The organism is Klebsiella sp. JB_Kp031, assembly GCF_040064295.1.
Lineage (GTDB): Bacteria > Pseudomonadota > Gammaproteobacteria > Enterobacterales > Enterobacteriaceae > Klebsiella > Klebsiella quasipneumoniae.
On the sequence record NZ_JBEAJW010000022.1, the window covers coordinates 56,501 to 112,545 of the forward strand.

The 56,045-nt window shown below is 58.3% G+C and carries 55 protein-coding genes and 1 pseudogene; 19 read left to right on the plus strand and 37 right to left on the minus strand.

Annotated elements, in window-relative coordinates; genetic code table 11:
- Positions 1–191 precede the first annotated feature (191 nt).
- On the plus strand, positions 192–1,100 hold the full coding sequence (locus ABLV64_RS07520) for a DUF535 family protein (protein ID WP_069602947.1): 909 nt from the start codon (positions 192–194) through the stop codon (positions 1,098–1,100).
- 60 nt (positions 1,101–1,160) lie between these two features.
- Here ABLV64_RS07520 and ABLV64_RS07525 read toward each other — a convergent pair whose 3' ends face one another.
- Both ABLV64_RS07525 and ABLV64_RS07530 read right to left on the minus strand, forming a co-directional pair.
- Entirely contained in the window at positions 1,161–2,378 is a 1,218-nt protein-coding gene (locus ABLV64_RS07525) for an MFS transporter (protein WP_348843231.1), read from the minus strand.
- A gap of 236 nt (positions 2,379–2,614) precedes the next feature.
- Entirely contained in the window at positions 2,615–3,076 is a 462-nt protein-coding gene (locus tag ABLV64_RS07530) for a helix-turn-helix domain-containing protein (RefSeq protein ID WP_048324517.1), read from the minus strand.
- A 60-nt stretch (positions 3,077–3,136) separates the two neighbouring features.
- Between ABLV64_RS07530 and ABLV64_RS07535 the strand changes: the two genes are divergently transcribed.
- The 4 genes from ABLV64_RS07535 to chrA all read left to right on the plus strand — a co-directional run bounded on the left by ABLV64_RS07535 (position 3,137) and on the right by chrA (position 7,189).
- Positions 3,137–3,373, plus strand: coding sequence for a tautomerase family protein (locus ABLV64_RS07535; protein ID WP_049003323.1), 237 nt, complete (start codon positions 3,137–3,139; stop codon positions 3,371–3,373).
- Positions 3,374–3,570: 197 nt separating this feature from the next.
- Positions 3,571–4,764 (plus strand): MFS transporter, encoded by a 1,194-nt coding sequence (locus ABLV64_RS07540; protein ID WP_004202975.1) that lies wholly within the window; start codon positions 3,571–3,573, stop codon positions 4,762–4,764.
- A 129-nt stretch (positions 4,765–4,893) separates the two neighbouring features.
- On the plus strand, positions 4,894–5,853 hold the full coding sequence (locus ABLV64_RS07545) for a chromate resistance protein ChrB domain-containing protein (RefSeq protein WP_348843254.1): 960 nt from the start codon (positions 4,894–4,896) through the stop codon (positions 5,851–5,853).
- Positions 5,822–7,189: a chromate efflux transporter gene (gene chrA, locus ABLV64_RS07550; RefSeq protein ID WP_222689838.1), complete on the plus strand. Its 1,368-nt coding sequence runs from the start codon at positions 5,822–5,824 to the stop codon at positions 7,187–7,189. The genes ABLV64_RS07545 and chrA overlap by 32 nt, the downstream gene beginning before the upstream one ends.
- Before the next feature lie 136 nt (positions 7,190–7,325).
- Here the strand turns inward: chrA and ABLV64_RS07555 are convergent, their stop codons facing one another.
- The 10 genes from ABLV64_RS07555 to ABLV64_RS07600 form a co-directional block, all read right to left on the minus strand.
- Positions 7,326–7,808, minus strand: coding sequence for a hypothetical protein (locus tag ABLV64_RS07555; RefSeq protein WP_017899565.1), 483 nt, complete (start codon positions 7,806–7,808; stop codon positions 7,326–7,328).
- A gap of 108 nt (positions 7,809–7,916) precedes the next feature.
- Positions 7,917–9,281 carry a patatin-like phospholipase family protein gene (locus ABLV64_RS07560; protein ID WP_109938403.1) on the minus strand — a complete coding sequence of 455 codons (1,365 nt, stop codon included), beginning with the start codon at positions 9,279–9,281 and terminating at the stop codon, positions 7,917–7,919.
- 274 nt (positions 9,282–9,555) lie between these two features.
- Positions 9,556–10,977, minus strand: coding sequence for an FAD-binding oxidoreductase (locus tag ABLV64_RS07565; RefSeq protein ID WP_348843234.1), 1,422 nt, complete (start codon positions 10,975–10,977; stop codon positions 9,556–9,558).
- Positions 10,978–11,003: 26 nt separating this feature from the next.
- On the minus strand, positions 11,004–11,819 hold the full coding sequence (locus tag ABLV64_RS07570; protein ID WP_135721877.1) for an ABC transporter permease: 816 nt from the start codon (positions 11,817–11,819) through the stop codon (positions 11,004–11,006).
- Position 11,820: 1 nt separating this feature from the next.
- Positions 11,821–12,651, minus strand: a complete 831-nt coding sequence (locus tag ABLV64_RS07575) for an ABC transporter ATP-binding protein (RefSeq protein WP_032431880.1) — start codon at positions 12,649–12,651, stop codon at positions 11,821–11,823.
- Positions 12,648–13,631, minus strand: a complete 984-nt coding sequence (locus tag ABLV64_RS07580; protein ID WP_057215704.1) for an ABC transporter substrate-binding protein — start codon at positions 13,629–13,631, stop codon at positions 12,648–12,650. Before ABLV64_RS07580 ends, ABLV64_RS07575 begins: the two co-directional genes overlap by 4 nt.
- The gene (locus tag ABLV64_RS07585; protein ID WP_064177733.1) at positions 13,631–14,512 is read right to left on the minus strand and encodes a creatininase family protein; all 882 of its coding nucleotides are present in this window, start codon (positions 14,510–14,512) and stop codon (positions 13,631–13,633) included. Before ABLV64_RS07585 ends, ABLV64_RS07580 begins: the two co-directional genes overlap by 1 nt.
- Positions 14,509–14,988, minus strand: a complete 480-nt coding sequence (locus ABLV64_RS07590) for a RidA family protein (protein ID WP_048324511.1) — start codon at positions 14,986–14,988, stop codon at positions 14,509–14,511. Before ABLV64_RS07590 ends, ABLV64_RS07585 begins: the two co-directional genes overlap by 4 nt.
- Positions 14,978–16,261 carry an amidohydrolase family protein gene (locus ABLV64_RS07595; protein ID WP_069135756.1) on the minus strand — a complete coding sequence of 428 codons (1,284 nt, stop codon included), beginning with the start codon at positions 16,259–16,261 and terminating at the stop codon, positions 14,978–14,980. Before ABLV64_RS07595 ends, ABLV64_RS07590 begins: the two co-directional genes overlap by 11 nt.
- 11 nt (positions 16,262–16,272) lie before the next feature.
- Entirely contained in the window at positions 16,273–17,241 is a 969-nt protein-coding gene (locus ABLV64_RS07600) for a PDR/VanB family oxidoreductase (protein ID WP_004202954.1), read from the minus strand.
- A gap of 207 nt (positions 17,242–17,448) precedes the next feature.
- On the opposite strand from ABLV64_RS07600, the gene ABLV64_RS07605 reads away from it, so the two are divergent.
- The 4 genes from ABLV64_RS07605 to ABLV64_RS07620 all read left to right on the plus strand — a co-directional run bounded on the left by ABLV64_RS07605 (position 17,449) and on the right by ABLV64_RS07620 (position 22,072).
- Positions 17,449–18,348: a LysR family transcriptional regulator gene (locus ABLV64_RS07605; protein WP_004202952.1), complete on the plus strand. Its 900-nt coding sequence runs from the start codon at positions 17,449–17,451 to the stop codon at positions 18,346–18,348.
- A gap of 294 nt (positions 18,349–18,642) precedes the next feature.
- The gene (locus ABLV64_RS07610) at positions 18,643–19,632 is read left to right on the plus strand and encodes an ABC transporter substrate-binding protein (protein WP_043519923.1); all 990 of its coding nucleotides are present in this window, start codon (positions 18,643–18,645) and stop codon (positions 19,630–19,632) included.
- A gap of 11 nt (positions 19,633–19,643) precedes the next feature.
- Positions 19,644–21,062 carry an amidohydrolase family protein gene (locus tag ABLV64_RS07615; protein WP_348843238.1) on the plus strand — a complete coding sequence of 473 codons (1,419 nt, stop codon included), beginning with the start codon at positions 19,644–19,646 and terminating at the stop codon, positions 21,060–21,062.
- 20 nt (positions 21,063–21,082) lie between these two features.
- On the plus strand, positions 21,083–22,072 hold the full coding sequence (locus ABLV64_RS07620) for a 2OG-Fe(II) oxygenase family protein (RefSeq protein ID WP_074377614.1): 990 nt from the start codon (positions 21,083–21,085) through the stop codon (positions 22,070–22,072).
- Positions 22,073–22,088: 16 nt separating this feature from the next.
- Here the strand turns inward: ABLV64_RS07620 and ABLV64_RS07625 are convergent, their stop codons facing one another.
- The 3 genes from ABLV64_RS07625 to ABLV64_RS07635 all read right to left on the minus strand — a co-directional run bounded on the left by ABLV64_RS07625 (position 22,089) and on the right by ABLV64_RS07635 (position 25,346).
- Complete coding sequence (locus ABLV64_RS07625) at positions 22,089–22,871, minus strand: DeoR/GlpR family DNA-binding transcription regulator (RefSeq protein WP_004202947.1); 783 nt, start codon at positions 22,869–22,871, stop codon at positions 22,089–22,091.
- 92 nt (positions 22,872–22,963) lie between these two features.
- Entirely contained in the window at positions 22,964–24,301 is a 1,338-nt protein-coding gene (locus ABLV64_RS07630; protein ID WP_004202945.1) for an aspartate aminotransferase family protein, read from the minus strand.
- On the minus strand, positions 24,291–25,346 hold the full coding sequence (locus tag ABLV64_RS07635; RefSeq protein WP_224222640.1) for a phosphotransferase: 1,056 nt from the start codon (positions 25,344–25,346) through the stop codon (positions 24,291–24,293). Before ABLV64_RS07635 ends, ABLV64_RS07630 begins: the two co-directional genes overlap by 11 nt.
- Positions 25,347–25,773: 427 nt before the next feature.
- Between ABLV64_RS07635 and ABLV64_RS07640 the strand changes: the two genes are divergently transcribed.
- Positions 25,774–26,544: an SDR family oxidoreductase gene (locus tag ABLV64_RS07640; protein ID WP_004202943.1), complete on the plus strand. Its 771-nt coding sequence runs from the start codon at positions 25,774–25,776 to the stop codon at positions 26,542–26,544.
- Positions 26,545–26,558: 14 nt separating this feature from the next.
- A complete protein-coding gene (locus ABLV64_RS07645) occupies positions 26,559–28,085 on the plus strand; it encodes an APC family permease (protein WP_117263196.1) in 1,527 nt (508 codons plus the stop codon).
- Between the two features lie 61 nt (positions 28,086–28,146).
- Here the strand turns inward: ABLV64_RS07645 and ABLV64_RS07650 are convergent, their stop codons facing one another.
- Positions 28,147–29,064 (minus strand): LysR family transcriptional regulator, encoded by a 918-nt coding sequence (locus tag ABLV64_RS07650; protein WP_117263195.1) that lies wholly within the window; start codon positions 29,062–29,064, stop codon positions 28,147–28,149.
- A gap of 116 nt (positions 29,065–29,180) precedes the next feature.
- On the opposite strand from ABLV64_RS07650, the gene ABLV64_RS07655 reads away from it, so the two are divergent.
- The 4 genes and pseudogenes from ABLV64_RS07655 (at position 29,181) to ABLV64_RS07670 (ending at position 32,768) form a co-directional block, all read left to right on the plus strand.
- Complete coding sequence (locus ABLV64_RS07655; protein WP_117263194.1) at positions 29,181–30,713, plus strand: MFS transporter; 1,533 nt, start codon at positions 29,181–29,183, stop codon at positions 30,711–30,713.
- A gap of 159 nt (positions 30,714–30,872) precedes the next feature.
- Positions 30,873–30,986, plus strand: a pseudogene (locus tag ABLV64_RS07660) (LuxR family transcriptional regulator); the annotation flags it as partial.
- A gap of 822 nt (positions 30,987–31,808) precedes the next feature.
- A complete protein-coding gene (locus ABLV64_RS07665) occupies positions 31,809–31,946 on the plus strand; it encodes a hypothetical protein (protein WP_229583961.1) in 138 nt (45 codons plus the stop codon).
- Between the two features lie 132 nt (positions 31,947–32,078).
- Positions 32,079–32,768 (plus strand): hypothetical protein, encoded by a 690-nt coding sequence (locus ABLV64_RS07670; protein WP_129550391.1) that lies wholly within the window; start codon positions 32,079–32,081, stop codon positions 32,766–32,768.
- Between the two features lie 114 nt (positions 32,769–32,882).
- Here the strand turns inward: ABLV64_RS07670 and ABLV64_RS07675 are convergent, their stop codons facing one another.
- From ABLV64_RS07675 to ABLV64_RS07685, 3 genes are all read right to left on the minus strand, one after another.
- Positions 32,883–34,079, minus strand: coding sequence for an MFS transporter (locus tag ABLV64_RS07675; RefSeq protein ID WP_348843242.1), 1,197 nt, complete (start codon positions 34,077–34,079; stop codon positions 32,883–32,885).
- 99 nt (positions 34,080–34,178) lie between these two features.
- A complete protein-coding gene (locus tag ABLV64_RS07680; protein ID WP_049093728.1) occupies positions 34,179–35,327 on the minus strand; it encodes an iron-containing alcohol dehydrogenase in 1,149 nt (382 codons plus the stop codon).
- Between the two features lie 61 nt (positions 35,328–35,388).
- Positions 35,389–36,471 carry an alpha/beta hydrolase gene (locus ABLV64_RS07685; RefSeq protein WP_348843255.1) on the minus strand — a complete coding sequence of 361 codons (1,083 nt, stop codon included), beginning with the start codon at positions 36,469–36,471 and terminating at the stop codon, positions 35,389–35,391.
- Between the two features lie 227 nt (positions 36,472–36,698).
- Here ABLV64_RS07685 and ABLV64_RS07690 point away from each other — a divergent pair, with 227 nt between their 5' ends.
- Positions 36,699–37,619 (plus strand): LysR family transcriptional regulator, encoded by a 921-nt coding sequence (locus ABLV64_RS07690; protein ID WP_049093752.1) that lies wholly within the window; start codon positions 36,699–36,701, stop codon positions 37,617–37,619.
- A gap of 237 nt (positions 37,620–37,856) precedes the next feature.
- Positions 37,857–38,228 carry a cyclophilin-like fold protein gene (locus tag ABLV64_RS07695; protein ID WP_017899547.1) on the plus strand — a complete coding sequence of 124 codons (372 nt, stop codon included), beginning with the start codon at positions 37,857–37,859 and terminating at the stop codon, positions 38,226–38,228.
- A gap of 78 nt (positions 38,229–38,306) precedes the next feature.
- On the opposite strand, the gene ABLV64_RS07700 is transcribed toward ABLV64_RS07695, so the two are convergent.
- The 13 genes from ABLV64_RS07700 to ABLV64_RS07760 form a co-directional block, all read right to left on the minus strand.
- A complete protein-coding gene (locus tag ABLV64_RS07700; protein WP_348843244.1) occupies positions 38,307–38,795 on the minus strand; it encodes a DinB family protein in 489 nt (162 codons plus the stop codon).
- 118 nt (positions 38,796–38,913) lie between these two features.
- Positions 38,914–39,441, minus strand: coding sequence for an anti-virulence regulator CigR family protein (locus ABLV64_RS07705; RefSeq protein ID WP_348843246.1), 528 nt, complete (start codon positions 39,439–39,441; stop codon positions 38,914–38,916).
- 367 nt (positions 39,442–39,808) lie between these two features.
- On the minus strand, positions 39,809–40,780 hold the full coding sequence (locus ABLV64_RS07710) for an oligopeptide/dipeptide ABC transporter ATP-binding protein (RefSeq protein WP_049003296.1): 972 nt from the start codon (positions 40,778–40,780) through the stop codon (positions 39,809–39,811).
- Positions 40,777–41,757 (minus strand): ABC transporter ATP-binding protein, encoded by a 981-nt coding sequence (locus ABLV64_RS07715; RefSeq protein ID WP_023318454.1) that lies wholly within the window; start codon positions 41,755–41,757, stop codon positions 40,777–40,779. The genes ABLV64_RS07710 and ABLV64_RS07715 overlap by 4 nt, the downstream gene beginning before the upstream one ends.
- Positions 41,754–42,704, minus strand: a complete 951-nt coding sequence (opp4C, locus tag ABLV64_RS07720; RefSeq protein WP_348843247.1) for an oligopeptide ABC transporter permease — start codon at positions 42,702–42,704, stop codon at positions 41,754–41,756. Before opp4C ends, ABLV64_RS07715 begins: the two co-directional genes overlap by 4 nt.
- Positions 42,701–43,660 (minus strand): ABC transporter permease, encoded by a 960-nt coding sequence (locus tag ABLV64_RS07725; RefSeq protein WP_004202926.1) that lies wholly within the window; start codon positions 43,658–43,660, stop codon positions 42,701–42,703. The genes opp4C and ABLV64_RS07725 overlap by 4 nt, the downstream gene beginning before the upstream one ends.
- Positions 43,661–43,704: 44 nt before the next feature.
- Positions 43,705–45,408, minus strand: a complete 1,704-nt coding sequence (locus ABLV64_RS07730; RefSeq protein ID WP_004202925.1) for an ABC transporter substrate-binding protein — start codon at positions 45,406–45,408, stop codon at positions 43,705–43,707.
- A gap of 148 nt (positions 45,409–45,556) precedes the next feature.
- Positions 45,557–46,600 (minus strand): methionine ABC transporter ATP-binding protein, encoded by a 1,044-nt coding sequence (locus ABLV64_RS07735; RefSeq protein ID WP_048326362.1) that lies wholly within the window; start codon positions 46,598–46,600, stop codon positions 45,557–45,559.
- 52 nt (positions 46,601–46,652) lie between these two features.
- Positions 46,653–47,429 carry a MetQ/NlpA family ABC transporter substrate-binding protein gene (locus tag ABLV64_RS07740; RefSeq protein WP_130944660.1) on the minus strand — a complete coding sequence of 259 codons (777 nt, stop codon included), beginning with the start codon at positions 47,427–47,429 and terminating at the stop codon, positions 46,653–46,655.
- Positions 47,430–47,460: 31 nt separating this feature from the next.
- A complete protein-coding gene (locus ABLV64_RS07745) occupies positions 47,461–48,135 on the minus strand; it encodes a methionine ABC transporter permease (protein ID WP_004202921.1) in 675 nt (224 codons plus the stop codon).
- 1 nt (position 48,136) lies between these two features.
- On the minus strand, positions 48,137–49,363 hold the full coding sequence (locus tag ABLV64_RS07750; RefSeq protein WP_186997717.1) for an SfnB family sulfur acquisition oxidoreductase: 1,227 nt from the start codon (positions 49,361–49,363) through the stop codon (positions 48,137–48,139).
- 270 nt (positions 49,364–49,633) lie between these two features.
- Entirely contained in the window at positions 49,634–50,317 is a 684-nt protein-coding gene (locus ABLV64_RS07755) for a CatA-like O-acetyltransferase, family 1 (protein ID WP_348843248.1), read from the minus strand.
- Positions 50,318–50,348: 31 nt separating this feature from the next.
- Positions 50,349–50,732, minus strand: coding sequence for a VOC family protein (locus ABLV64_RS07760; RefSeq protein WP_004202917.1), 384 nt, complete (start codon positions 50,730–50,732; stop codon positions 50,349–50,351).
- A gap of 90 nt (positions 50,733–50,822) precedes the next feature.
- Between ABLV64_RS07760 and ABLV64_RS07765 the strand changes: the two genes are divergently transcribed.
- Complete coding sequence (locus tag ABLV64_RS07765; RefSeq protein WP_080846826.1) at positions 50,823–51,593, plus strand: DeoR/GlpR family DNA-binding transcription regulator; 771 nt, start codon at positions 50,823–50,825, stop codon at positions 51,591–51,593.
- 3 nt (positions 51,594–51,596) lie between these two features.
- On the opposite strand, the gene ABLV64_RS07770 is transcribed toward ABLV64_RS07765, so the two are convergent.
- Complete coding sequence (locus ABLV64_RS07770) at positions 51,597–52,226, minus strand: LysE family transporter (RefSeq protein ID WP_064149860.1); 630 nt, start codon at positions 52,224–52,226, stop codon at positions 51,597–51,599.
- A 249-nt stretch (positions 52,227–52,475) separates the two neighbouring features.
- Here ABLV64_RS07770 and ABLV64_RS07775 point away from each other — a divergent pair, with 249 nt between their 5' ends.
- Complete coding sequence (locus tag ABLV64_RS07775) at positions 52,476–53,111, plus strand: carbonic anhydrase (protein ID WP_004202911.1); 636 nt, start codon at positions 52,476–52,478, stop codon at positions 53,109–53,111.
- Between the two features lie 47 nt (positions 53,112–53,158).
- Here the strand turns inward: ABLV64_RS07775 and ABLV64_RS07780 are convergent, their stop codons facing one another.
- The 4 genes from ABLV64_RS07780 to ABLV64_RS07795 all read right to left on the minus strand — a co-directional run bounded on the left by ABLV64_RS07780 (position 53,159) and on the right by ABLV64_RS07795 (position 55,818).
- Positions 53,159–54,175 carry an NAD(P)-dependent alcohol dehydrogenase gene (locus ABLV64_RS07780; RefSeq protein ID WP_222615980.1) on the minus strand — a complete coding sequence of 339 codons (1,017 nt, stop codon included), beginning with the start codon at positions 54,173–54,175 and terminating at the stop codon, positions 53,159–53,161.
- A gap of 152 nt (positions 54,176–54,327) precedes the next feature.
- Positions 54,328–54,537 (minus strand): YdgH/BhsA/McbA-like domain containing protein, encoded by a 210-nt coding sequence (locus tag ABLV64_RS07785; RefSeq protein WP_004202908.1) that lies wholly within the window; start codon positions 54,535–54,537, stop codon positions 54,328–54,330.
- An 84-nt stretch (positions 54,538–54,621) separates the two neighbouring features.
- Positions 54,622–55,338 (minus strand): hypothetical protein, encoded by a 717-nt coding sequence (locus ABLV64_RS07790; RefSeq protein WP_064183321.1) that lies wholly within the window; start codon positions 55,336–55,338, stop codon positions 54,622–54,624.
- Between the two features lie 45 nt (positions 55,339–55,383).
- Positions 55,384–55,818 (minus strand): winged helix-turn-helix domain-containing protein, encoded by a 435-nt coding sequence (locus tag ABLV64_RS07795; RefSeq protein ID WP_017899535.1) that lies wholly within the window; start codon positions 55,816–55,818, stop codon positions 55,384–55,386.
- Between the last annotated feature and the right edge of the window lie 227 nt (positions 55,819–56,045).

Genomic DNA, 56,045 nt, shown 5'->3' on the forward strand with positions numbered 1-56,045 from the left:
GTCCGCCGGCAGCAGATAAAACCCACCATAAATAACCGTTGACAGGATGGCGTTAGCTTTAAATATCTCCACCAGAATAATTTCCTGCCTAAATATTAAATGTAAGGACAACGAAGGTGTAATTAAGCATTGACGAATGGCTTTTATGTTAATATGGCCGCGATTATGGATGAATCTATGGATCTTAATCAATGGAACATACTGTTACAGGCGCCATCAAAGAATGGCGTAAACATAATAAAGTGATCGGTCAGGTCAAAATAAGCTATAAAAAATTCTTACGAAAATGCAGAGAGCTCTCGCTCGCAGGAGGTAAATACAGAGAATATCAAGGACTTTGCGCCAAATATCAGTGCGCACGATTGACCGCCGTGACCCAGGGACTGGTGCCTTTCGAGGATAAACCCTTTAAGGCCTATCTTAATAAACGGATGTCAAAACGGCGCAAGCTGGATATTGCCCACGGTTCGCTGAATTTTATCGAGAAAACGTTTCAGCCGGATGTGCTGCCGCAGCTCTATAACGTGGCGGATTTTGGCCGGACGATGTTTGCTATTCCTTTGAAAAATGGCGAAAAGCTTGACGTTAAGCTGTTGGCATCGCCGTTTCAGGAGGAGGGTGAGCTGATGCTGCAGCTGTTTCTCGGCGACCGGCGCGTTTATAGCGTCTGTTTTTCCTGTACCGACGATGGCCGCGCTTATATCGGCGGAATACAGGGCGGGAAAGATATCACCAATGATGAGGTGAAGGTGCTGACCAAAGAGCTGCATGGCGCGCGGCCGAAAAATATCATCATGAGCGTGCTGTATGGTTTCCTGCGTTATTTCGGCATCACTACGGTCTACGCGATCGATTCCGATTACCACGTGAAAAGCGATCTGGTGAAAGCCAGTTATTCATCGCTGTGGCTGGAAATGGGCGGAGAGAAACAGGCTCGCGGCTGGTATAAACTGCCGGCGCAGGAGATCAAAAAAAGTCTTGAAGAGGTAAAAAGTAAACACCGCAGCCAGTTTATTAAGCGCGAAGGTGTCAAAGAGCTGATTCAGCTCGAAATGGCGAACGCTCTGCGGCAAATAACCTTGAATCCGCAGGTGAATTAACGCCTTTCCCACGTCAGGCAGGCAGCAGGGGGCTGTTGTCCGCCTGACGATATCCTTTTCCTACTGGCCGCTCTCGCCGATCGGCGGCGACACCGAGTTGGTGAGCAGCGGGGCGCTGCGCCACCATACTATCAGCGCGACCAGTGCGATAACGCTCAGCACGCCGAAGGCGGTAGCAAAAGAGTAGCGCCCGGCGATAGCGCCGGTTAACGCCGGACTCATCGCCGCCCCGACGCCCTGCATCAGCATCACCACGCTCTGTCCGGCGTTGACGTGCCCGCTGCCGCGCAGCAGCGAGACGATAAAGCTGGGCACCGCCACCCCCAAAATCCCTGCCGCCAGACCATCAAGAATTTGCACCGGGACCATCATCGCCGGGGCGTCGCTGGCGGCCGCCAGCGCCGCGCGGATGGGCATGATCAGCAGCGCCAGCAGAATGCATCGCCAGTAACCATATTTGTCGATGCTGCCGGCGACCCGAATGGCCACTGGGATCATCACCACCTGCGAAATAATCACCGTGGCGGCGGCAAACAGCCCCGGATTGAGGTGTCCCGGCGCGCCGGCGATCCGCATGCTGAGCATCGGCAACAGCGCGGCGTTGGCGAGATGGAACAGCATCAGGGCCACGCCGGCGATCATCAGCGGCGTATGGCGGAACAGGATGGCAAACCCAGGCAGCGCGGGCGGGATTGCCGACTCGAGGCCGCGGGCGGCGTCATCGTCAATATCGCTGCTGCGGATTGCCAGCAGGGCGATCAGGGTAAACAGGGTGGTACAGGCCATCAGGATGAAAATGCCGCCGATGCCCCAGTACCAGGCGATGGCCCCGGCAATCAGCGCAGTGAAGAAATTCCCCGCGTGGTTGAAGGCTTCGTTTTTTCCCATCTGAGCGCTAAAGCCGCGCTGTCGGGTCAGCCCAAGAGTGATCCCGGCGATTAACGGTCCGACAAAGGCCGCGCAGATCCCGCTGGCAACCTGTGAAAGGGCCACCACGCTGGTCTTCTGACTGAACCAGAGCAGGAGGGTGGTCAGGGTGATCGCCAGGCAGACCCCGGCCAACAGCACGCGCTTATGCCGCGAGGTGTCGGTGATGAAGCCGGCGGGCAGGGTCGCCAGCAGGCCGGCCACGCCGCCGACGGTCATCAACAGGCCGATGTCCTCCGCCTGCCAGTGACGCTGGGTGAGAAAGATCCCCAGAAACGGGCCGAGGCCGTCGCGAACGTCGGCGATAAAGAAGCTGGTCAAACATAAAGCCCGCAGTGAACGAAGCGACATTTTCTTCCTTTAGCATGAACGATCCGCGGATCAGCGGCGGACCAGGGCGGTCATGGCGTGCGCCACGAATAATAGCCGGGATCGGACCCGGCAGAGAGCCTCATTCTTTATCGCACCGTTCGATGAAACCAAAATGTCACCCAGTCGTCGGGTAACGTGGCAATGCAACATACCTGCTCGTCGCGGCTTCCGCCAGAGGCCTACGAAAGTTCTGTATCAGGGCAACCGCGCCGCTCTCAGCGTTCGTCTGCCTTAACGATCTGCAGCGCGGCGGGATTCGCCACGCTGCCGCTGGCGGTGACGAACCCGGGATGGACGGCCTCGCCGCTGGCGCTGTCCACCAGCGCAATATGCGGCGTGCTGTGCAGCACCTGCTGGTGGCCCCATTCCATCAGGGCGAACAGCACCAGCGCCAGGCTACGGCTTTTTTCGGTGAGAACATATTCATAGCGCTCGCGAGCCCCCGCTTCCCGATAGGGGACTTTGCGAAGCAAGCCCATTTCGGTCATGGTTTTCAACCGGATGGTGAGCGTCTGGCGGGTAATATGGGTATGCGCCTGCATCGTTTCAAAGCGCGTCACGCCGTAAAACGCCTCGCGGAGGATCAGCAGCACCCAGCGGTCGCCCAGTATTTTGGCTCCTTCCGCCAGGCCGCACAGCTCAGGATCGAGGTAGGGCAATGATTTATTTTTTGACATCGTGAGATTGGCCTTCTACTCTGAGTTTGAAATTTAGACTTAGATGCTAAGGAGCATAGCGTGCCATTTGTTAACGTGCAAACCATTAAAGGGATCATGACCGCGGAACAGAAAAGTGAGCTGCTGCGGCGGATGACCGATCTGCTGGTGGAGATTGAGGGGCAGGGCGATCCGCAGTTCCGCCAGTCGGTGTGGATCCGCATTGATGAACATGACCCGGAGCAGTGGAGCCTGGGGGGCGTCCAGCCGACGGAAGCGATGATTGCGGCTAAATTCGCCGCGGCGCGGCGCGACTGATCCCGTGAAAAAAGCGGGCTGCGAAGCCCGGCCCGGCTATCTGGCGCAGAAGAGGGCCAGGTCGCCGGGTGATATTGCTATTCACTATGGTGCAAAAGCGTATTTTGCAGCTAAGGTAACGGTCAGGGAACCCAACAAACAGGGCGCGATGCCAGACGACCCGCCTGGCGCCACTCTCAAACTGGTGAAAACAACGGATGTCTAGCGAACAGATGCTGCCGCTGGCGGCGCAGAACAACAATATCATCCGCCTGGCCGTCGCTCAGGCGCTGGCCGGCGCCAACTCGGTGGTGTTCTACGCCACCGGCGCTATCGTCGGCAATACTATCGCCCCCAGCCCGTCGCTGGCCACGCTGCCTATCACGCTGTTTGTGCTGGGGATGGCGGCCTCGATTCTGCCTTTCGGCGCGCTGGCGCGTAAGCGGGGCCGCAAAGCCGCGTTTATGGCCGGTACCGGCGCCGGGGTGGTTACCGGTCTGGCGGCCGCTCTGGCGGTGGTGCTGGGCTCTTTTCTGCTGTTTTGTTTCGCCGCGATGCTTGGCGGCGCCTATGCCGCGGTGGCGCTCAGTTTTCGCTTTGCCGCCACCGACGGCGTCGCTCCGGAACGTCGCGCCCGCGCGCTGTCGCTGGTGATGGGCGGCGGCGTGGCCGCCGGGATCATTGGCCCGATGCTGGTCACCGGCACCATGCACCTCTGGCCGACTCATACCTTCGCCTTCACCTTCCTCGCTCAGGCGCTGGTGGCGGCGCTCGCCGCCATTCTGCTGGCAGGCGTGACGCCAGCAGAGCCCGCGGCGGCCAGCGTTCGCGGAGGGCGGCCGCTGCGCGAGATTGTCCGCCAACCGGGCTTTGCCACCACGGTGTTCAGCGGCGCGGTGGCCTATATGGTAATGAATTTTCTGATGACCGCCGCGCCGCTCTCCATGCATATGCACGGCCTTTCCCAGCAGGCCGCCAACCTCGGGATCCAGTGGCATGTGATGGCGATGTACGGTCCGGGATTTGTCACCGGCCGGCTGATCCAGCGCTTCGGCGCAGCGCGCATGGCGGCGGCGGGATTGCTGATCACCGGCGCCTCGGTGGCGGTCGGTCTCAGCGGCGTCGGGGTGTATCATTACTGGCTGTCGCTGATTTTGCTCGGCATCGGCTGGAACTTTGGCTTCACCGGCGCCTCGGCGAAAATCATCGATTTCCACCGCCCGGAAGAGAAGACCCAGGTTCAGTCGCTCAACGATTTTCTGGTCTTCGGCGTGATGATCGTGGGTTCGTTTTCGTCCGGCGTTCTGCTCAACGCCTTCGGCTGGAACGCGGTGCTGTGGGGATCCCTGGCGCCGGTGGGGCTGGCGCTGTTCACCCTGCTGCTGCGCCCGTTATCGCCGCCCCGCGCTTAGCGCCTGGCCTGCCGCTGCGCGGGCCCTCGTTTTGTGCTTTTTAGCTATGCATTGCTGAAATTCATCTTAACCTGCGCGCGAATGAACGTCACACACGCTACATGCTGTAGTAATCTCTACATCATGACAATGCATCTCTTGATCCTTAACCTGACGACGTCTCAAGCCACGCTGCGCATGCGTGTCTGGCGAACCCTGAAGCAGAGCGGGGCGGCGGTCCTGCGCGACGGGGTCTATCTGCTGCCCGACATGCGTCAGGGCTATGACATTTTCCTCAGCACCTGCCAGGCGATCCGCGCGGAGGGCGGGGCCGGGTATGTGTTTACGATTGAGTCGGCGGAAGAGGAGGCGCTCAGGCCGCTATTCGATCGTCGCGAACAGTATGATGCGCTGTTGCAGGATCTGCTGGCGCTGCAGGGGGCGTTATCCGCCGACGGACTGGCGGCTCAGCTCAAACAGCTGCGTAAAATTCAGCGTGACTACCAGCGGATCGCGGCTATCGATTTTTTCCCGGGGGCCGCCCGGGAGCAGGCCGCTGAGCGACTGGCCACCCTCGAGCAGGCGATTAATCAGCGGCTATCGCCGGACGAGCCGCAGGCGGTTGCGGGCGAACTGAGCCTTCTGGATAGAGAGGCCTTTCGCGGCCGTTTGTGGGCCACCCGCCGACGCCCGTGGGTCGATCGTCTGGCCAGCGCCTGGCTAATTCAGCGCTTTATCGACCCTGAGGCGCGATTCCTGTGGCTGGCCGCGCCTGAGGACTGTCCGGCGACGGCGGTTGGTTTTGATTATGACGGGGCGCCGTTCAGCCATGTTGGCACGCGGGTGACCTTCGAAGTTCTGGTCCGGCGCTTTGCTCTGGAGGCCGCGATCCCCGACGCTCTGGGCCGGCTGATCCACTTCCTGGACGTCGGTGGGCTATCCACCCCGGAGGCGGCGGGGGTGGAAAGCATTCTTGCAGGGCTGCGGGAAACCATTACGGACGATGACCAACTGCTGGCGGCAGCCTGCTCGCTGTTCGACGGCTTACTGAAGTCCTGTGAAATGAGGTCTGGTAATCATGAGCAAAACGGTGGTTCTTCCGCAGACTGACAGCCCTTCCGTCGTCGCTTCCGTATCCTTCTGGCAGGCATTTCGCTTCTGGCTGAAGCTCGGCTTTATCAGCTTCGGCGGGCCTGCCGGGCAGATCGCCATGATGCACCAGGAGCTGGTGGATAACCGACGCTGGATCTCGGAAGGGCGATTCCTGCACGCGCTCAACTTTTGTATGGTCCTGCCGGGCCCGGAGGCCCAGCAGCTGGCGACCTATATCGGCTGGCTGATGCATAAAACCTGGGGAGGCATCATCGCCGGGGTGCTGTTTATTTTGCCCTCGCTGGTGTTGCTCATCGCGCTGGCGTGGATCTACCTCGTCTGGGGAGATGTCGCGGTGGTGGCGGGGATTTTTTATGGCATCAAACCCGCCGTGGCGGCGATCGTGCTGCAGGCGGCGCACCGCATCGGCTCGCGGGCGCTGAAAAATGGCGCCTACTGGGCCATTGCCGCCGCAGCCTTTGTCGCTATTTTTGCGCTGAACGTACCTTTTCCGCTGATCGTCCTGACCGCGGCGATCGTCGGGTTTATCGGCGGACGGGTGGCGCCGGCGACCTTCGGCAAAGCCGACGCCCATCGCGCGCAGAGTCAGCCTGGCGGGGCCGCCATTATTGATGACGCGACGCCGATCCCAGCCCACGCCCTGTTCAGCTGGCGGCGCACTGCCCGGGTGCTGATCGCCGGGATACTGCTGTGGCTGGTGCCGATGGCCACCCTGGCGCTAATGCTGGGCTGGGCGCACCCGCTGACCCAGATGAGCTGGTTCTTTACCAAAGCCGCGTTGATGACTTTCGGCGGGGCGTATGCCGTCTTGCCTTACGTTTACCAGGGGGCGGTGACACACTATGGCTGGCTGAGCGCAGGGCAGATGATGGACGGCCTCGCACTGGGGGAATCCACCCCCGGACCGTTGATCATGGTGGTGACCTTTGTCGGGTTTGTCGGCGGCTACACCAAAGCGGTGTTGGGCGTTGATGATGTGCTGCTGGGGGGCATCGCGGCGGCGTGCCTGGTGACATGGTTTACCTTTTTACCCTCGTTTATCTTTATTCTCGCCGGCGGCCCGTTTATTGAAACCACTCATAATAAAGTGGGATTTACCGCGCCGTTGACCGCCATTACCGCCGCGGTGGTGGGCGTTATCCTGAATCTGGCGCTGTTTTTTATCTGGCATAGCGTCTGGGGGCCATCCGGTTTCGACCCATGGTCTGCGGCCATTGCTATCGCCGCCACCGGACTGCTGTTTCGCTATAAGTGGAAGCTGACCTGGGTACTGGCCGCCGCCGCCGCGGTGGGGCTTATCGTCCATATGGCGGGACTGTCCGGCGCAGGGTGAGGTCGGCTTCGGGCTGAAAAGGCGGGAGGCAGGGACGGTATGGGGAAAGGGGCCGATGCCTGGTGAAACAGTCGTCGGCCGGAAGGTATGGTAATAGCAATGTCTCTATTTCTCAAAGCATCTATAAGACTTCGCGTTACCAAAAGCGAGCTGCGTAATTAAAATGCTTCATCTGATGTTCATCAACATATGAGCTAGTTTCATCGGTGACTACAGGATTTGTGGAGACGGTGTTACCTGAGATATATAACGGGATGCCTGCCTTATTTTTACCTGTGTAAATCCCGGCGTGATCTCCTGGCTTTTTGCCGTTAGACTGGGCGGGATAATCTACTCTTAAAACAATATCGCCAACGGCAATGTCGGAAATATTTATTATTTTTCCGTGCGCTAATGACTCCTGATAGAATTTCGCTACGCTGGCGGTTTTAGGCAGGCCGGGAATACCAGCCTGACAGCTACACCAGTAGATAAAAGCCATACACCATGGCGAGCCGGAGGGGCTACCCACGTAGTCGAGATAGGTATTTACCATCGGGCCAGAGTTGCTGTTAAGTGGTTCCTCTTTAACATTAAGCTGACTTCTTGCTGCGTTTATTAAATCATTACCATTAGGCATGGTCTTATCCTCATCAGGTAGATTGTTAAATTGTGGATGGCAGAAAATGATTTTTTCGAGTTTCGCTCCTTATCTGGCTGAACTTTTCTATTTTTATCTTTGAAGTATTTATTTGTTCTTGAAGTATCTATTTAATTTTGTAAGGGGAAGGCTTGTCTGATAAGCAGAAGTAATATCTCGCCTGATTTTTTTGTAATTATGCCAATCAAAATTAATAAGAAATTGATAAGCGGTTTCTGCGCCAAGTCTAAACAATTTAAGTTTGTTGGCATCGCACATACTGAAGTCTAACCAGCCAATGTCTCCAGTGTCTATGAATGATACTAGCTTATTGTAATCAGGGTTTTTTTTAATGAAATCGTAATTCATGGCATGTCTGGCGGTGTTGAACGATTGAGCAAATATATCAAGGGTGCTATTAATTTCATGACTGTGATCGTCAAGTTGCAGTTTGACACCAAATGTGGGTCTTGCTGGAATTTTTGTGGGGTTGTGAAAAACATCAATCGGAAAATTTGACATGATGCCGCCATCAACAAAACAAGCGATAGGTGGCGGAAATCGAGTCGCTAATCTGCTTTGAAAACTAATGCCGGTATATTTTTGCCATTTCAATTGTAGATTATTATCCATATGAGGTATTTTTACCGTGTAGGGCTGAAAAACAAAAGGGATAGACATAGAGCAGCGGCAGAACACCGCGGGATTTACATCGTTCGGTTTTTCCCAGTATAGTTCTGCCATGACAGGAAGTTCAACTTTATATTCGGTGGCTAAATCTGCTGTTATCAGGCATAAATAGTCATGATTTACATCCAGTTCATCAAGGGATTGTTTACCTTCAAGTTGGGATGATTTATCAATGCTGGTGCTTCTAAGCTTCCATCCGTATGGAGTCGTCGCCATTCTTTTTCTAAGATCGTTGACTGTATAAATATTAAAAGATGATAGCTGTTTTTTAAGCCAGGACTCAAATTCATCGCCTCTATTAAGTCCTTGCATTATTTTTAAGTTGTCCGTTGTCGTAAGAAACCTTAAAAATGCACTAAAATATTTAAACCCTGACTTGTTTTTAGAGTTCATTAAGCCTGTGGCAGTATCCATAAATTTCTTTGGGTCATAATCTCCGTCCTTTTTCCCATCAATAAATGTATTTATTGGCATATTGGCGATCATATCTATTAGGCGTTCGCTTTTTTCTTTTTCAGGTACATCTATTGCAGATAATAACAAGGCGGCAATTGAACCGGCTGACGTGCCTGCGATACCAATGAATCTTATCCCTGCTTGCTCTAAAATATATATGTAACCTACAAGGGCTAATCCGAGGACGCCGCCACCCTCCATTACCAGATCAACGTATTGATGGCCATTTTCATCAATAGTGTCACTGAATTCTTTATTGGACAGGGCGGTGGCTTTATTTTTTATTTCTTCAACTTCTTTTAGGTACCTATTCACGGATAATGACATTTTAATTTCCTTAGCAACGGATCTGATCATTGTTGATCATACAAGGGAATTTATTGGCCGTTATCAGAAGACCTCTTTTTTGCTCAAATAGAAAATTGAGAAAATGCTGTGAACAATTTTTAACGGCCGTCTCGTCAACTACAGAAAAGTATAACGGAGGAAACAGAGACACCACTCATTCATATGAATGAGTGACGTAAAAAAACTCGCCGTGCGGGCAGGGGGAAGAGAGACGGGCCCGCTCCGCGTTAGCCCGCACGCGGAGCGGGGGCGATCAGGTCGCGGGGCTTTCGCGGGTGGCCCGCGCCAGCGGGTTGCTGTCCAGCTCCAGCTGGTCGCGCAGCGCCCAGCCGCGCAGCTTGCCGGGGTTAAGCAATCCTGCCGGGTCGAGAGATTGTTTAACCGCCACCACGTCAGGGCGAATAACCCCCTGTTTGCCGTCCTCAACCTGCAGCACGTGGGGATTGTTAATTTTGACGTCGTTATCGCGAAATATCTGCATGATCGCGTTGAGACGTTCGGGCGTGGTATAGCGCACCAGCTGCAGACCGCTGGCGGTAAGGTTGCCTTCGATATCGCGCAGAAATTCAATATGGGACATTACCTCCCCGGCGAAATGCTGCTCCATCTGTAAAATTTGCTGCGGATAGCGCAGCGGATCAAACGCCGTCTGTAGATAGGTCAGCGTATTGTCCACCTTGAGCGCATGCAGGGTGGTGTGGTTCCAGCAGTATTCCATTAACGAGGCGTTTTGCGCCCGGGCCTCGTCGCTGGCCTGACGGATGGCGTTACTCCCGCGATGGCGCGGTAACAGGCTGGCGCAGAGTCCTTCGCTCTCCTCGGCGATCAGGCTGATAACCGCATGCTGCCCGGCGCGGTAACGATCGTTGAGGTGGCTAAAATAATCGGCGATCGGCGTGGCCAGTAGCGCCACCTGGCGCTTCACCAGCCCCGGCGAGCGGACGCAGGCGTTGGCATAGTTCAGCGCATCGGCGAAATCGTCAAACACGTCCAGGCGTTCTATCCACTGGTGCGCGGGAGCCAGCGCCAGCTCAACCTCGAGAATGATGCCGTTGGTGCCGTAGGCGTGATGCAGCAGCAGCGCTTCGGGAGCCGGGACGGTCAGTACGCGAGGGGCCGGCTCGACGGTCATCACTTTGACGCTGAGCACATTGCCGGGCGCCGCCAGCGGCCCATAGTTGATGGAGCCGATGCCGCCGAACCCGCCGCCGTAGAGGCCGCCCAGGCTCGCCAGGCGATAGGTCGACGGCATACAGCGCAGCTCCCAGCCCGTCGGGCGGGCGGCGGTTTCGATGTCCGCCAGGCGAATGCCGGCCTGGGCTCTCACCGTGCCGTTGCCGAGAGCGACGATCTGGTTGAGCCCGGTCATATCCACCAGTATCCCGCCTTCGAGGGGGACCAGTTGGCCATAGTTGCCGGTGGCGCTGCCGCGCAGGGTCAGCGGCAGCTGGTGCTGCGCGCAGGCGGCGACCAGTTGCCGCAGCTCCTCTTCATCGCGCGGGCGAACCACCGCGTCCGCCTGTTTTCCCGCCAGCTGCTCGGTGAGTACCGGACTGAACCAGTGAAAATCGCGGGAAAGCCGTTTGAGTTTCGCCGGCTGCAGGGTCCACTCCAGCGCCGGGAGTGCCTGCTGGATCGCCGCTATCGCTTGTTGACGCTGTTCATCAGTCATCATTCTTTTTCCTGTTCGTCAGCAGAACATTAATGAGATTGCACGGCTTCGCTTTCATGCCAGGCGCTGAGCGCCCGGCTCGAGACCCAGGACATCACGCCGAACAGCGCGATCCCGGCGAGAGAGATCAGCAGCAGCGCGGCAAACATCAGCGGGATATCCAGCTGATAGCCGGCCTGCAGGATCTGATAGGCCAGCCCGGTATTGGTCCCGCCAGTGCCGGCGACAAACTCCGCTACCACCGCGCCAATCAGCGACAGCCCGCTGGAAATACGCAGCGCGCCGAAGAAATAGGGCAGCGCCGAGGGGATACGCAGTCGCACCAGCGTTTGCCAGCGGCTGGCGTGATTGAGGCGGAAATAGCTCAGCAGGCCGGGAGAGACGCTGCGCAGTCCCTGGGTGGTATTGGAGATGATGGGGAAGACCGCCATCAGGGTGGCGCACACCACCAGCGAGAGGGTGGCGTCCTTCACCCAGATGATGATCAGCGGGGCGATGGCGACGATCGGCGTCACCTGCAAAAACACGATGTAGGGAAACAGGGCGGTTTCCACAAACCGGTTCTGCACCAGGATAAACGCCACGGCGGCGCCGATGACAATCGACAGCAGAAACGAGATCAGGGTGATCTTAAGGGTAAACAGCAGCGCCAGCAGCAGCGGCGTGAGATGCGTCCACAGGCTGTCCAGCATCACCAGTGGCGACGGCACCAGAAAGGCCGGGATGCGGAAATAGCTTACCGCGCCCTGCCACAGGAGCACCACCGCCACCGCGACGAGGGTCGGATAGAGAATTTTGAGAAAACGCGGATGCTGGATCCACGGCGTTGCGGTTGTGGTTTTCATATTATGGCTCCATACCAGACTGGCTGGCCTGCAACAGACTGTCCTGCAGCTGACGGGCATACAGGGAAAAGGCCGGACTGACGCGGAACGCCTCGCTGCGCGGGAACGGCTCCCGGATGGCGATATCTTCCACCACCCGTCCGGGACGGGCCGCCATCATGATCACCCGCTGCGAGAGAAACACCGCTTCGTGGATCGAGTGGGTGACGAAGACCACCGTCAGGTTCTGCTCCTGCCACAGACGCAGCAGATCGCTGTCGAGCTTGTTGCGCGTAATTTCATCCAGCGCGCCGAAGGGCTCATCCATCAGCAGCAGCTTTGGCCGGGTGACCAGGCCGCGGGCGATGGAGACGCGCATTTGCATGCCGCCGGAGAGTTCGCGCGGCAGGACGTCGGCGAATTTGCCCAGCCCCACCAGTTCAAGGACTTCACTCACCCGGGTATTACCTTCCGCGCGCGGCACGCCGGCCAGATCCAGCGGCAGCCTGACGTTATTGCGCACGCTGCTCCACGGCATCAGGGTGGCTTCCTGGAAGACGAACGAGAGCGGATGCTGGGCCTTTTCCCGGCTGTCGCGCCGCCACAGCATCAGCTTGCCGTCGCTGGGCTCCACCAGGCCGGCGACCATCTTCAGCAGCGTACTTTTACCGCAGCCGGACGGACCGAGCAGGGTAATGAACTCCCCCTGATTGATGGTCAGGTTGACGGGCAGCAGCGCCCGGGTGCCGTTGCTGTAGATCTTCTCCGCCGACAGCACCTCAATGGCCGGCGTGGCGGAGGCGGGCGTAAAGCGGGTGTCGCTCATCACGGTCAGTTTCGGGGCGGTATTCATGGCATCACTCCGGCGTCTTTGACCATATCCAGGGTGTAAGTCTGCTCAAACGGCACCTTGCTGGCGTCGATCAGTTTGTTTTTCACCAGCATGTCCCAGGTTTTTTTCAGCCGCGGCTCGGTGATGATGCCGATGCCGCCGGTCTTAGCATCGCCGCCGGTCACCAGCTGGTAGTGCTTCATCTGGGCAATGCCAAAGGCGATCTGCTCGGCGCCCATTTGTGGATTCGCTTTGCCGATCAGGTTGTTTCCGGGGGTGGGATTCTGCAGGTAGCTTTTCCAGCCCTCCATGGAGGCTTTGACGAAGGCCGCCACCGCCGCCGGACGTTTGCGGATGGTGTCCGCCATACAGATGATCGAGTTGCCGTAGGGCGGGTAGCCCCAGTCGCTGAGCGGATAGACATAGAACGGCTGCCCGCCTTTGGCGACGGAGAACGGCTCGGAGGTGACGTAGCCCTGCTGCACCAGATTTTTATCGGCGAGGAACGGCTGGACGTTAAAGGTATAGGGGCGCACTTTGCTGCCAGCCAGACCCAGCTCGCTCTTCGCCCACGGCCAGAAGGAGGTATAGGCCTCGGTGGCGAGCAGGAAGGTTTTGTCTTTAAGCTCAGCCGGGTTGCTTACTTTGTCATGGGTGATAAACACCGTCGGCGAGTGCTGGAACACGGTGGCGACGGTTACCGCATGCACCCCCGCCTGCCAGGTCTCCAGCGCCTGGCCGTTGTCGCCAAGGGTGCAGTCCGCCTGACCGGCCGCCATCAGCTGCATAACGTTGATCTGCGGGCCGCCCATTTTAATTTCGACATCGAGACCGGCGTGTTGGTACAGCCCGGTGGCCTGGGCCTGGTAAAACCCGCCGTGCTCCGCCTGGGCATACCAGTTGGTGAGAAACGTAAACTTCTCCGCCGCGAAGGAGGAGGCTGAGGTCGCGAGGGCGGCCACGGTCAGCAGGGTTAAAACTGGCGTCGATCTGGTATTCATCAGGGCTCCTTGGAATCAGCAGCGAAAGAGGGGGGGAGGGACTGGACAAAGCCGTGCCAGTGCTGTTTGCCCCAGGTCGGTTCGCGACGTTCGACCCAGGCCATGCGGTGGATCTCGATGATTGCCTGCGCCCAGCTGGCGGCGAGGGAGTCGAGCAGCCCTTCGCCTTGCTCCCGCGTCGCCGGGGTCGGGTCGCCAATCACCCCGCTGGGGCCAAAGTCATACGCTGCCCATGCCGCCGCCGGGCGGCCTTTCGACAGGGTCGGGCAGGGGAATTCCGGCGGGAAGCTGGCGACCGCCCGCTCCATATGAACGCACTCCGGCGCCAGCGCCAGCATCAGCGCCGTTTCGCTATGGCCGGCGTGCATCGCCATCCGCTGTTCATGCGGGCTGAGAAACTGTTTTTCGCAGTTGGGCACGTTGAACACATCGTGCGGGATGGCGATGAAATCCCCGTGGCGCAGGCGCATTTCCCGGCAGGCGATCTGCAGGATCTGCGGCTGGCCGCCGTGGCCGTTGATCATCAGCAGCTTGCGAAAACCGGCCCGATAGAGAGATTCGGCGATCTCCAGCAGGGTATGCAGCAGCGTATCGCCGCTGAGGGTCAGGGTGCCGGGAAAATGCAGATGCTCCTCTGACTTACCGTAGACGATCGGCGGGATGGCGTAGGCCGGGATCGCCGCCGGTAGCCGGGCGAGGGCATGGCCCGCCACGCCGGAAGATATCACGCTGTCCACCGAGCAGGGCAGATGCGGGCCGTGCTGTTCGATCGCCCCGGTAGGGAGGACGATAACCGTATTGCTTTTATCTGGCAGGGCGGCCACGTCCGTCCAGCTCAGAAAAGGGAGAAAGCGCGCTGCAGGAATGTAACCGTTAATCATCGCGGTGCCTCGGAGTGAATTGGCTGGGGTAACCAGACGGTTGCTTCGACTTCAATCAATACCGTGGCGTCGGGCAGCATTTCGCTGACCTGCACCACGGTGGAAACGGGCGGCTGGCCGGGATAAAACAGCTTTCTGACCCGGCTGTAATAAGGAAAATGGTCAAGGTTGCGAAAGTACTGCACCAGCTTGATAACGTCGCTCATCTGCCCTCCCGCGGACTCCACGGTGCGGCGGATGCTTTCCAGGACGTACCAGCTCTGGGCGAGTATCGGCCCCTGTTTCGCATCGGTTGAAAATTCGCCGGTCGCCCCCAGCAGCTCCCGCACCGGCTCAGGCACATCCTGAAAGCCGTTGACGATGGTGCCGGTCAGGGGATTGACCGGAATAATGCCGGAGAGAAAGATAAAATCGCCGGCTCTGCGCCAGGCGGCATACCGCGCCAGCGGCGCCCCCGCGCCTGCTTCAAGACTCATGTGCCATCTCCTCCTGCCACACGCGCCGGTGGGTTAACCTGCCGTGGTTAACCACCAGACGGGCGGCGCTGTTTAAAGGCCAGGTAAAACGGTCGCTACCCGGGAAAATCACAACGCTGGCCGCCGCCCCGACGGCAAAGGGCGCCGCGTCTGCCGGCGAACCGGTTAGCGCCGCGCGATCGCAGATCAGCCGCGACTGCCGGTCGAACGGGTCGCTAAGCTGGGCGCTGAACAGGCCGCAGGCCAGGGTGTCCAGCGGGTCGTAGCTTCCCGCCGGACAAAAAGCGTCCTGCACGTTGTCGCACCCAAGCAGGGTGGCCACGCCGGCGGCCTGCGCCTCGTGCAGCAGGGTGATCCCCCGCTGGCGCGGCGTGCGGCCGAACGTCGCATCCTGCAGCAGCAGGTTGGTCATCGGCAGGGCGATAAGGGTGACGCCGTGCGCCGCCAGCTGACGCAGGATTTGCGCCGCCTGCGCGTCGCTGCCGGCGGCCAGCGCGCAGCCGTGGCTGCAGCAGATATGTCCGGGGAAAGGGTGGCGGGAGAGATGATCCGCCAACCAGGTCAGCCCCTGAGACACCTCGCTGAGCTCCTCATCGATATGCAAATCCAGATCCAGTTTCCAGCGGGCTGCGCTATGCAGCAGGTTTGCCATGGCGGCGGCGTCCCAGTTGGAGGAGTGGATGAAGCCGCCCAGCAGGCAGCGCTCCCCGCTGTTGGCGACCGCACGGGCAATGGCCTCGGCATCCGCCGGATCCTGAAACAGGGGCAGCGGGACCAGCGCCACCCGCTCCAGGGTGATGCCGCCGGTATCGAGGCGGGCGATCTCCTGCCAGGCGTCCGGCGCGTCGGCGGTAAACCAGTCGATATGGCTGCGCAAATGGGTCACGCCATTCGCTGCCGCCCGGGCCAGCGCGGCGGACGCCCGACGTTGAATATCCGCCCCGGTCCAGTGTCGGCGATCCTCATGCATGGCGTGGATCGCCGGCAGCAGCCCGGCCTGCGCCGGACGGCAGCGTTCAATGGTAAAGGTTTTATCCAGATGGGCATGGGGTTCCACCAGACCGGGGAGCGTCAGGGCCCCCGCCAGGTCCCACAGGCCGGGAGTCGGCTGGTCGGTTGGGGTCAATGCGGCGATCCGGCCATCGCGAAAGACCAGGTCCGCCAGCAGCGGTTCACCGTTGGCCTGCGTTGGCCAGCCGTCGGGCAGCGCCCAGGCCGGGAGTCGGGCGCGGCTGATACCGATGAGCGGCGCGCAAGAGGAGGAGAATGTCATCGTCAGTCTCCTCACAGATCCAAAACCAGACCCGGCGATTTCGCCCGCGAACAGCAGAGCGTGATCTGGTCGTTGCCAGCTTTCTCTTCCGCCGTCAGCACGCTGTCCCGGTGCTCGGGGATCCCGTCGAGGACCCCGGTAATACATGACCCGCACATTCCCTGTTCGCAGGAGAGCATGACCTCCACCCCGGCGTGCTGTAATACCTGAGCAATGGTTTGATCCGCGGCGACCTGCAGACGCTGCCCGCTGGAGGCCAGCTCAATATAAAAAGCGTTTTTCGCCGCAGTATTATTTTCCGCCGCGGGAGTGAAGCGCTCGAATACAAATTGCGACGGCGACCAGCGATATTCATCCATGACCGACCGCAGTCGCTGAATAAAGCCCTCCGGGCCGCAGGCCACCACCGCGGTATCAGGATCGGGCGCGGTTAAGCATGGGGGGATCTGCTGGCGAAACGACTCGCCTTCCTCGCTGCAGTGAATCGCCACCGTGCCGCTCGCGGCCAGCTGAGCCAGGCGCGGGGAGAAGGCGGTCTGGCGCGAGCTGGCGACATAATAATGCAGCTCCAGCTCTCCCTTTCTGGCGGCAATCGCGTCAGCCATCGCCAGCAACGGCGTGATGCCGATACCGCCGGCAAACAGCAGGTAGCGCCCGGCTTGCGGCAGGGGGAAATGGTTGCGCGGCTGCGAAATGGAGAGCCGATCGCCGGCTTTGAGCTGCTGGTGCAAATAGCGTGAGCCGCCGGTGGAAGCGTCCGCCAGCCTGACGCAAACTTCATAGCGATTTCCGCGGTCAGGCATGCCGCACAGGGAATATTGCCGCGGGCCAACGCCGGGAATAATAATATCGATATGCGCCCCGGCGGAGTAGGCCGGTAATATTTCCCCGGCCGCTGCCTGCAATATTAAAGACAGATTTCCCTCTCCGTTAGGCCGTATTTCCCCGACCGAGACCGAAATAAAATCGTGGCTGTGCATTACCGTTTACTCTCCCTCATTCCGCTGTCTGCAGGGCGGCCAGGGTCGGCGAAGAGATAACTCCCCTTCGCGGTGAACTGTCCGGCGTGCAAGAAAATGGGTGAAACGATCGTTTCTCCGCTATGAATGCTACGGTATTGTGATAAAACTGTTGCGTCCAGAGCTTTGATTCGCACAACCCGTTGCAAAAAAGAGAGCACCCAAACGATGTTTGCCTTCTCCCGATTTCTGCTCTATTTCACTGAAGTGGCCCGTCAGGGGTCGTTTCGTAAAGCGTCAGAGGCGCTGCATGTCTCTGCGTCCTCTATCGACCGTCAGATTTTGCGCGTGGAACAGGAGCTGGCGATGCCGCTCTTCGAGCGCCATCCCACCGGGCTGCGGCTGACCGCCGCCGGGGAGCTGCTGCTGCATGCGGCCAATAACTGGAAAAAGGACTTTACCCGGGTCTGTGAGCAGCTGGATGACCTGCGCGGACTGCGGCGCGGGCATGTGCGCATCGCCACCATCGATGCCATTAACCGGCATTTCTTTTCGACGATGCTCAAAGAGGTGCATAAACATTATCCCAACATCTCTTTTACATTGACCACCATCAACAATATCCACATCCAGCAGGCGCTGATCTCCGGCGAGGCGGATTTCGGCATCATGCTCAATCCGCAGACCTCCCGTGAACTGCAGGTGAGGGCGTTTGCCGAAATGAATATGGGGATCGTGGTGCCGACCGGCCATCCGCTGGCTAGCCGCAGCGCTGTGCGCTTTAGCCAGTGCATCGACTACCCGTTTATCCTGCCCTCCGCCCCATTGATGATCAGCGAACCGGTAGAGGCGCTGGTGAACATCAGCGGCAACGAGGTGAAGGAGGTGGCGGTGTCGAATAACATCCACATGATCCGTACCCTGATTAAAGAACAGATGGGTATCGGCATACTGTGCCGGCTGGATATTCTCGATGAGATCGAGTCCGGCCAGCTGGCGTTTGTGCCGCTTACCGATCCGCAGCTTAAGCCTTTCACGCTGGCGCTGTGCGTCTCGCCCGCCCGCCAGCTTTCACTTGCCGCCTCGATGATGTTGAACCAGCTGGAGATGCTCTTCAGCCAGCTGTGAGAGACCGACAGGCACTAAAATCATTCATTAGCGCACCATAATGGTGCGTTTTTTGTGTGCATGAATCAAAGGTTGCATGCCCCAGGGCGGCGGCGCAGGCGATTTTGCGCGGCCGCGCGCGGGCGATAAAATCTGGCATTGTTTTTGTATAGCTAAGTGTGAGTAGAAGCGGTCAGTACGGGTTATCCATACGGGACATTGCTCAGTCACCATGTCGCGGTTCAATGTTGACCGGGATGGGAGGCTGAGCCACATTCGCTCGCTCCCCCTCCCGGCGTAAAGAGGAGAGGGATAATGAAAACAGGCGCACGCCTTCCCCGGGGTTTACGCTGGCTGGGCCTGATGGCCCTCGGCGGTGTCTCGCTGGCCGTTCAGGCCGAGGAGAAAATCGTTCTGCTGACCTCCTGGTACGCTCAGGCGGAGCAGGGGGGTTATTATCAGGCTCAGGCCACTGGGCTGTACAAAAAATATGGTCTCGACGTCGAGATCCGCTCCGGTGGCCCCCAGGTCAACGGCATGCAGTTGCTGTTGTCGAAGCGGGCCGATGTGATCATCGGTTACGATCTGCAGCTGCTGGAAGGCATTCAGCGCGGCTTCCAGGCGAAAGCCATTGCCGCTCCCTTTCAGTACGATCCCCAGGGGCTGCTGACCCACGCCGATGTCACCTCCCTGCAGGGGCTGAAAGATAAAACCATTCTGGTCTCCAGCTCCGGTCAGGCGACATGGTGGCCGTGGCTGAAGGCACAATACCAGCTGAGCGACGCTCAGGTTCGCCCCTACACCTTCAATATTCAACCCTTTGTCGTCGACGACGCTGTCGCCCAGCAGGCCTATGTCAGCTCCGAGGTGTTCCAGGTGCAGAAGGCTGGGGTGAAGGCGAACTTCTTCCTCTTTTCTGAGCATGGTTACCCTCCCTATGGCGGCATTCTTATCGCCCGCCCGGACACCATCGCCGAGCGTAAAGCGGCGATGGCGAAGTTTGTCCGCGCCTCAATGGAGGGCTGGGTGAGCTATCTCAAGGATCCGGCGCCGGGCAATGCGCTGATTAAGCAGGACAATCCGAAAATGACCGACGATCTGCTCGCCTGGGGCGTGACCCAGATCCGTGAGCATCATCTGATCGACGGCGGGGATGCCGCCAGCCAGGGCTGGGGGACGATGACCGACGCGCGCTGGCAGAAGACCCGCGATTTTATGGTCAGCGCCGGTCTGCTGGCGGCGGCCACCGACTGGAAACAGGCCTACACCACCGAATTTGTTCAGGCCATGCAGGTTAAACCCTGAGGAGCGACGCCATGTCATTAATGATTAAAAATGCCCATGCCATCCTCAGCGGTCTGCCCGGAGAGGCGGCGCGGCTGGCCGGGCCAGATATTCGCATCCGCGACGGCAAGATTGCGGCCATCGGCAGCCTGACGCCGCTGCCGGAAGAGCGACAGATCGATGCCCGCGACTGTGTGATCTATCCGGCATGGGTGAACACGCACCACCATCTTTTTCAGTCGCTGCTGAAGGGCGAGCCGCAGGGGCTGAACCAGAGCCTGACGGCCTGGCTGAGCGCCACGCCGTACCGCTTTCGCGCGGCTTTCGATGAGCATACTTTTCGTCTGGCGGTGCGCATTGGCCTGGTGGAGCTTCTGCGCTCGGGCTGCGCCAGCGTGGCTGATCACAACTACCTGTACTGGCCAGATATGCCTTTCGATACCTCGGAGATTGTCTTCAGCGAAGGGGAAGCGCTGGGGATGCGCATCGTTCTGTGCCGGGGTGGGGCGACCCAGGGCCGGGCGGTGGAACAGGATCTGCCGGTGGCGCTGCGTCCGGAAACCTTCGACGGCTATATGGCGGATATCGAACGGCTGGTCAGCCGCTATCACGACCCCCGGCCCGATTCTCTGCGCCGGGTGGTGATGGCGCCCACTACCGTCCTGCACTCCGCGCCGGGCGCCCAGCTGCGGGAGATGGCAAAGCTGGCCCGCCAGCTGGGGATCCGGCTGCACAGCCATTTATCGGAAACCGTCGATTATCTTGACGCCGCGCGGCAGAAATTCGCCATGACGCCGGTGCAGTTCTGCGCGGAGCATGACTGGCTGGGAAATGACGTGTGGTTTGCCCATCTGGTGAAGCTGCTGCCGGAGGAGATTGCCCTGCTGGGCCGCACCGGAACCGGCATCGCCCATTGCCCGCAAAGCAACGGTCGGCTGGGCAGCGGCATCGCCGATCTGCTGGCGCTGGAGCAGGCCGGGGTCCCGGTCTCGCTGGGGGTGGATGGCGCTGCCTCCAATGAGGCGGCGGATATGCAAAGCGAAGCCCATGCCGCATGGCTGCTGCAGCGCGCGCGCAAGGGGATGCTGGCGCAGCCGCGCTACGCCGGAGGCACCTTCGAGGGCGGGGCCGATGCGGCCACGGTGGAGGATGTGGTGCGCTGGGGCAGCGCCGGCGGGGCGCAGATCCTCGGCTTAGCGCAGAGCGGCACTCTGCAGGTCGGGATGCAGGCGGACCTCGCCATTTACCGGCTGGACGATCCGCGCTACTTCGGCCTGCACGATATGGCCATTGGGCCGGTGGCCTGCGGCGGGCGCGCCGCGCTGAAGGCGCTGCTGCTCAATGGCCGACCCATCGTGGAAGATGACGCCATTCCCGGTCTCGACCTTTACGCGATGCGCCACGACGCGCTGGCGGCCGTCCGTACCCTCCAACAGCGCGCCGCTGTTTAACTGATAACAGGATAATGACGATGAACGCAACCACCCAGAATCAACGCTATGCCTTACAGGAACTGGAAAAAGAGGCGCTGATGGGCGCCGAGGGCGAAGAGACCTTCGCCCGCGAAGTGCGCTGTATCGACCTGTCGAACTTTGCCGAAAGAAAAAATGATATTGCCGAACAACTGTGGGAGGCGGCGGTGGAGATCGGCTTCTTCCAGGTCAGCCACCATGGTATTCCGCTGGCGGAGATCCGCCAGGCGTTCAGCACGACCGAGGCGTTTTTCAACCTGCCCGACGAGGTGAAGCGCCAGTATCCGCTGGCCGGCAACGCCGGCTGGGAGAGCAAGGCGCAGGTTCGGCCATCGACCCGCACGCCGGATCAAAAAGAGTCCTATCAGATAACCCGTCCGCTGATGGATGGGCGCTGGCCCAGCGATCGGGAGCTGCCAGGCTTCCGGCAGACGATGCTCGGGTTTGAATCGCAGTGCTGGCAGCTGGGGATGAAGATTCTCTCCTGCTTTGCGTTAAAGCTCGGTTTTCCGGAATCGTTTTTCACCACCGCGCACGATCCGCAGCGTGACACCTATCAGAGCACCTTGCGCATGCTGCACTACTATGCAACCGAGCAGTCGCAGCAGGGAATGTGGCGGGCCGGCGCGCATACCGATTTTGACTGTCTGACGCTGCTGTTCCAGCGCCCCGGTCAGGGCGGCCTGCAGGTTTGTCCCGGTAAAGACCGCGAAAGCCAGCAGTGGACCAGCATTGAGCCGCGCGAGGAGGTGATCACCTGCAATATCGGCGATATGCTGATGCGCTGGAGCGACGACCAGCTGCCGTCTAACTTCCACCGGGTGAGAAACCCGCTGCCCCACGAATATCAGGGGCCGCGCTACAGCCTGGCGTTTTTCTGCCAGGCCAATAAAGATGTCGAGATCCTCGGGCCGCAGAGAAAGTACCCGCCCATCAGCGCCGAGGATTATCTGCAGCAGCGGATCCAGGCCAATTTTGCCAAAGGGTAGGAGGCACGGGCGCGGGTCACTGCTGCTCAGGGGCGGCATGACCACGCGCCACGACCACTTTTTCCCGGCCGAGCACGGTAGCGAGATGGTCGGGCAGGGGCTGGTCAGTAATTAAACGACTGATGCCCGACCAGCCCGCATAATGGTAGGGGTAGGTGAGGCCAAACTTCGAGTGGTCGGCGACGACAATGCTCTTCGCGGCGCGCTGGATCATCGCCCGGTAAACCGTTCCGCTGTCGATTAACGCCTCGCTCGGCCCGTCGGCGGCGATACCGCTGGCGCCCAGTAACGTATAGTCCGCCGTGAACTGGCTGAGGAACTGTAGCGTCTGCGCACCGGTCATTGCCCCTTCGGTTGCGCAGTACTCCCCGGGAGCGACGATTACCCGGATGGTTGGATTCATCGACAGCACCGTTGCGACGCCGAAGGCGTGGGTGATGACCGTAATATCCCGCAGCTCGCTGGCCATCCGGCGGGCAACATGTACCGTGGTCGCGCCGGAGCCGATCATAAATATTTTGCCCTCGCGCATACAATGTACGGCGTCCCGGGCGATGCGCTCGCGCTCTTCGGTAAACAGCTGGTGGCGCTCCGTGACCGTCGGCTCACTGTTCATGGCCCGCACTGCGCCGCCGTAAGTTCGGTTCAGCACGCCCCGGCGGGTGAGTTCGTCGAGATCGCGACGGATGGTTTCGGTAGAGACGCCGTGGGTGCGCGCCATATCCCCAATCCGCAGGGTGGGGGTCTCGGCCAGTTCGCGCAAGATCTGTTGCTGACGGTCTTCTTTTCTCTTCGACATGAACGCTGTTTACTCTCCCTGAAGTCGCTGATGCCGTTAATATACCTGCACGCCGAGGGCAAACAAACTGGATGTTTGCCCTGTCGGTTAGACTATCCGTTCAGGCGGCCCATGACTTTCGCCAGCCGTTCGAGGAAGAAATCTGCATCATCGCGGCTAAAGCACAGCGGCGGACGGATCTTCAGGCTGTTGCCAAAGCGACCGGCCGCACCAATCAGCACGCCCTCAAGCTTCAGGTGATAGATAACGCGACTCGTCAGCTGCGGATCCGGCTCTCCGCTGTCTGGCCGGGCAAACTCGATGGCGTTGAACAGCCCGGCGCCGCGAATGTCGGCGATGGCCGGGAAATCCTGGGCCAGCTGACGTAGTCCGGCACGCAGATAGTCCCCGTTGCGCTGGGCGTTGGTCATCAGTGCCTCCTGCTCAATCACTTCCAGTACCGCGAGGCCCACGGCGGCAGCCACCGGGTTACCGCCAAAGGTGTTGAAGTACTCGGTCTTTTCGCTGAACGCCTGCAGAATAGCCGGGCGCGTGATGACCGCGGCCATGGGAAAACCGTTCCCCATTGGCTTGCCGAGCGTGACGATATCCGGTTGCACACCGTGACGCTGGAAGCCCCAGAAATGAGAGCCTGTCCGACCAAAGCCCGGCTGGACTTCATCGGCGATAAACAGTCCGCCCCGGGCCTGTACGCGGGCTACCGTCTGGGCCAGAAATCCCGGCGGATCGGCGAAAACGCCGTCGCTGGAAAAAATGGTATCCACCAGTAGCGCCGCACAGCCGTAGCCCCGCGCCTCCAGCGCGTCCATGGCGCGCTCAACGTCGGCGGCGAAGAGTTCAGGCAGCGTCTGGCCCGCTGACAGCCTGCGCAGGTCAGGGGCGGGAATGGTATGCACCCACGGGGGCAGAAGGGCCTCTTTGTGCCCGGAGGGAGAGACCTCCATCACCGCCGTTGTATTGCCGTGATAGGCACTCTCGGTGACGATGATCCCCTGCCGACCACTGATAAAGCGGGCCATCCGCAGAGCAATGTCGTTGCTCTCGCTGCCGGTGCAGGTAAATATCACATTCGACAGCCCGGTGGGGAAAGTCGCCAGCAGGCTATCCGCGTACTGCTCCAGTACCGGGAACAGATACCGGGTGTTGGTGTTCAGTAACCCGGCCTGGCGCACCATCGCCTGGGTGATATGCGGATGACAATGCCCTACGCCCGGCACGTTGTTATACATATCCAGATAGCGGTTGCCGGCCGAGTCCTCCATCCAGGCTCCGGAGGCCGACGCCATGACGATCGGTTGTGGATAAAACAGCACCGAACCGGTCCCCTGGGTGGCGTGGCGACGGGCTATCTGTCGGCTCAGGTTTTCGTCGGCCACGCCGGTCAGCGCGTCAAAGCGGTTCAGTTGAAGAATAGGGGTTTTATTGTTCATCAGCAGGTTCCTTGCAGTTAACGGTAACGCTAAGCGGTGACGCCTGATGGAGAAACGCCTGTGCCAGACGTACGGTGATGGCGCCCCATTGTGGGCTGTAGCGACGGGCGGTGGCTGTTTCGCTATGGCTGGCCAGCCAGGCCGTCAGCTGTAAGCGGCGCAGCATCACCAGCACCGGAAGCATCACTTCGTCCTGCTGGCTGAAGGGGCGGACGCTACGGTAGCCGGCAAGCCACGCAGCGCGGTAGTCCGCAAGGGCCGGGTCGTCTTCAATAAAACTGACGGCGGTGGCAAAATCCCAGCCAAACCAGCAGATGCCGCAGTCGTCAAAATCAATCACCGTCAGCGAATTCTCATTCACCAGCAGGTTGGCCAGCCGCATGTCGCAGTGCACCAGCCCATAGCGGTCGGCGTCCTGTCCGTACGCTTCCAGTCTGGCGACCACTGTGGCCTCCACCGCCTCCAGCAGCGTAATATCGTCGGCGCTCAGCTGCGTCATCTTCCGCCAGTCCCCCCACCAGGCATGGCGTCCGATAATTGTCTCGCTGTTCCACACCTTGCGATGAAAACCCTCGGGTTTTACCCAGCCTTCGCTGTGACTGTGCAGTTCTCCCGCAACCCTTCCCAGGGCATGGTACCAGCCGGTGAGATGGCTACCGGTATCAGGTTCGCTGCCCGCAACAAAGGTGAATCCCACGACGTGGGTGACCGTTTCGCCGTCGATGAGGCTGGCGATACAGCTCCCATCATCCAGTACAAGCGGTACGGCGATGTTGATACCTCCCCGGGCATGCAGGGCGTTGAGCCACATCAGCTCAGAATGGATCTCCACCGCTGAACTGTAGTTTGGGCGATGTACTCGCAGCACGATCTTTCTCTGCATCGCCTTATCGCTGACCAGAAACGTGGCATTTTCTGAAACCGTCAGCAGGCCAATCTCTGCGCCTTCGCTGAGCCCCCAGCGGGGCAGGAGCGGCCGCAGCTTCAGGGTAAGTGTTGTTAAATACTCGTCGTTAAACATGCTGTCCTCAATGTGAAATGACACTCTTAACACATTTTTATGTTGTAGTTGTGGCTTTTGCAATATGTGTGACGTTTTTTTTGTTTTTTGTTGCGTTTCAAGCATCCATCTTGTTACTTAATTATATTAATAACAGTATGTTAAAGTGATTTTGTTGGCTTGATTTAGCCTGTTGCACCAAAATAGAACGTATAAAGTGTGCTTTTCTCATTCAGGCGTGATAAAAGCGTGATGTTTTTTATTAATTTATTGATATATAAAAATTAATAAGCCGGCTCTTTGCACCAGTTCTGTGCCCAATCATAGCGCAATATTTTTATGCTGAAATCACACATTAAAATGTTGAACATTCAACATTTACGTGATTATTCTTTTCCTGCCAGCGACGGAGATCGCTGCACGGCCAGACAAACGGATGGGATCGCAGAACTTTCACAGACGGGGAAAAATGATGTCAGATTTTATGAACAAACATGTGCTGGTGACCGGCGGGAGTAGTGGGATCGGTCTTGGCATTGCACTCGGCTTTGCCCGCGCCGGAGCAAAGGTAACCATCACCGCCCGCACGCCATCGCGTATCGATAGCGCGATCGGCCTGGCGGCGGAGCAGGGGCTAAGGCTACGCGGCCTGACCTGCAACGTCAGCCATGCCGAAGAGGTAAAAGCCTGCGTGGCTGAAGCGGCGCAGCAGTGGGGTGGTCTGGATATAGTCTGCTGCAATGCGGGGATTTTTCCTTCGGCGCCGCTGGCAGACATGAGTGAACAGCAATGGGATGAGGTGCAGGCGATCAACAGTAAAGGGACTTTTTTAACCGTCCAGGCGGCGCTGCCGTGGCTGAAACGAGCAGAGTATGGGCGCATTATTCTCACCTCCTCCATTACCGGCCCCGTAACGGGCTATCCGGGCTGGGCGCACTATGCCGCCAGCAAAGCGGCCCAGCTTGGTTTTATGCGCAGCGCGGCGCTGGAACTGGCCGGCGACAACATTACCGTCAATGCCGTCCTGCCGGGGAATATCGTCACGGAAGGGCTGAGGGATATGGGAGAGGATTATATCGCCGGTATGGCCAGCGCCGTGCCGCTCAAACGCCTCGGTACGGTGGAAGATATTGCCGCGGCGGCGCTGTTCTTCGCCTCCCGGCAGGCTGGCTATATCACCGGCCAGTCGTTAATTGTTGACGGTGGGCAGATCCTGCCTGAATCCGCCGCGTGCCTGAACTGAACGGAGCGTTCATCATGAGCAATGAAATTCTTGCCAATCCCGCGCCAGCGGTGGAAAAACATGTTGTGCAGCGGCTGCGGCCAAATGCGGTAGGCCTTGGCGGGGTGCTGTTTATGACTATCGCCACGGCGGCGCCGATCACTGCGATGCTGGGCAATGTGCCGATCGCGGTGGGCAGTGGTAATGGCCAGTTCGCGCCCGCGGGGTTTATGGTAGCCACGCTAATCCTTGCCCTGTTCGCCATCGGCTATGCGCAGATGGCCAGGTATATTACCGCCACCGGCGCATTTTATGGCTTCATTTCGCACGGGCTGGGGCGGATCGTTGGCATGGCGTCAGGAGTGACGGTGACCATGACCTACATTGTCTTTGAAGCCGCGCTGGTTGGGATTTTCGCCTTTTTCTGCGAGGATTTAATCAATACGGTCTTCAGCGTACATGTCCCCTGGCTTATCTTTGCCTTCGCCATGCTAATGACTACCGGAGTGCTGAGCTATTTCGATATTTCGCTCACTTCCCGGGTGCTCGGCCTGTGCCTGGTACTGGAAATTTTGATCCTCACCGCCGTCGCGGTGGCGGTGCTGATCCACGGCGGAGGGCCACAGGGTTTTGTCCCTGAGTCGATCAACCCGCTGAACGCCTTTACCCCGGCAAAAGGGGTGGTCGGCGCCAGTGCCGGAATTGGATTATTCTTCGCCTTCTGGTCATGGGTGGGCTTTGAGTCATCGGCAATGTACGGTGAAGAATCGAAGAACCCGAAAAAGATCATTCCCCTGGCCACCCTGCTGGGGGTGATTGGTATCGGCGTGTTCTACGTGTTCATTTCGTGGATGGCGATTGCCGGAACGGGACCGGAGCGGGCTATTGCCCTTGCCCAGGATCCTAACCGCGCAGGAGAGATTTTCTACGGTCCGGCACGCCAGTATCTGGGGGAGTGGGCGGTCGGGGTGTTTAAGCTACTGGTGATCACCGGCTCTTTTGCCTGCGGGATGGCGTTTCATAACTGCGCGGCGCGCTATCTCTATGCGCTCGGGCGGGAAAATCTGTTTCCGTTTGCCGGGCGCACGCTGGGTCGTTCACACTCGCGTCACGGCTCTCCTCATGTTGCCTCTACAGTGCAGACCGTTATCGCCACGCTGATTGTGTTGCTGTTCTTTATCACCGGCAAAGATCCTTATGCGGATATTTACACCCTGCTGGCGCTGTTGGGTACGATGGGCATTATGATTGTCCAGGCGCTTTGCGCCTTTGGGGTGATCGTTTACTTCCACGGCAATAAAGAAAATATTGGCAAAGGACACTGGTTTAAAACGGGCGTTGCGCCGTTGCTTGGGGGGATGGGGATGATCTACATCGTCTACCTGCTATTCAACAATATGGCGTTTGCCGCGGGCGCTGCCGCCAGCTCCTCGTTTTATCATGCCATTCCGTGGATCGTGTTGGCCTGCTTCTGCTTTGGCGCCGCCATCGCGGTCTGGTTTTACCTCTTTGATGCGCAAAAGTACCGGGTCATTGGGCGCATTGTACTGACGGATGATTGACGATGCGCACCTGCCGCCGGCTTTCGCTGGCCGCGCGGCAGGACATCCGGCGCTGAGCTTTTCAGGGGGTAGGGCTTGCCGATACGGGCGACAAGGGTATCTCTGCCGCAGCTATAAAATCAATAAAACAGCGTATTCGCGGTGACAGGTAGCGGCTGGCGGGCCACAGGACGGAGAAATACCCATCCTTGACGCAACAGCCGGGCAACACCTCCTGCAGTTGTCCCTCATCCATGGCCTCGCACACGACAAAATCAGGCACATAAGCGATGCCCATTCCCGCCGCGCTTAAGCGAATGGCGGCCTCAATGTTATTGACCGTCATAACGGCAGCGGCCCTGAAATCTCCCGTCAGCCGCATATCGCGCAGTTCCCAGGGCTGGATCAGCCCCGTCGCGGGGAAGCGAAAAAAAATGCACTTGTGCGCCGCTAATCCCGCTGGCGAGCCGGGAACGCCGTATTCCGCCAGATAGGCCGGGCTGGCGCAGAGCACAAAACGAAAGCCTCCCAGCTTTCTGGCGATCAAGCGGGAGTCCGCTAATTCACCGCTGCGGATAGCGACATCAAATCCTTCATCGATCAGATTGACCAGCCGGTCACTAAAATCGAGATCCAGTTCAACCTGCGGATAAAGACGGCTAAAGGCGGTGAGGGCGGGGAGCAGCAGGCGGTAGCCAATGACGGGCAGTGAAATCCTAAGTTTGCCGGTGGGCTGTGAGAGACTGCTGGTCAGCTCTGACTCGGCCTCCTGGATCTGCTCCAGGATACTCTGGCAGCGCGTCAGAAATGCGGCCCCCTCCGCCGTCAGGCTGACGTTTCTGGTGCTGCGGTTGAACAGCCGGACCCCCAGCTTATGCTCAAGGCGGGCGACATTCTTACCCACCGCCGAGGCAGATATGCCCAGCAGCCTGGCGGCCTGAACAAAGCTTAGCGTTTCGGCGGTGCGGACAAAGGACGTCAGCGAGGTGAGGCTGTCCATTGATTATAAACCTTATGTCTCTTAAGAAGATATTTTCAGTCTATTTATCGGCATTAACATCCGCAATAGGATGGCGACAGTTTATTCATTTCTTGCCGACTGATGAGGGCCGCCCGATGTTACTCACCGCCAGAACACCTTCCCGATACGCCAGCGCCCTGGCCGCGCTTTCTGTCTTTATGGCGGCCTTGCTGCTGCCGTTATGTTTTACCGGCGGCGTCATGACCACCCCGGCGATACAGCAGTCGCTGGGCGGCTCTCCCGCTGCGCTGTCGTGGCTGACCAACGGCTTTATGCTGACTTTCGGCAGCTTTTTGCTGGCCGCAGGGGTGACGGCGGATGCCATCGACAGAAAACGTATTTTTATCGCCGGCGCCGCGCTGTTTTGCCTGAGCAGCCTGCTGTTTTGTCTGACGCACAATCTCTTCCTGTCAGGCGTGCTGAGGGCGCTGCAGGGTCTGGCCGCGGCGATGATTTTAGCCAGCGGCAGTGCGGCGCTGGCCCAGCTGTATGACGGCGCTCAGCGGACGCGGGCATTCAGCATCCTGGGCACGATGTTCGGCGCTGGCCTGGCGTTCGGCCCGCTGCTGATCGGCTTCATGACCGACGCGGTAGGTTGGCGCGGCGTATACGCCCTGTTTGCGCTGCTCTCGGCGATGGTTCTGCTTATCGGTCTGGCGTACCTGCCGGCGGCAGAAAAAAGCCAGCCGCGGACACCCGACAACCTTGGCTTAATCCTGTTTACGCTGGCCCTGATGCTGTTTACTGCATCGCTTATGGTCATTCCGGCCCGCGGCTTTTTATCGCTGACCACGCTGGCCTTGTTCATCGCGTCGGCGGGGCTGTTCGTGGCGTTTGCCGTGCGCTGCCGGAGGGTGAGCAACCCGGTGCTGGAACTCTCCCTGCTGCGCCATCCGCGTTTTGTCGGCGTACTGTTGCTGCCTGTCGCCACCTGCTGTTGCTACGTGGTCCTGCTGATTGTTGTTCCACTGCATTTTATGGGCGGAGAGGGGATGAGTGAGTCGCAGAGCGCACTGTATCTGATGGCGCTGACCGCGCCGATGCTGATTTTCCCATCCGTTGCGGCCCTGCTCACCCGCTGGTTTTCACCGGGGCGGGTGTCCACAGGGGGGCTGATAATGGCCTCCGTCGGGTTGCTGTTGCTGGGGAATGCTTTTCACAGTAACCATCTTCCGCAACTGGTGCTGGCGCTGATCCTCTGTGGGGTGGGGGCGGCGCTTCCCTGGGGGTTGATGGACGGCCTGGCGATATCCGCTGTGCCGGTGGCGAAAGCCGGTATGGCGGCAGGCCTGTTCAACACCGTTCGCGTTGCCGGTGAGGGGATCGCCCTGGCGATAGTCTCCGCGGTATTAACGGCAAGCAATACCCTGACCCTGCAGAGTCGCGTTCACGGGTATGCCCCCGAGGTGATTCACCGCGCCGCAGGCTGGCTGGGAGCCGGCAATATGCCGCAGGCGGCTGCGCTTTTGCCTGACTTTTCCCTCCGGGCGCTGCGCGAGAGCTATGACTCTGCTTATACGCTACTGTTTAGCGGGCTGGCGGTCGTCACCCTGGTGTGCGCCCTGATGGTCTGGCGGACGCTATGCCGGAAGGGGGCCGCTATCCAGACCCGCAACAGCGGATCCTGAGCCCCCTTGATAGTGCATTGGCGTCACGCTCCCGGCAACCGCCTTTCCCGGTCCGCTCAGCGAACCGGGACTGTCATTGTTTCGCTGGCGGAACTATGCTGATCAGGGCGGCCACATGCGCCGCTCCGGCCGCGGAAACAGTGACTCACAGGTGGCGGTATGGCGAGTGATCCTGAACTGATTTATATCGAGATCCTGGAAACGGTGCTGATGGCCACCCTGGATCCCGATTTGTGGAAATCGGCATTGCAGAAACTGGCGTTACTGACCGGCCATCAGTACGCGGCATTTCTGTTTTACGACAAAGGCAACGCCCATCTGTTGACCGATTCACTCCTGCTAGAGGAAAAAGTCTTTACCGCCTATCGCGACGTGTTTCTGGCCATCGATCCCGCCGAAAAAATATTGACCGCGTTACCGGTCGGGCAAATGTACCGGGACCGCGAGTATTTAGGCGATAAATTTATTGCCGGCAGCGTCTATTACAATGAGTTTCATCACCCCAACGATCTGAATAATCTTACCAGCGTCAAGCTGTGCACCCTCAATGGCTATGCCACCTATCTGTCACTGATGACGGCGAATACGGCGGCTTATCCGCAGCCGGCGCAGTTTGAGCTGTTCAGGCGTTTGATCCCGGCGCTAAAAACCGCCTGCCAGCTTCACGCCCGATTTGAACAGCTACGAGACACCATAAAATACCAGAGCGCGGTGATGGACAACGGGATCTACCCGGTATGGCTGGTGGATCATGGCGGTAAAATTCTCTACGCCAACGCGCATGCCGAACGCTACCTGCGCGCCAACGCCCGCCTCTCCTGGTATAGCGGGGGCGATACGCTGTGCCTTGATACCGACAGCAAAAAACTGAAACGGACTATCGAGCAGGCCACCCGGACGGCAGAGCCGCCGAGGGCAGGCGTGTGCTATACCGCCGGGCGTCAGCCGAAACCGATCCTCGTGATCCCGGCGGCCCGCCTGGCCGGGATGGCCTGCGTGATTATTCCCGAGCCGTTTCTCACCGGCAGCGCCTTGATGGATCTGTTTAACGTCAAACCCGCCGAAAATGCGGTGGCGGAGCTGCTGGTGCGGGGCATGACGCCGGATGAATGCGCCTTACATCTGGGCGTATCTATCGCCACGATCAGAACTCACCTTAGCGCCCTGTACCGGAAAACCCACACCCGTAATCAGGCAGAACTACTGCTGATCATTCGTGCGATTCACGGCTGATTTATTTCATCCACTCATTCATATGGATGAGTGGATCTGTTATTACCGCCATTATAATCCTCCTAAAACGAATGAAGGATTTAATCGCTCTCTGAGCGGTCAGTCCGTATATCTAATTCCTGCTGGATGGGAGTGGTTAATATGTTTTTCTTCCGTGTGATAGCCATCGCAATTTTATTCCCTGCTTTAATATCCTGCACAACGCAAAAAGCCCTAAATGAAACCGGGAAGGAGATTGATAAAGGCCATTATGGTGTCGCGACATGGTATGTCGCAACCTTACCCGTTGTCATGCTTTATGACGTATTTACTCTCGGCGGTACCAGCGACCCGCAAACGGGATATAATACGGTCGCCAGCGTCGCGAATAAACAACCGGTGACTCAGTCAGCCCACAGTTCATCAGGTACGCGGCCTCAATCTACAATTCAAACCGCTGCTGGCGGTTCAGTTGCGACCGTCACAACGCCTCAAAACGTCGCCCTGAGAACAGCGTCTTCGCAAGGGCCGTCATCGGTTTCTTCGTCAGTCAAATCCTATCCTCCGGCTGATAATTGCCTTACCCGTGATTCGACGTCGAATTCACTGGCAGACTTCTGGATTAACCACTGTGGCTTTGCCGTTACCGTGATGTGGTTTGATGCGAATGATTGTCGTACGGGGTGTATGGATGGCGTGGGGGCGAATTCACGCCAGTCAATAACAAAAGGAAGGGCGGGAAGCGCTTATACTTCCGTGGCTTGTCCAAAACCTTCTACACCAAAAGGACCCGATGGCATTCATCAGTGGGCCAACGAAGGGCATCATCAATGTACTTCCTGAGTCGTGGATAGCCAGGCCAGAGATATTCTGGCCTGGCTATCCAATCGAGCTTTTCGTCTCTATCGAATGGTCGACGACGTTAGCCGGAACCGAGCCAGCAAACATCGCGCGTAATCAGTTAGCAGAACGTCGCGCCGTCTGGATCGTCATCAGCGCGGCCACGATCAGCATCCCGGCGCTCAGGCAAAAGGTGCTCTCATAGCCCAGATGGTCGAATAAAATACCGCCGACCGTTGCACCAAGGGCAATAGAAAACTGCACTGTGGCGACCATCAGTCCCCCGCCTGATTCGGTATCCGCTTTGCTGGCATGGGCGACCCAACTCCACCACCCCACCGGCGCTGCGGTGGAGAGTACGCCCCACAGGGCCAGCAGAATCGACACCGCAACAAGGTTTGTCGCCAGCGGGATCAGTAATAACGCAATCAGGGCCATCAGTAGCGGAATAATGATTAACGTTTTATAGAGCTGCTTTTTAATCACCAGTCCAATAGCCGTAGTCCCCGCCAGTCCGGAAATACCGATCGCTAATAATAGTAGCGAGATGGTCCTGGCATCGACCTGAGCGATCAGTTCGAGGTACGGGCGAATATAGGTGAATAAGGTAAATTGCCCCATAAAAAAAATACCGGCCGCGCCCATGCCAATCGCCACCGAACGATCGCCCAGTAGTCTGCGCAGACCGGAACCGCTAGCGGCCTGGTGCGCTCCCGCTTTCATTGAGGGAAGGCTTATCCATTGCCAGATAAAGGTTACCACGGCGATGGGCACCAGGCTCAGAAAGGCGCCACGCCAGCTGGTGACTGACGACAGATAGCTACCCAGCGGTGCGGCCACCACGGTGGCAAGCGCATTGCCGCCATTAAAAACGGCCAGAGCGCGCGGAACCTGACTAATATGGACCAGCCTGACCGCCGTGGCGACAGACATTGACCAGAAGCCGCCAATGACTACACCAATCAATGCGCGCCCTAGCATATAAATGCTGAAATTCGGCGCCATCGCTACAATTAAAGCCGAAATTCCCATCAACGCGGTCAGGAGTAACAGCAAATATTTGCGGTTCATTTTACCTGCCAATCTGCGAATACACAGGCTGGTTAAAACAGCACATATTCCTGAGATCGTCATTCCCTGACCCGCGGTACCTTCGGTGATCTCCAAATCCATAGCGATGGGGGAGAGCAGACTCACCGGCATAAATTCTGAAGCAATTAGCGTAAATACGCAGAGCGTGATGGAAAATACCCCCCTCCAGTTGGAGGAGTGATTTTTATCATCATCATAAGCTGAATGTTTTCTGAGATCCATAATAGGGTTTATTACACCTTAACGTTTACGGCAGGCGTCACTCTGTATTGGTTGATCGCGAATGAAAGGGACCTTCCCGAAGCCCATTCGTATTCGCCATTAAAGCGCATTATGCAAAATAACTTCGACAACATCAGGCGAATAGGTTTCGGCGATACCAAAGGCCCGGATATGCGATTTAACATTGTCGATAATTGAAGGTAATGCCTCGGCAGAAATATTCACCTCGGAAAGTCTCACCGGCGTGCCGATTTTCGTAAACCAGGATTCCAGTGCAGCAATACCTTCTTCCGCACTTTCCACGTTAAAAACTACCCGGGCGAAGCGGTTAAACTGGGCTTTATTTTGGGACTGGTACCATTTCATCCATGCAGGCATCACCACCGACATCCCGGCGCCATGAGGCACGTCGAACAGGGCAGACAACGAGTGCTCAATCGCATGGTTAGGATAACTATAATCTGCGGCGCCGGAGAAGGTTATCCCATTTTGCGCCAGCGTCGAAGCCCAGGCAAATTCGCCGCGTGCCGCAATATTTTGCGGATCGTTAATCAGTATATCCGTCGTTTCGATGACGGTTTTAATCAATGATTCAATTAGTCTGGACTGCAGCCTGGGCAGTACGGTGGCCGTAAAGTACACCTCGATCAAATGCGAAATAATGTCCGCTGCCGAGTAGACCAGGTATTCCCTCGGAACACCCGTCATCAACGCCGGGTTTAATACCGTCACCCGTGGACGAGTGGCATCGTTACCAATGGATAATTTTTCTTTTGTTTCTTCGTTAACCACCACGGCATACGGATTCATTTCGCTACCGGTGGCCGCGAGGGTCAGAATGGCATATATCGGCAGGGCGGAGATTAATTCCCCGTCGCCAGTGAACAATTCCCAGGCGTCGCCTGGATAGTCGACTCCCGCAGCAATCGCTTTCGCGCTGTCAAGAACCGAGCCGCCACCGATGCTGATAATCGCCTGTACCTTTTCCTTACGCGCCATCTCAACGGCGCTTCTGACCGATGAAATGACCGGGTTGCTGATAATACCGCCAAATTCACACCAGCTTATTCCCTGGGATACGAGACGGCGCGTGACCTTCTCGAACAGACCCTCATTTTTGATTCGCTGGCTGCCATAGCAAATCAGCACATGATGAATACCGTCTTTGGCGATATGGTCAGCAAGGGTATCTTCTTTATCGATGCCGAATTCAATACGTGTTGGATTATAAAAATTAAAATTATGCATATTCGCTCCTGTGTGCCGGCTTAATTCCGACACAGGTATTAAAATGGTTATCAATAAAAAGTTATTTCAGAGTGGCTTTAAAGAAATGGTCCAGTTTATCAAAGGGAATTCTTCCACTCTGGTTGTCATATAAGTCCACGTGGTTAGCGCCCGGAACAATGACCAGTTCTTTAGGCTGAGCCGCTTGCTGGTAGGCGGTTTCCGCAAAGTAACGCGAATGCGCTTTCTCACCGGTAATAATCAGTACCGGTCGTGGCGAGATTTCCTTAATATGATCCAGTTGCGCGAAATTCATAAACGGCATTGGGGTTGTCACTGACCATGACCCGGCGGAGTTAACCGACCGCGGGTTATACCCACGCCTGGTGCGATAATAATCGAAGAATTCTCGAGTAATGGGATCGGCATCCGCTTGCAGCGTTGCTGGTAGGATAGTTTTATCCCGGACCACGTTACCCGCTTTATCAAAGCTGACATTGTGGCTCTCATAAGCAGGCACGCCATTCTCGGCGTCTTTCCAGCGCTGCAGGCTCATGTTTTCCAGCACTTTGCTACGCTGTTCCGGGGTATAGCTGTCCTGGAAGCCTTTACCCCACAGGTGCGACATATCATACATCACCGAGGTGGCGACAGCCTTGATACGTTTATCCATTGCCGCCGCGCTAAGGTTCAGCCCGCCGTAGCCGCAGACGCCCAACAGGCCAATGCGTTGACGGTCAACGATATCCAGCAGACCCAGATAGTCGACGGCCGCCATGATATCTTCCGTGTTGATATCGGGTGAGGCGATATTACGCGGTTCGCCGCTGCTCTCGCCGGTATAGGAAGGATCAAAAGCCAGAGTAACAAAACCGCGCCGGGCCATTTCCTGAGCATAGAGACCGGATGACTGCTCCTTTACGGCACCGAATGCCCCACTGACCGCCAGGGCAGGAAGCTTACCGGCCGGGTGATTTTTCGGCACATAGACATCGGCGACAAGGGTAATACCGTAGCGGTTTTTAAAGGTAACTTTTTGATGGTCGACGGCGCTGCTCAGCGGAAAAGTTTTATCCCAGATCTGAATGAGCTTAACATCCGTGTCGCCTTTCATAGGCAGCGCCAGGTCTGCGATGGCGGCATTGGAACCAAACAGCATCGCCATCCCAACGATCATTCCCGTGCGCAGCGTTCGATGAGAAAAAGTAGCCATAAATACTCCTGAATGGTGTAAAGGACAGGCCAGGATGTCCCGTTCGGTGTGAGTGTTGATGGCGCTTATAGTAGAGAACCAAAACCGTTCTGATTAGCAGGCAAAACCGCACTTCATTAATGTGTCCATGTTATAAATAGAATCCTTGAGACCGACCAGACGCAGGAGGCAGGGTGGATATTTTTCGTCGTGAGGATTTGCATCATCTCTATCTTTTTTATCATGTGGCTAAAGAGGGGGGATTTACCCGTGCCGCGGCCAGGCTGGGGCTTGCCCAGTCGAGTATCAGCCGCAGCATCAGCATGCTGGAGAAAAGTATTAATCTGCAGTTACTGGTGAGAAGTACCCGCAAGGTTGCGCTCACCTCGGCCGGGGAAAAACTACTGCGTTCGCTCGATCAGGGGTTCGGTCAGCTGGAAAATGGCTGGATGCTGCTGAATCAGCTTCGGGAGAAACCTGCAGGAACCGTGCGCATTAACGGTAGCAGGCAGGCCATCGAGCAAGTGTTGCTACCGCGACTGCAGTCGTTACGGGATGCATACCCAGATATCGCGCTGGAGCTTATTGAAAATAATACCTTTGTTGACATTGTGAAGGAGCGATATGATGCCGGGGTTCGCTACGGCAGCATGGTCAACGAGGATATGGTTTCCGTGCGTATTGGCCCCGATGTGCCGATGCGGGTTGTCGGTAGCCCCAATTTTCTTCGCCAGCATGGGATCCCCGCACATCCCCGCGAACTCGATAAGTATCCCTGTATTGGCTACCGCATGTCCGACGGTTCACCATGGGGATGGGAGATGCATGATGGCGATCGGTTATATCGACATAACCCCGCCGGAGGATGGGTGTTCAGCGATGCCGGCACAGTCATTAAAGCCGCGACGCTGGGAGTGGGGCTGGCCTATGAAGCGGCGGATCTGATGCAGGACGAACTGGCAAGCGGTCGGCTGATACCGGTTCTGGAGAATTACAGTCACACCTTTCCTGGGTTTCATATCTATTATCCGCACCGGAACGTGTCCAGTGCCCTGCGAGTGATTATCGACATTCTGAGGGACTATCCCGGAGCGGACAGCCGCGCTATCAGAACGGGCTGATCCCTTGCGGACCCGTCGCGAACCGTGGTGCCGGCAGGGCATGGCTCCCGCCGCTGGTTTTTCAGGATATCAGCGGTAGCCAACTGCCTGACGATCAGCGTCAGCTAATAGCACGCCTCTCCGGGTAAAGGTAGTCCTGGCGGGGCAGGGTGAGAAGGAGATGCTCGCCGCCGGGAAGCGGTTTACCTGTTCCGCGCATCAATTTTAATGACCTCAATCATTAGCAGGGAGTGAAGGATGAAGTTAAAGATTACTATCAATGATAACGTGCTCACCGCGACCCTGAACGGTAGTCAGGCCAGCCGCGAATTCGCTGGATTGTTACCTTTAACGTTGCAGCTCAGCGACTATGCAGGAGAGGAAAAGATAGGCGATTTACCCGCCCGGCTGTCGACGGCGGATTCGCCTGTAGGGTCAGCAGCCAGCAAGGGCGATATCATGGTCTTTTTACCCTGGGGCAATCTGGCCATTTTTTATCAGGCTCATGGTTACGTTGACGGGCTCATCCCTCTGGGGAGGCTGGATGAACCTGACGCATTACCTCTGCAGCCTTCATCATACCCGGCACGATTCGAATTAGCCGCAGCAGCATCGCTCGGGAGCGATTAGCAAGCCGTTACGGCGACGGACAGAACGGCATCATTCGCCACGAGGACGTTCCCCGAGGGGAACGTCACGGGATAAGTTTCAGGAATGATGGTCGCGCAGGAAAACGGTCAGCACATCTTTCGGCGGCACGCCGCCGCATTCGCCAATCATCCAGCCTACCGCGCCGCGGTGATAGGCGCCGTGAAAGAGCATGTGGTTCAACATCTCCATCGCGGTCATATTGCCGTCGCCGCCGTCGACAAATTTGAAGGCGATACGTTCGTGGAAATCAGCGGGGGTCATGGCGCTGATGTACTGAATGTATTCATCCGTACAGGCGGTCATTGCCGTTTCCAGCTCATCAATGGTTGGCGTCTCGGGGGTATTCAGCGCGGTGTAACCGTGCGTAATGCCGCGAAGATTCGCCCGGAAAATCATGTCAACGACATGGATATGGTTCATCAGCCTGAGGGTCAGGTGGCGTTTTTCGCCATGTACTGTTCCGTCTATCGTGCGGATCGCCTGTAAGGTGGCAAGGTCAATCCAGCGCTTGTACTTCAACAGCGTCACTACAGTGTCTTTGTCCATAGTCGGTCCCGGGTTGGTTGAGCCATTATCTTATCGATGATGCCAGTGAGTTGTCACTCTCGAGCGCCAGGCACAAAAAAAGCCTCGCCGGGGCGAGGCTTTTCAATAAGCAGGTGAGTTAGTCAAACACACCGTTAATCACGGCGGTGACAATGGCAGTGCTCAGCGCTACCAGCACCAGGTCATCGCCGACCGCCCTCCATTCATAGCCCGGATAATAGGGCAGATCGTTAATCATAGAAGCTGGCAGGGTCTTTTTCGCGATACCCGGAGGGAGCGGTTTGCCGCGGGCGACATTTTTGGCGATACCCGGAGGCAGCGCCTGATAGCCGACCAGACCGTAGTTCACGGCCAGGGAGCGCGCCCGTGAGAAGCTAATATCGCTGTCGACGTGGTCGGGCTTGCCGTAGTTTTTGCGGTTGCCATGATCGGCGGTGGACTGACCTTTATTTTGTCCTTTATTACCATGGTCGCCGCTGTTACCGCTGTTACCATGATTGCCGCTATTGCCATGGTTACCACTGTTCCCGTGATTACCGCCGCCATTGCCATAACCGTTACCCGGGTTGGCATAGGCCGGTGCCGCCATGACGGCGAGAGAAATAACCGCCGCCAGTGCTGTTTTAATAGTGCGACGCTTAAGCATGATCTTGCTTCCTTAATGTGGAGTACACGCTTAAAAAATAAGATAACGCTATGCCTCAGGCAATCTCATATAGTCTTATTTTTTTCCGGGATTTCACGGGAAGGTGATGAAAGGATAGCGGGGCGCGGACAAGCAATTCCTTTGCTGCGTTTTGACAGATGGGCGACCGCGCCCCGCTAAATTTGTCGCCGGCAGGATCGCTCCCGGGCGTGTCGCAAAAAAATGCCCGAAGCCATCGGGCAAAAATGAACAAAAATATTACGCTTCATTCATAACGCGTCTCACAAGACGGAGCGGATAGTAAATCCTGGCGCCGCTGTGCACAATCGGCCGGTTGTTTAGAAATAAATAACCCCGCCGATCGCGCTCAGGACGCGACCCAATGGCAGGCGACCCGATGGCCAGGGGCCACTTCGCGCAGCGCCGGCGCTTCTCTGCGGCACCGCTCGCCGACCTGCGGGCAGCGGGATGAAAAGCGGCAGCCGGCGGGAGGATTGGTCGGATCCGGGATCTCGCCTTGCACCAGCGCCTGCGGTTCGCTGTGCGGGTCGAGGGTCGGCACCGCCGCCAGCAGAGCGCGGGTGTAGGGATGGAGGGGGCGGCTGAACAGCGCGTCGCGGCTGGCGCTTTCCACCAGTTGCCCGAGATACATCACCGCCACATCGTCACATAAATGTTCCACCACCCCGAGGTCGTGGGAGATAAACAGAAACGTGACGCCGCGGTCGTCGCGCAGGTCGGAAAACAAATTGATGATCTGCGCCTGAATCGACACATCGAGGGCCGAGATGGGCTCATCGGCGACGATAAAATCCGGGTTGAGGATCAGCGCCCGGGCAATACCGATCCGCTGGCGCTGGCCGCCCGAAAACTGATGCGGAAAGCGGGCGTAGTGTTCCGGCGCCAGGCCGCAGATCTTCATCACGTCGATCACCCGGTCATAGAGCTCATCGCGGGTGCAGAGCTTGTGCTGCAGCATGGCTTCGCCTATCGCCTCGCCAATACGCAGCCGCGGGTTCAGCGAGCTGTAGGGATCCTGAAATACCAGCTGCATCCTCGGCCGAATGGCGCGCAGGGCGGGCCCGGTCAGGTCGGCCAGCTCCTGACCGTGAAATTTCACGCTGCCGGCGCTCTTCTCGTACAGGCCAAGCAGGGTTCGGCCGACGGTGGTTTTGCCGCTGCCGGACTCGCCCACCAGGCCAAAAATAGTGCCCGGACGGATGTTAAAGCTGACGCCGTCCACCGCGCGAAGCTCGCCGGTCTGCTGGCCAAAGAGGCCGTCGCGCAGCGGAAAATACTTCTTCAATCCATCCACTTCAATAACATAGCGATCGCTCATGCTGTCGCCTCCGCAAATTCGCTATAAAAGCAGGCGGCCCGCTGGCGCTCGCCGAGCAGCGGCGGAATCGCCTCCCGGCAGCGCGGCGTCGCCCGTTCGCAGCGCCCGGCAAAAGCGCAGCCCGCCGGCAGGGCGGCCAGATCCGGTACCTGACCGGGAATCGAGTACAGTCGCCGACGCCGCTCGCCCGGTACCGGGCGGGAGGCGATGAGCCCACGCGTATAAGGGTGCTGCGGATGGCGTAGCACCTCCGCCGTGGCGCCCTGTTCCACGATCCTCCCGGCATACATCACCACCACCTGTTCGGCCATCTGCGCGATCACCCCCAGGTCGTGGGTAATCAGCATCATCGCCATCTGGCTGGCCCGCGCCCGGTCCCGCAGCAGGCGCAGGATTTGCGCCTGCACGGTGACGTCCAGCGCGGTGGTCGGTTCGTCGGCAATCAGCAGTTTGGGCTGACAGCTCAGTGCCATGGCGATCATCACCCGCTGCAGCATGCCGCCGGATAGCTGGTGGGGGTAGCTGGCCATCAGGCTGTCGCCGCGCGCCAGGCCGACCTCGCTTAGCAGCCGGGTAGCCAGCTGCCAGGCGGCTTTCGGCGTGGCGCCGAGGTGGCGGATCGCTGGTTCGCACAGCTGTTCGCCGATGGTCAACACCGGGTTCAGGGCCGACATCGGTTCCTGAAAGATCATGGCCAGCTGGTGGCCGCGCAGGTCGGCCATCTGTCTGGGGTTCAGCCGCAGCAGATCGCGGTCCGCGAAACGAATTTCGCCGCCGTCGATGCGCGCTGCCTGCGACGGCAGCAGGCCCATCAGCGCCATGGCGGTGACGCTTTTGCCGCAGCCGGACTCGCCCACCACGCCAACGGTTTGCCCGGCCTGAATCGTGAAAGAGACGTCCTGCACCGCGCGCACGCGATGACGTTCGCCAGCGAAAGAGACGGAGAGATGATTAAAAGAGACTAACGGTAGGGTCATTTCAGCCTCGGTTTCATATTGGGATCCATGGCGTCGCGCAGGCCATCGCCCAGCACGTTAATGGCGATCACGGTGAGAAAGATGGCGATCCCAGGTGGCATCCACAGCCAGGGACGGCGCTGGAAATCGATCAGGCTATTGGCGGCATCCATCATATTGCCCCACGACGGCGTTGGCGGCACCACGCCGAGGCCGAGATAGCTCAGCGCGGATTCGCTGAGAATGGCGTTGGCGACAGCCATGGTCGCCATCACCACCAGAATCGGAATGGTATTCGGCAGCAGGTGGCCAAACAGCCGGCGACGCGCCGACAGGCCCAGTACTTGGGTGGCCAGCATAAAATCGCGTTCGCGCAGGGAGAGACATTGCCCGCGCACCAGCCGCGCCAGTCGGGGCCACTCCAGCAGGCTGAGCATTACCACCACCATATAGATGCGCGAGTCCGGGGAAAAATCGAGCTCGGAAAGCATCGCCCCGGCAACAATCAACAGCGGCAATCCAGGGATGGTCATCACCAGGTCGGCCACGCGCATGATCACTTTGTCGGTTAACCCACCGACATAACCCGAGAGGGCGCCGAGCAGATAGCCGAGGAATACCGACATCACCATGGTCAGCAGGCCGATAATCAGCGAGATGCGCCCGGCCAGCAGCAGGCGGGTGTAGACATCGCGACCAAGGAAATCGGTCCCCAGCCAGTGTTCCGCGCCGGGCGGTTGGTTGATGCTCAAGGCGTCCGTGGCATCATCTTTCCACGGCGACCAGACGGGCCCCAGCACGCACCACACCGCCATTACGGCCAGCAGGATCAGGCAGAACATGGCCAGCCGGTTACGGCGCAGCTGTCGCCATCCCTGGCGCCAGGGAGAGGGGGTAATGTGCGCCAGCGCCGGGATAGCCGCCTGCCGCTGGCGGCGACGGGAAGCAAAGTAAGACAGGATCATCATGACCTCACCCGAATACGTGGATCGGCCCAGGCGTACAGCACGTCGGCGAGCAAATTACCGACTATCGTCAGCACCGCCAGAAACAGAGTAAACCCCATCAGCACCGGATAGTCGCGGGCGGCCAGCGAGTCGATATGGATGTGGCCTGCCCCCGGCCAGTTGAATACCTTTTCGGTAATGATCGCCCCGGAGAACAGCCCCGGCAGCTCAAAGCCCAGCAGGGTGATGATCGGCAGCAGGGCGTTGCGCAACGCATGTTTAAGGATCACCGTGCGCTCATGTAATCCCTTGGCGCGGGCGGTACGGATAAAATCCATTTTCACCACGTCGAGCATACTGGCGCGCACATAGCGCGTCAGGCTGCCCGCCTGCAGCATCACCAGCGCCAGCACCGGCAGCGCCAGGTGGGCAGCCACTTGCAGCACATACTGCCAGCCGCTTTCGTCGCTGCCGGTATTGGTCATCCCGCCTACCGGCAGCCAGTGGAGATCGACGGCAAACCATTTAATCAGCAACAGGCAGAGGAAAAAGGTGGGGAATGACATGGCGGCAAACACCGCAACGCTCACCAGATGATCAAACCAGGAGCCAGGTCGCAGGGCCGACACCACGCCGACCGCCAGGCCAATGCCCCAGTAAAAGACCAGCGCGACGCTGGCCAGCAGAAAAGAGTTCCAGATGTACTGATTGAGCAGTTGGCTGACCGGGATCTGATACTGCAGCGAAAAACCTAAATCGCCTCGCAGAAGCTGTCCCAGCCAGTGGAGATAGCGGGTGAACAGCGGCTGGTCGAGGCCATAGATCGCCTTCAGCTCCGCAGCGCGGGCGGCGGTCAGGGTAATATTGCCATCGATAAAGTCGCCGGGGGTTTTGGCAAACAGCATAAAAATAATGAACGAGGCCAGCAGTAGCATCGGCAGCGTTTGCAGCAGGCGCCTCAGGATGAAATTTTTCATGACGATCTCGCATCAGCCGCCGGTTAACCCGGCGGCCAGGGGATTTACTTAACGATTTTCACATCCGGCAGGCTGCCGGTCAGGCCGTTGTAGATATCCGGTTTAAAGCCGGTGACGCGGGCGCTGCTGGCGGAAAGGATGTTGCGATAGCCGAGCAGGATCACCGGCGGATCGTCGGCCAGCACTTTATACAGCTGGTGATAGATCGGCTTGCGCTTTTCGATGTCGAGCACCGCGTTGCCGGCGTTAATCAGCTTATCGACCTCCGCGTTGTGGTAGCCGGACTCTTTAGCTTCGCTGCTGTAGAAATCCCATACCCCGTCGTGCGGGTCGTTGAGAGTGCTGGTGCTGAACGAGGCGAGATCGTAATTTCCGGCTTTGCGCTGCGCCATCAGAGCGTTGAAATCCACCACCTGCGGCTTAAGCAGCACGCCGATCTGCCGCCAGTTCTCTTTGGCGATGGGGATCAACGCATCGTTGAGCACCTTCTTGCTCACCAGCAGGGTTAGCTCCAGGCGTTGGCCCTCTTTGACGCGGATACCGTCGGCGCCAGCTTTCCAGCCGGCCTCATCCAGCAGCTTTTTCGCCTGCGCCGGATCGTAATGGTAAGGATTGACGCCTTCTGCGTTAAAGGCCCAGGAGATCGGGGCGATCGGCTCGATGGCGACTTTGCCGTACCCCTGATAGACCACGTCGATCAGCTTCTGCCGGTCCAGGCCGTAAATCAGCGCCTGGCGCACCCGCTTATCCTGCAGCGCCGGACGATGAACGTTGAATTCCACCTGGCTGTAGTCGCTGGAGCCGTAAAGATTAATGTTGGCGAAGCCGAGCATCTTCAGCTGTTCTATATCGTCAGGACGCGAGGTAAAGGCGTCGTAGTCGGTCTCCCCGGTCTGGAACAACTGGAAGTTGGTCGACGGATTGGTCACGCGATAGATAAAGCGCGGCGTTGGCGGCGTCCCACGGTAAAAATGGCTATTGGCATGGAAACGAATTTCCTGACCGGGAATATAGGTATCGTACACGTAAGGGCCGTTGCCCAGCGGCTTGCCGTGCAGTGAGCGCAGATAGTCGAGATGTCCCCGTTGATATCCTTTGCCGTACCAGGCTTTCGACAGCACTGGCCCGCCAATTTTGGCCAGCGTGGTGGCGCCTGGCTGGGTGGTGGTCACCTGAAGAGTGAGCGGGTCGATGACCTTCAGGCCGCTGACGCTGTCAGCCTTGCCGGCTTTGTATTCTGCGCCGCCAGCGATATTGGCCAGGGTGATGTCGGTATCGCCATCATATTTGGGGTCGAGCAGGACCGTCAGGGTAAAGGCGACATCTTCCGCCGTCAGCGGTGAACCATCGCTGAAGGTCAGACCAGGGCGCAATTTGATGGTATAGACTTTACTGTCCGGGCTGACCGTCCAGCTCTCCGCCAGCCCCGGGACCAGCTTGCCCTGGCTGTCCCAGTCGATCAGGCGTGAAAAAATGACGTTCGTGACGTTCTCATCCCAGCCGTTGACGAAAAAGTAGGGGTTAAAGATCCCCTGCGGCTCGGAGATCCCGGCCACCACCGTGTCTTTGCGCAGCTTGGCGCTGGCCGGGATCTGACTGGCGTCAGTGGCCGGGGTGATGCCTTCTTTCAGGAGACCCTCAGCAAAGACAGCAGAAGAAAATGCTACCACGCCGCCGAGCAGGGCCACTTTTAGCGCCAGGGCGAAGCGGGTTTTTTGGGTTTTTAATCCTTGTTGTAATCTGGACAAAAGTGCTACCTCATCAAGTGATTGCGTGGTGATTTACAATTCATGACGAAAGATAAGAGGCGCACTTCGCCCTGTCTAACACTGAAACGCTATGATTTATAACCAATTATCCTTAGCAAAGGATCGGAAATATAATTCCATTCTATGGCTATGGCGCAGTGGTTTCCGCTGCCTGAAGAGGGTGGGTCAAAATGCTGTCCGCGACCCAGCCATCCTGCACCAGCGCGCTGGCGGCCAGCGGCCCGCTCAGCCGGACCTGCAGCTGGCCGATGACCCGGCCCTGGATACGCTCGCAGTTGCTGTACAGCAGGCGGGCGTCGCCCCCCAGCAGGCTGGCGATATGCTGCAGATTGGGTTCGCGACCGCTGCTGCCGTCAAACCGTAAGGTCACGATCTGCTCGCCGTCGCGCAGCGATGGCCCGGCCTCCGGGCGATCGGGGTGCTGCAGGCCGAGCATAGCGCGCGTCACCGGATGCTGCGGGTTGCCAAACACGCGCCAGACCTCCCCCTGTTCGACAATGCGTCCGCCTTCGAGCACACTGACCCGATCGCAGAGGGTGCGAATAACCTCCATTTCGTGAGTGATCAGCACGATAGTCAGCCCCAGGCGCTGGTTAATCTCCTTCAGCAGGGTTAACACCGACAAGGTGTTTTCCGGATCCAGCGCCGAAGTTGCCTCATCGCACAGCAGAATTTCCGGTTGAGTGACCAGCGCCCGGGCGATGCCGGTTCGCTGTTTCTGGCCGCCGGAAAGGCGGGCAGGGTAGCTGTCGCGCAGGGCGCTGAGGCCCACCAGCTCAAGCATTTCCGTAACCCGCCGCTGACGTTCGCCGGCCGGGATGCCAGCCATCTTCAGCGGCAGCGCAATATTCTGCGCCACGGTTTTGGTGGCCATCAGGTTAAAGTGCTGAAAAATCATCGCCACCCGCCGACGCAGGTCGCGCAGCTGGCGCGGGGAGTAGCGAACGGTCGACTCGCCGTGGATGAACATCTCGCCGCTATCGGCACTTTCCAGGCGATTAAACAGGCGCAGCAGGGTGGATTTTCCGGCGCCGCTGCGGCCGATGATGCCGAAAATTTCGCCCTGACGGATGGTCAGGTCAATGTCCTGTAGCGCCTGCACGCCGTTAGGATAGGCTTTGCTGATACCAGCAAACTCAATATGGATCGGTGGGGCGGGGATATGCGTCACGATGATGCGCTCCGTTAGCCCGGGCAGCGGCTGTCGCCGCTGCCCGCGGTGATTAAAATCCGGGTAAAATTTTGCCCTGATAACGCGTCAGAATGAACTGACGAACGGCGTCCGAATGCAGCGCTTGCGCCAGTTTCTGAATGCCCGAGTCCTGAATATTGTCCGGACGCGCCACCAGATATTCGACGTACAGATCGCTGCCTTTTTCCACCAGCAACGCTTTATCGGTGTCGATACCAGCCTCCAGCGCATAGTTGGCAAAGATAAAGGCGAGGTCGACCTGCTTCACCGCCCGCGCCAGCATGGCGCCCTCCAGTTCGCGGATTTTAAAGTGATGCGGGTTGCTGGTGATGTCCTTCGTTGCCGATTGCGGATTGTGCGGATCCTTGAGGGTAATCAGCCCGGCGTTGCTTAACATCACCAGCGCGCGTCCGGTGTTCACCGGATCGTTAGGAATGGCGATCGTCGCCCCGTCCGGCACCGCGGTGAGACTCGTGTATTTGCTGGAGTAGGCGCCGAAAGGTTCGATATGCACCCCGACCACCGGAACAAGGTTGGTATGCCGGGTCTGGTTGTAGTTATCGAGAAACGGACGGTACTGGTAGTAGTTAGCGTCGAGGTGTTTCTCCGCCAGCTGCTGATTGGGCTGTATAAAATCGTTAAATACTTTGATCTGTAAATCGACGCCTTCCTTTGCCAACACGGGCTTCACAAACTCCAGGATTTCCGCATGCGGTACCGGCGTGGCGCCGACGATCAGCGTCTCGTTAGCCATTGCTGTGGTGGAGAAGAGGGCCAGAAGTCCGGCGGCGATAATGGATTTTTTCATGATAGTGATTCCTGAAACCTGGAAGGATAAGTTATTTGCGGCTGACGTAGCGCACCAGGCGGTCGCCGCTCATTTGCAGAAGCTGTACCAGCGCAATCAGCATCAGGACGGTGACCACCATCACGTCAGTCTGAAAGCGCTGATAACCAAAACGAATGGCCAGATCGCCCAGCCCACCGCCGCCAATCACCCCCGCCATCGAGGTGTAGTCGACCAGCAAAATGGCCGTCACGGTCACAGCGGCGATCAGCCCGGCCCGCGACTCCGGCAACAGCGTGTGCCAGATAAGCTGCCAGGTGCTGCCGCCCATCGACCAGCTGGCCTCCACCAGGCCGTGCTCCACCTCGCGCAGTGCGGTTTCCACCAGCCGGGCGAAGAACGGGGCGCAGCCGGCGACCAGCGGCGGAATGGTTCCTTCCACCCCCAGCGAGGTGCCGGTCAGCAACGTGGTCAACGGGATCATGACAATGAGTAAAATGATGAACGGCAGGGAGCGCAGCACGTTGACGCACAATGACAACAGGCGGTAAAGACGCGGGGCGTACAGCAAACGCGGCTCGCCGGTGAGATAGAGTACGATCCCCAGCGGAAGGCCCAGCAGCACGGTCCAGCCCAGCGACCAGGCCAGCATGGTGAGGGTATCGAGGGCGGCCTGGGCCACATCGCTCCAGTCGATTTGTGCGAAAAATGCCAGCAGACTCGTCATATCAGTTCCAGTCATGTCGTTGCGGACGAATACCGTTCAGAACCCAGTTTCCGAGCAGCTGATACTTCCAGCGTACCGGGTCGTGCAGGGTGTGCACCCGGGCATTGCGCCAGTGGCGGTCGAGGTTGAGCGACTCACCGGTAGCCCGCGTGCCCCCCAGCTCAAACAGGCGGCTGGCGGCCTCCAGCGCCACTTCAGTGGTCCAGATTTTGGCGCGGGCGACGGCCAGCGATGCCTCGGCGACATGTTCCTCACTGAGGTCATTTTTATAGCGGTCGAGCACCCGTCCGGCCCGCTCCAGCAGCGCGTCGGCAGCGGCAAGACGGCTATCCAGCTGACCGATATGGTAGATAGTCAGCGGGTCGTCACTGGCCCGCGCCACACCGGCGTCGATCCACGGTCGGGCGCTGTTGCGCACGAACGCCACGGTATCGTCCAGCGCCGCGCGGGCGATACCGGCGTCTATCGCCGCGGTGGTCAACTGGGCAAAGGGGCCGGCAAGGGTCGGGCTAGCGTAGGACTTCCACGTTGGGAAAAGGTGGAAGGGATTGACCGGAAGATTATCGGCCAGTACGGTGCCGCTGGCGGTAGTTCGCTGACCGAGGCACGCCCAGTCATCGACCACCGTCAGCCCCGGGCTGTTCTGTGGCACAAAGGCGAGCTGGGCGCGATCGTCAGCATCCAGCGCCAGAATGCCAATCCAGTGGGCATACAGTGATCCGGTGCAATAGCCTTTACGGCCAGTGATCCGCAGCCCCTCGGCGCCTTGCACGATACGGGTACGAATATCGAGGACCGTTTTCCCCCCGGTTTCCGACAGGGCATTGGCGAAGCGATAGCCTTGCAGTGCCTGGGCGAAAAAGAACGCCTGCTGGTCGTCGCTGCCCTGCAGACGAATATCTTCCAGCAGGCAATAGTGGTTCTGGGGAATCTGACCTAACGATGGATCGGCCGCGGAAAGAATGGCAATGACCTGCGCCAGGGTCGCGGCCGAGACCTCGGCGCCGCCAAAGCGGCGCGGCACCGTAATACCCCACAGCCCGCTGTTGGAGTAGGTATTGACGATCTCCACCGGGACGATACCCGTGCGGTCGCGCTCGGCGGCGCCGGGTTTGAGCACGGTGGCAATCTCATCGGCGATGGCGAGGGCTTCCGCATCGCTGGCAATAATATGCGCCTGCGGCGAGGACTGGGTGTAAGGCAGAGCGGGTGAACTGGCTGACATCATCTTCTCTCTTATTCAGTGAATAGCTTATGCGTAAATTGGATAAATAAATTATTCATAATGCCCATGGGTTATATGTATGAGTAAGCAAAACACGTGCCAGCGAGAGAGGAAGGCAGGTTGGCGATATTTAGCGGGGTGGCTATGTCTGCTGACGGAGCGGACTGCTGCAAATGCAGCGCGCTTTTGCGCTGCCTGTTGCAAAGGCGACAGTTAGGGAAAAGCGACCTCCGGACAGAGGGAAGACTGCCCGGCGGTGAGTGTGGCGAGTTCTCAGCGATCCTTCGCCGTAGGGGGGAGCAGTGAGGGGGCGGTCGCGGTTAGCGGCTGCCAGAGCCGCTCGGGGTCACGAAACCCCGCTTCGACGAGGGCATAAAAGCGGCTGGCATGGAGACCATCGACGAAGGCATGGTTAAATCGCCCGGCTACCGGGATCACGCCGTTCTGCAGTTTCCCCCAGGTGAGCGCAGGAACCGCGGCGCCCACCGCGTATTCCGCATGGGTCATCGAAGTAAAGTGGAGCCACGGCAGACAGCTGGCGCAGATAAAATGTTCGCCATCGACGATGAGCGGCGCCGGCGGTGTCTCTCTTGCCGCGACGATCTTCGGCGTTGCCGCGGCGCTGAAGGCGGTGAACTCGGCAGCGTTGTCGCACCATACCTGGCGGAAGCCCTCCTCGACGGTCATCACCGGCGTCATGACCGCCAGGCTGCCATATTCAATCACCTCGCCATCGCGCACGCGCTGCCGGAGCTGCGGCACCCCGTTGGCCGCGCGCAGCAGGGCATAGAGCGCGAGCTGAAAAAATGAGACCCGCCGGTCCTTCGCACATTCGTACAGGCGCTGCGCCTCTATCGGAACGCAGAGATTAAAGCTGGGGTTGGCAAATTGTCGGTAAAAGGTGAAATGGTCCCGGCGGGGCCAGGCCGCGGTGTCGATGATCCGGTAACGTGCCATGGATGCCTCCTTATAGCTGGCGGTCTACTGACTATGCGACGATTTCAATCAGGTTGCCATCGGGATCGGCGATCACCGCCTCATAATAGCCGTCGCCGGTGGTGCGCGGGGGTGAAACCAGTATTCCCGCCGCTCCAGCGCGTTGGGCAAGGGCATCGACCTGTTCTGCGCCGCCCACCGAGAGGGCCAGATGCGCCCAGCCGGTATGGTTATTATCCGCGCTGGCCTGCTGCAGGCCAGGCTTGGTCATCAGCTCGATCACTACTTCGTCGTCGATGGTGACAAAATAGGAGGCAAATCCGGGGTTGGTCTGGCTGAGGTATTTTTCATTAATACTGGCGGCAAAGAACTCGACCCAGAAGCGGGCCTGAGCCTCAAGCTGTTGGGTCCACAGAGCGAAATGGGCAATTTTCATGGTAAACCTCCGGGCAGGAACATTGACAATCACAGCAGGGCAGACGATCATGCTTACTGTTGCTCGTTTATGATTATTTAAGGAGTTGATTTGCTCGATTATGCTGCTTTTCCCCAACAGCGACAAGCGCTGATTTGCCAGATCCTGCAGGAAAACGGCAGGGTGGTGTGTGCGGATCTGGCGGCGCGTCTTCAGGTGTCTGAGCATACTATCCGCCGCGATCTGCATGAGCTTAGCCGCGAAGGCGTCTGTAAAAAAGTCTACGGCGGGGCGGTGTTGAGCCTGCCGGAAGCGGGAGACTACAGTGAACGGAAAGATAAAAACCGAGCAACAAAACTCAGGATCGCGCAGCAGTGCGCCCGGCTGGTGAAACCCGGCGGCACTATTTTCATTGATACCGGCACCACCAATCTGGCGATGGCCGAGGCGCTGCCCGCCGAGCTTGCGCTGACAGTGGTGACGAACTCTCCGGAGATCGCCGCGGTGCTGGTGAAAAAGCCGCTCTACGACGTGGTGATGCTCGGCGGTCAGGTGCAGCGGGCGAGCGGGGGCTGCGTTGGGGCCGCGGCGGTGGCTCAGGTGCAGGGGATGTTATTCGACCAGGGGTTTATCGGCGGCTGCGCCATGGCGCCAGAGTCAGGCCTGACCGGTTTTGACTATGCCGACTGTGAGTTTAAGAAAGCGGTGATTAAGCAGTGCAGCGAAATTATCATCGGCCTGACCTCGGATAAAATTCCGGCGGTGGCGCGGTTCGTGGTGGCCGCGAGCAGCGATATCGATGTGCTGGTGGTGGAGGATAATATTAGTCGCGAATATCGCGTTGCCTTTCAGCAACACGATATCCGTATCCATACCGTGTAGCCGCTAGCGGGTGAGAGAGGTCGCGATAAGCCGCAGGCCCAGCGCCCCCAGCACCGTCGCGGTGGCGATATCGATTCGCCGCTTCAACCGCAGGTAGACCCGACGCGGGCGATCGGCGGAGAGCACCAGCGCCACCAGCGAATACCAGCTGACGTCAATCAGAAAACTCATCAGCGGCACGATGTAATAGAACGCGGTGGGGATCTGCGTCGGCAGCAGGGCGGTAAAAATTGAGGCAAACACCAGCGCGGTTTTGGGATTGCTCAGCTGGGTATACAGCCCGTCGCGGAAGGTCTTCAGCAACGAACGGTTACCGGCCATACCGTTGGCGGAGAAATCCATCGGCTGCGCCGAACCGCGGAAAATCTTATAGCCCAGCCACAACAGGTAGAGCCCGCCCGCTACTTTCAAGCCAATAAACAGCTCCGGCACCGCGGTGAGCACCTTCTGCAGGCCCAGCATCGCCATAATAGAAAAAATGGCGGCGCCGGCGCCGGTGCCGAGGGCGGTCACCAGACCGTGCAGGCGCGAGCGGGCGACCGCATTGCGCGCGACAAAAATAAAGCTCGGGCCGGGACTGATCACGCCCATGATCAGCACCGCGGCAATGGCCATCAGGCTGGATAAGAACATAGCAACTCCTGGTGTGTTCGCCGCCGTCAGGCGGTCGGCAACGTGGGGACGGTACGAGCAGACAGAGTAGCAAACTGGCTCAGGAAAGCACGTGAAAACCCTGTGGAATAGGCGAGGCTGAATGGGCATCCGCGGCGCGCGTTTTCTGCGCAACTGTTTGAATAACGATTCCCATTCTTGTCAGCAATGGTAAACTGAATAACTGTGATCTTTGTCATACCGTAATAACTACAGAGAAGAGACACTGCTATGCAACATATCATTGAGGGCTTCCTCAACTTCCAGAAAGAGATCTTCCCCCAGCGTAAAGAGCTCTTCCGCAGCCTGGCTTCCAGCCAGAATCCCAAAGCGCTTTTCATCTCCTGCTCTGACAGCCGTCTGGTGCCGGAACTGGTTACCCAGCAGGAGCCGGGACAGCTCTTTGTTATTCGTAATGCCGGGAATATCGTGCCGTCTTTCGGGCCGGAGCCGGGCGGTGTATCCGCGACCATTGAGTATGCCGTGGTTGCGCTGGGCGTGACTGATATCGTGATCTGCGGCCACTCAAACTGCGGGGCGATGAAAGCGATCGCCACCTGCCAGTGCCTGGAGCCGATGCCGGCGGTGTCTCACTGGCTGCGCTACGCTGATGCTGCAAAAGCGGTGGTGGAAAAGAAAACCTGGGCCAGCGAAACCGATAAGGTCAACGGCATGGTGCAGGAAAACGTCATCGCTCAGCTGAACAACATCAAAACCCACCCGTCGGTGGCCGTCGGCCTGCGCGACCATACCCTGCGCCTGCACGGCTGGTTCTACGACATTGAAAGCGGCGAGATTCAGGCGCTGGATAAAAACACGAAATCCTTTGTTTCGCTGTCGGACAATCCGGACGTCTTTTTCGAATAAAGCCGTTCCCAGGGCACGGAGGCCCTGTTCATCTCATCTCCTCACCCCTACCACTCCACGCAAATTTTGCCGAAATGGGCGCCGCTTTGCAGATAGCGGAAGGCGTCTGGTAAGGCCGCAAAATCAAACACTTTATCGATGACCGGCCGCGACGCCTGCAGGTTCAGCGCGTTGACGTAGTCCTGTTGTTGCCGGCGATGACCCACCACCAGCCCCTGCAACCGGGCCTGTTTACTCATCAGCAGATGGGTGGGCACATGACCTTCGAAGCCAGTCAGGACGCCGATGAGGGCGATGTGTCCGCCAATACGGACGGCTTCGAACGACTGGCTCAGGGTGCCCGGTCCGCCGAGCTCGAGGATAATATCGGCCCCGCGATGACCGGTGATGTCCTGCACCGTAGCACCCCACGCCGGGGTGGTGCGGTAATTGATGAGATGGTCAGCCCCCAGCGCGCGCGCGCGGGCGAGCTTTTCATCTGATGAGGAGGTGACGATGACCTGCGCGCCCATGCTTTTCGCCAGCTGCAGGGCGGTTATCGACACGCCGCCGGTGCCGAGCGTCAGCACCGTATCGCCCGCTTTTAGCCGCCCCTCCACCACCAGCGCGCGCCAGGCGGTGAGGCCGGAGGTGGTGATAGTCGCCGCTTCCCTGAAGCTCCATCCGTCAGGCGCATGGGTAAAATGGCTGGCCGGTCTGACCACATACTGGCAGGCAAACCCCTCGGCGCCGTCGCCCGGGGTCTGGCTGAAGTCCTTCACCTGCGGGCCAGGACGGCCATCCAGCCACTGCGGGAAAAAGCCAGCCACCACCCGGTCGCCTGGCTGAAACTCGCTGACTCCGGCGCCAACCGCTTCGACCACCCCCGCGCCGTCCGCCATCAGGATCCGCCGATCGGCGGTAGGAATCACCCCCGTCGCTACCAGCAAATCGTGATAATTCAGGGAGGTGGCGTGGAGCGCTACGCGGATCTCGCCTGCCGCCGGCGCGCCGGGGTCGGCAAGATCGACAAGCTGCAGATTGTCCAGTGAACCGGGTTTGTTGACGATCCAGGCTTTCATCATCGGGTTCTCTTTTCCGGGGGATGCGGTAAGTATTGGCCCGGAATTGGCTGAACGCTACAGCGCGCCGCTCAGGAAATCACTGCCCGGAGAAAGAGGCGAAAAAAAAGCGCCGTTTTTGACGGCGCTTTTTTCATTGCGAAAGAACGAAGAGATTATTTGCTCAGCTCAGCCGTCATATGGACGCGATTATTAAACTGGGCGCTGGTGATTTTATAGGACGCACCCTGCTCAGCGGCCTGGGCGGCGATTTTGGCTTCAGCACGGTCCAGGGTGGAGGCGGTGGCGCTGACGCTCTGGGCGAAGCTAACGGAAGAGAACAGTGACAGTGCAGCAACAGCAACGAAAGTTTTGATGGATTTCATGGTCGTATTCCTTAATCTGGTGTCTGATATAGGGCTTGTCGCCCTGATGTGATAAAGAATACGCGCAATACCTCGTGGTTAAAATCAAAACAATTTGCGAAACTCATTCAAATTATATGAATGATTTTCGGCCGATCGCGATGCGGCACGTCGTTGCCGGGCTGGCCGTACTCCTGGTCTATAGCAGCTGAGATCGGCGCAGAGGTGGCTAAACGTGGCCTCCGCGGTCATAAAATGATGAAAATGGGTATGGCTGACGAGGCGAAAATTCATTTTGATCCGCTCCAGTCCGTTATAAACCCGCTTGCGATTAACCCCCAGCGCGTCCGCCATCTGATTAATTGACTGTCCGTCGACCACGCCACGAATCATCTGCATCTCCAGGTCATTAAGTGGGGCTCGCAGCCGGGAGGAGTGACTCTGACGCTGATGGCGCGGCGCGAAAGGGCGGCTACGGTCTGCCAGCCGGCGCAGAAGGCGGCCGATCTCGTGAACGCTTTCCCGTTGGCTGACCCACAGGAGGGTATCCGCGTAAAAGGCGCGTCCGCGTCTCACATTGTTGGCGGAGGTAAATCCGACCACCAGACCGGGATAGCGCTGGGCTAATTCAGCAGCGGCCTGATAATCGTGATAGTTTTCCAGCGCTAAAATAATTACATCCATCCCGGCCAGATCGGGCAGATGGCTGAGCGGCAGTGAATGAATAATATTCAGACCGGGCAGGGTTTCCTGAATATCTCTGAAACACTGGGCGAGGCCGATATTAAAATAAATATTATTGCTGTGAATTAAAATATTCAAAGAATAAATCCTGTTGCAAGCGATCTAAACGGCGTGGAGAGGAGATTAGTTGCGAACCAGGAGCTTATTCATATCAGCAGGCGAGTTATTTATATAATTCATCATGCCCGGCGGTTTGAAGGAATAAATTTCGGCTACGCAAGCAGGGTTAATATAATACCCTGCGCATTTAACGCGGACAATTAACGTGCTTTCGACCCCCGCCTGGTTTAAGCGAGATTTTAGGGTCTGGATAACCTGCCATAATCGCTGCGCGGACGGACGGAGATTATTTTTTTCCCAGACGTTAATCATTAACTCTTCATCGCTGACCAGACGTTCTCTGCCATGCGCCAGCAAATACTCCAGTAAACAAGCCATGGTGCTGCGCAGCTGAACCTGCGTTCGCGTCCCACGTAACGCGATAATTTCCCGATGATGCAGGCAGTAGAAAATATTATCCGCTAACTTATAGCCAAGTAGTTTATAGCCTGTAGTCATCCACCACTCCCTGACAAATCCCCGTATTGCCGGTGCAGAGTACCCGCCTGCGGCGGTCTGACCAAGTGAATTTTATTAGCTAGAATAATCAAAACAATTAACCACATTAGCATACATAACTAGAATAAAAATCTGATAATCTTGCCCTCTTCTGTTGGATTATGTGGTATAGGAAAAGTCTTAATCAAGCGGTGGCCGAAGTTAAACGGTTGAAAATATAGGTGGCG

Excerpts from the sequence above, each read along its gene's own strand:
- ABLV64_RS07520 (WP_069602947.1), top strand. The coding sequence starts at position 192 with ATGGAACATACTGTTACAGGCGCCATCAAAGAATGGCGTAAACATAAT.
- ABLV64_RS07525 (WP_348843231.1), bottom strand. The coding sequence starts at position 2,378 with ATGTCGCTTCGTTCACTGCGGGCTTTATGTTTGACCAGCTTCTTTATC.
- ABLV64_RS07530 (WP_048324517.1), bottom strand. The coding sequence starts at position 3,076 with ATGTCAAAAAATAAATCATTGCCCTACCTCGATCCTGAGCTGTGCGGC.
- ABLV64_RS07540 (WP_004202975.1), top strand. The coding sequence starts at position 3,571 with ATGTCTAGCGAACAGATGCTGCCGCTGGCGGCGCAGAACAACAATATC.
- ABLV64_RS07545 (WP_348843254.1), top strand. The coding sequence starts at position 4,894 with ATGCATCTCTTGATCCTTAACCTGACGACGTCTCAAGCCACGCTGCGC.
- chrA (WP_222689838.1), top strand. The coding sequence starts at position 5,822 with ATGAGCAAAACGGTGGTTCTTCCGCAGACTGACAGCCCTTCCGTCGTC.
- ABLV64_RS07555 (WP_017899565.1), bottom strand. The coding sequence starts at position 7,808 with ATGCCTAATGGTAATGATTTAATAAACGCAGCAAGAAGTCAGCTTAAT.
- ABLV64_RS07560 (WP_109938403.1), bottom strand. The coding sequence starts at position 9,281 with ATGTCATTATCCGTGAATAGGTACCTAAAAGAAGTTGAAGAAATAAAA.
- ABLV64_RS07565 (WP_348843234.1), bottom strand. The coding sequence starts at position 10,977 with ATGATGACTGATGAACAGCGTCAACAAGCGATAGCGGCGATCCAGCAG.
- ABLV64_RS07570 (WP_135721877.1), bottom strand. The coding sequence starts at position 11,819 with ATGAAAACCACAACCGCAACGCCGTGGATCCAGCATCCGCGTTTTCTC.
- ABLV64_RS07575 (WP_032431880.1), bottom strand. The coding sequence starts at position 12,651 with ATGAATACCGCCCCGAAACTGACCGTGATGAGCGACACCCGCTTTACG.
- ABLV64_RS07580 (WP_057215704.1), bottom strand. The coding sequence starts at position 13,631 with ATGAATACCAGATCGACGCCAGTTTTAACCCTGCTGACCGTGGCCGCC.
- ABLV64_RS07585 (WP_064177733.1), bottom strand. The coding sequence starts at position 14,512 with ATGATTAACGGTTACATTCCTGCAGCGCGCTTTCTCCCTTTTCTGAGC.
- ABLV64_RS07590 (WP_048324511.1), bottom strand. The coding sequence starts at position 14,988 with ATGAGTCTTGAAGCAGGCGCGGGGGCGCCGCTGGCGCGGTATGCCGCC.
- ABLV64_RS07595 (WP_069135756.1), bottom strand. The coding sequence starts at position 16,261 with ATGACATTCTCCTCCTCTTGCGCGCCGCTCATCGGTATCAGCCGCGCC.
- ABLV64_RS07600 (WP_004202954.1), bottom strand. The coding sequence starts at position 17,241 with ATGCACAGCCACGATTTTATTTCGGTCTCGGTCGGGGAAATACGGCCT.
- ABLV64_RS07605 (WP_004202952.1), top strand. The coding sequence starts at position 17,449 with ATGTTTGCCTTCTCCCGATTTCTGCTCTATTTCACTGAAGTGGCCCGT.
- ABLV64_RS07610 (WP_043519923.1), top strand. The coding sequence starts at position 18,643 with ATGAAAACAGGCGCACGCCTTCCCCGGGGTTTACGCTGGCTGGGCCTG.
- ABLV64_RS07615 (WP_348843238.1), top strand. The coding sequence starts at position 19,644 with ATGTCATTAATGATTAAAAATGCCCATGCCATCCTCAGCGGTCTGCCC.
- ABLV64_RS07620 (WP_074377614.1), top strand. The coding sequence starts at position 21,083 with ATGAACGCAACCACCCAGAATCAACGCTATGCCTTACAGGAACTGGAA.
- ABLV64_RS07625 (WP_004202947.1), bottom strand. The coding sequence starts at position 22,871 with ATGTCGAAGAGAAAAGAAGACCGTCAGCAACAGATCTTGCGCGAACTG.
- ABLV64_RS07630 (WP_004202945.1), bottom strand. The coding sequence starts at position 24,301 with ATGAACAATAAAACCCCTATTCTTCAACTGAACCGCTTTGACGCGCTG.
- ABLV64_RS07640 (WP_004202943.1), top strand. The coding sequence starts at position 25,774 with ATGTCAGATTTTATGAACAAACATGTGCTGGTGACCGGCGGGAGTAGT.
- ABLV64_RS07645 (WP_117263196.1), top strand. The coding sequence starts at position 26,559 with ATGAGCAATGAAATTCTTGCCAATCCCGCGCCAGCGGTGGAAAAACAT.
- ABLV64_RS07650 (WP_117263195.1), bottom strand. The coding sequence starts at position 29,064 with ATGGACAGCCTCACCTCGCTGACGTCCTTTGTCCGCACCGCCGAAACG.
- ABLV64_RS07655 (WP_117263194.1), top strand. The coding sequence starts at position 29,181 with ATGTTACTCACCGCCAGAACACCTTCCCGATACGCCAGCGCCCTGGCC.
- ABLV64_RS07665 (WP_229583961.1), top strand. The coding sequence starts at position 31,809 with ATGACGCCGGATGAATGCGCCTTACATCTGGGCGTATCTATCGCCACG.
- ABLV64_RS07675 (WP_348843242.1), bottom strand. The coding sequence starts at position 34,079 with ATGGATCTCAGAAAACATTCAGCTTATGATGATGATAAAAATCACTCC.
- ABLV64_RS07680 (WP_049093728.1), bottom strand. The coding sequence starts at position 35,327 with ATGCATAATTTTAATTTTTATAATCCAACACGTATTGAATTCGGCATC.
- ABLV64_RS07685 (WP_348843255.1), bottom strand. The coding sequence starts at position 36,471 with ATGGCGATGCTGTTTGGTTCCAATGCCGCCATCGCAGACCTGGCGCTG.
- ABLV64_RS07695 (WP_017899547.1), top strand. The coding sequence starts at position 37,857 with ATGAAGTTAAAGATTACTATCAATGATAACGTGCTCACCGCGACCCTG.
- ABLV64_RS07700 (WP_348843244.1), bottom strand. The coding sequence starts at position 38,795 with ATGGACAAAGACACTGTAGTGACGCTGTTGAAGTACAAGCGCTGGATT.
- ABLV64_RS07705 (WP_348843246.1), bottom strand. The coding sequence starts at position 39,441 with ATGCTTAAGCGTCGCACTATTAAAACAGCACTGGCGGCGGTTATTTCT.
- ABLV64_RS07710 (WP_049003296.1), bottom strand. The coding sequence starts at position 40,780 with ATGAGCGATCGCTATGTTATTGAAGTGGATGGATTGAAGAAGTATTTT.
- ABLV64_RS07715 (WP_023318454.1), bottom strand. The coding sequence starts at position 41,757 with ATGACCCTACCGTTAGTCTCTTTTAATCATCTCTCCGTCTCTTTCGCT.
- opp4C (WP_348843247.1), bottom strand. The coding sequence starts at position 42,704 with ATGATGATCCTGTCTTACTTTGCTTCCCGTCGCCGCCAGCGGCAGGCG.
- ABLV64_RS07725 (WP_004202926.1), bottom strand. The coding sequence starts at position 43,660 with ATGAAAAATTTCATCCTGAGGCGCCTGCTGCAAACGCTGCCGATGCTA.
- ABLV64_RS07740 (WP_130944660.1), bottom strand. The coding sequence starts at position 47,429 with ATGAAAAAATCCATTATCGCCGCCGGACTTCTGGCCCTCTTCTCCACC.
- ABLV64_RS07745 (WP_004202921.1), bottom strand. The coding sequence starts at position 48,135 with ATGACGAGTCTGCTGGCATTTTTCGCACAAATCGACTGGAGCGATGTG.
- ABLV64_RS07750 (WP_186997717.1), bottom strand. The coding sequence starts at position 49,363 with ATGATGTCAGCCAGTTCACCCGCTCTGCCTTACACCCAGTCCTCGCCG.
- ABLV64_RS07755 (WP_348843248.1), bottom strand. The coding sequence starts at position 50,317 with ATGGCACGTTACCGGATCATCGACACCGCGGCCTGGCCCCGCCGGGAC.
- ABLV64_RS07760 (WP_004202917.1), bottom strand. The coding sequence starts at position 50,732 with ATGAAAATTGCCCATTTCGCTCTGTGGACCCAACAGCTTGAGGCTCAG.
- ABLV64_RS07770 (WP_064149860.1), bottom strand. The coding sequence starts at position 52,226 with ATGTTCTTATCCAGCCTGATGGCCATTGCCGCGGTGCTGATCATGGGC.
- ABLV64_RS07775 (WP_004202911.1), top strand. The coding sequence starts at position 52,476 with ATGCAACATATCATTGAGGGCTTCCTCAACTTCCAGAAAGAGATCTTC.
- ABLV64_RS07780 (WP_222615980.1), bottom strand. The coding sequence starts at position 54,175 with ATGATGAAAGCCTGGATCGTCAACAAACCCGGTTCACTGGACAATCTG.
- ABLV64_RS07785 (WP_004202908.1), bottom strand. The coding sequence starts at position 54,537 with ATGAAATCCATCAAAACTTTCGTTGCTGTTGCTGCACTGTCACTGTTC.
- ABLV64_RS07795 (WP_017899535.1), bottom strand. The coding sequence starts at position 55,818 with ATGACTACAGGCTATAAACTACTTGGCTATAAGTTAGCGGATAATATT.